Source organism: Mucilaginibacter sp. OK268, from assembly GCF_900103125.1.
GTDB lineage: Bacteria > Bacteroidota > Bacteroidia > Sphingobacteriales > Sphingobacteriaceae > Mucilaginibacter.
The window spans coordinates 1-57671 of sequence record NZ_FNJV01000015.1 but is presented as its reverse complement, the minus strand read 5'-3'; the positions used below and the strand labels follow the sequence as shown (position 1 = coordinate 57671).

Below are 57671 nucleotides of genomic sequence, written 5' to 3'. Positions count from 1 at the left end.
TGCCCGCCAACCATTTTGATGGTGGTGCCGTTTGCCCCGCTACCATGACCTCGTAATACCACACCACTGGTTGATAAGAGGATTGAGCCCGAACAGGTAAACGTACCCGGAGCAAGCTCTACCGCTCCGTGGAATCCATTTTGCAGCGGCATGGCTGATAATTCATCTATAGCTTTCTGAATGACCTGGGTATCGTCATTCCCCGATGGTTTTACTACGCGTTTTACCGGCACAGCCGGGAATGCTATACCACCGCCCATATAACCGGCAGATGAAAAATCCATGATCCTGTCGCCGGTGGGTGTGGTTTTATAAACCAGCTTACCATCCTTGCCCTTATATACCCATTGACTTTTACTTTTTTGTGCAAACGAACTGGCGGTTATCAGCCAGCATAATATAAATACGCTAATGTTTTTCATTTGATAGATCTGCTTAATTTTTAGCCTGATAACCAACATCGGCAGGGCTAAGGGCATGTACTTTTACCAGGGCATTGCTTTGTTCGTCGGCTCCGATGTCAAACGGCGCGGTACGGGGTTGCCCATCCATATCTGTACTCACCGCCGGGTATGCAGCGCTTCCATGGTCAATAGCCAGACTACCAACCTGTATATGATATGTTCCTGAGGCATTTTTTGACAGTTTAGGATCGGCTGTAGTATAGCCTTCCACGGGCATATTGCCCGCATCCTTTACCTTGAATATTATATTACCCAACCATTGCGGATTGGTGTATGGGCCAGAGATGGTAGCTGCCGGTCCGCCACCCTGGATGATATTATCGGCCACTGTAATATAAGTAGCGCCCATACCGCTCTTCCGGGCGGTTTGGATGATGTTTTCTTTATTATTAACGAGTGTGTTAAAGGCGATGAGCACCCGGTCGGGCCGGTCGTGTGCAGTAAGCTGGGCGCCATCAGCAACTTCTCCGTCGCCATTGCCGATCACTATGGCCGAGCTGCAGTTTTCAAAATAATTACTGTGGATGAGGTGATCGTCGCCAAAGATCCTTAGACCCGGCGTATTGAAAAAGTAATTGCCGTATACCAAACTTTTGTTGCCGTGGCGCAGGGTAAACTGCGCCGGGCAATCACGAACGGTATTATACCGAAGCGTTACGGCAGATGCTTTAACCGAGATGAGTTCGTTCTCTCCCTCGCAGCGCTCAAACAGATTATATTCAACCACACTATTGCTTGATGATAAGCTGAAGCCGCTTAGGCCAAATTGAAGTGCCTCTGCCCCATTTTTACCGCCCTGGCTGGCAAAGTTGTTAAAATAGTTATGGTGGATCTGTAACCTCTCGGCTATTTGCTTACCCTCACCCCGAATAGCGACAAACCGTCCCATCGCGTTTTTATTCTGGAAAGTGTTATGATCTACTTCCTGGTCGCTACCGGCAATGGTCAAGTCTTCCCCGTCGCCCTGGTTTTCAAATATGTTTTGGGTAAACCGGCAGAAGCTGGTACTTATCCCCGTTTTGGCTTTGGATGCCGCATGGGTGAATTTAAAACCCCGGATGATAATATATGCAGCCGGGCTTTGTAAACTAAAACCACCTTTCCCGGTAATTTCCGCAGCGCCTGTATGTTGAGCGGCAATAATAATCGGTTTTTCGCGGGTTCCTTTTCCACGAACAGCAATATCTTCGGTAGTGCTATAAACACCATCGGCCAGCAGGATCAAATCTCCGGGCTTAGCCTTATCAATGGCCTTTTGCAGATCGGCAATTGACGAAACCGTAATCGTTTCTGCCAGCAGTATTTTTGAAGGCAGTAATAATAAAATAATAAAGACAACAGCCAGCCTGGCTATATTGCTTTTTAAATAGATGTAAGGATATTTTTTGCGCATGATGCTCTATTTTTATGAGGACAAAAAGTATAATGTGACTAACATCGGCTTATTTTTCAAGGGTTCAATTGCACAAATAAGCTAATTGATACACTCCATTGGCTTTATCATTATTGTTACAAACCACGTAATTTCACCGCCTGTGCGGATGCGCCGGATGTTAATACCAGGGCCTTATCGGCTTTAGAGGTATCTCCGCCATTTATAATAATATTGGCGCAATCCTTACCCTCGGCTTGGAGCAAATTGGTAACCGGTGTTAATACCCTTAGGGCGCTTATCAAAACATTGCGGGTATTTATAAAGCGCAATAATGATTCCGAGTTCTTTTGCCCTTGCGCGCTTAAGCCATTCACTGCAGCATCTTCTACGTTATCCAGTATAAGTGCCGGGCGCAGATCCGGGCTGTCCATGGTCAGCCTTATGTTGTGGAGGGTTAGGCCGCGTACATTGCGGGCATATATACCATAGGCGGGAGGTACCCCGATTTGGTAATATTCCGCGGCCACTTTAGGCACATCTCGCACTGCTCCCTGCTCTGCCGTGCCACCGCCGGGAAATGTGATGTGCACATCATTGAAAGAAATATGCTCCAGGAAAATATCGTCCATGGCATTCAGCGTAATGCATGAAAATATTTCGCCGGGATTATACTTGCTGGTAAACTCCGAGCCTCGAAGCTGCACCGGCTTTACCACCGTGGCATGAATATGGTTAAAGGAAATATTGCGCACAATGGCAGGGGTATTCGCAACGGGATTAACTGAAGATTTTCCATTACCCGAGCCTATGGAAATAGGACCGGTTACATCTTTCATCACCAGGTTTGAAAACGAGATATTCTCAAACCGCGAGCCCGGTGAGCAACGCATTTTTATCGGGCATCCATAAGTCTCGTAGATAAGGCAATTGGAAACGGCGATGTTCTCAGCTTCTCCTCCCCCAAACCGGAATACGGACCAGCGCGTACTAAAAGAACAATCTGAAATGGTTACAAACTTACAACTGCCAAATAGCGCGCAAGCATCATCCTGGCATTGTACATCGCAATTAGAAACATGCATGTAAGTGCTGCCTATAAAATGAAAGCCATCATTATTATGGATCACTTTGCTGCGGATATACAAGCCCTCAAACTTTCCTAATGTGCACATACAAACCCTTATGGAATGATAGGCGCTGTTGATGAGCGAAATATCGCGTACGGTTAAATTTTTGCACTGATAAAAAAGCAGATGATACGGGCGATGGTTCCCAGAAATGCCGGCTGGAGGCAATACACCTTTGGTATCGCTCCGAAATTGCGCGCCCTGACCATCGATAGTGCCATTTCCTTCTATGGTGATGTTCTCGGCATTGGCGGCAAATATCAACCCAACGTTACCGTCGTTCATGGTCCATCCACTATCCAAGGGGATAACCTCGCTGGCATGATATTGTTTACCATCAGCGCTGCCCAGTAATTTTCCCTGTGCGGAGATGTGCAGGGTAACGTTGCTTTTCAACTCAACCGTACCGATCACAAATACACCAGCCGGAACCAGTACCGTGCCCCCCTGTTCTTTATTACAGGTATCAATGGCCGATTGCACCGCGAGAGTATCCGTCGTTTTGCCATCCCCTTTTGCACCAAAATCACGGATGTTGTATACCCTTGCCCCAATATCGTTAGCCGTGTTTTTTACCGGATCGGGACGCCTGGCCGCAAATGAATTTGAAGTAACCACCACCAGTCCTGTTCCTAACGAGATCTTGCCCATAGCACCCAGCCAATTACGGCGTGATACGGATTTGTCATTTGTTTCTGCCATTTGTTTTTAATTTCAGTGTATTTAAAAGAGCCGGCCGCAACAGGGAGCCCTGCCGCGACCGGCGAACCAATTAAACCACTGTACTATTTTGTTTGATAAAAAAGTACCCTGTCTATTACCTGTATGGCCCCGTTTAAGGCCAAAATATTACTGGTACGCACACTCACATAACCTACCGAATTGGAAAAATCATTGAGCCGCATGGTAAAGTTCTGATCATTATTAACCCGAAGGGTCATGATCGATGTGGGATTTAGCGGATCGTAATTTGTTGGTTGCAATGTGGTGGCAACAACGTTTACAGGTGTTAAGTTATTGAAGGAATATGCCCCCTGCACAATTAAATACAACAGGTAGTTTTTTACCTGCTCTTTAGGATAATCGCTCCATTTGGTGGCCGGTTTACCGTTCACCAGGTATTTACCCCAGTAACAATCGGCGGTGATCACCTTGTTTGATAGCCGGTAAACAGCATCGTTATGCAGAAATATAAAGGTGCAATCGGTTTTAATATACAAATTGGTATCAATCCCCGAGTATTCGATGGCCTGGCGCATCAGCTTAAACACCGTATCTTTCCCGGCAAAGTTGTAGCTGCGTTCCTTAATATACTGCCAGGCGGTTTTGTTGATATGCGGATCAAGCACATAGGGGTGATAGTCGGCATTTTCCTGCAATTTTAATCCGGCCAGGTTACAGCCGGCCATACTTATTAAAAGGCCCATGCATGCAAGCCATACAATTGCTTGTTTCATCGTTTTCATTTGATATAGATTAATAAGGTGGATTTTGAGTGAGTTTGGTATTGGCATTTAACACATCCTGATCAATGGGCCAGAATATTTTTCTGACGTCGCCAAAACCTGTTGGCGGAAACCCTTTTAACGTTTGCCGTATTTTAATTAAAGGATCCATCGTTGAAACGATGATACCATTTCGTTGCAGATCAAACCAACGTTTAGCTTCACAAAATAACTCCAGCTGGCGTTCGCGTAAAATGCCGTTCCCATTTACCGGATTGCCGTAAAGCATGTCATCGGCACTGGCAAAATCACCGGCCAGATAGGCCGGTAAACCGGCACGGGTATGTACCATATTTAAATAGATAAGTGCGTTAGCCAGGTCGCCTGTCCTATTTAAGGCTTCGGCCCTTAGAAGGTATATATCCGCCAGGCGATATAAAGGGAACAGCAGGTTGGCCTGTGGCGAATTAGGATAGATCTGGTTGCCGTTCTTATCGAGATTTGGCGCATAGTATTTCCATATTTTATCGTGATTGTTCACTTTAAAATCAATGCTTTGGGCACCACGGATGTCGGCAGGTGTGGTTGTAAAATAGGTCCACAATGCCGGGTCGATAGCAAAATCACTGTTGGTATCGCCGGCTCCAATTTCCTGCGAAGTTTTATTACCGCCATCAACCGTAAAATCCCAGTTCAAACTCCAGATATCTTCTTTGGAGTTTGTTGGTGATGTAAAGATATTTTTCCAGGTAGCGGTAGGTTCCAGGCTATAACGTTTTAATGCCAGCAGCTTATCACACCATAACAAGGCGTTGGTATAATCATGGTTATACATATAAACATCCATGAGCATAGCCGCTATCCCGCCGGAGTTCACGTTCCAAACAACAGATGCTGTTTTGTCAGAAAGGTCATAAGCTTTGAGCAGATCGGGCAGGATCTCGTTTTTCATAATATCTGCAGCCGGCGTTACCCCTTTGTAAGGGTCGGTGCTCAGGTCTTCATAAGGTACTGTCCATAGCGGTACATTGCCCCAAAGCCTGATCAGCCAGAAATAGCTGTAAGCCCGGATACCCAGGGCCTGAGCCTGCAGATCGTTTGATGTAGCCGCATCAATTACAGAAATAGTTGGAATGTATTTTATGGCAAAGTTAGCCCTGCTTATGGTGGTATAAAGCAATGTCCAGTCGGCGCCGTTTGTATTGGGTGTTAATACATTGATCGCCAAAGGCAATCCATCGTTATAAGTTGGGTGAAAAGTGAGGTTATCGCTCCGGCCATCGCCCCAGTAAATAAACTGGCTGTTAAACATATCCTGAACACCATCATATATACCCGCAACACCGGCTTTGGCGTCATCTGCGCTTTTCCAGAACTTATCACTCCCTAATTGACTTTTAGGGGGCTGATCCAACAGCTTTTTACAGCCGGATACGGTGATTATCAATGTTAAAAAAGTAACACTTAATATTTTTTTCATGTCGCTATGAATTAGAAATTAACATTTATACCAAAACCAACCTCGCGCCTGCGCGGATACCGGCCGTTATCATTACCCGGGGTTAGGGCCGAGCTCGAAGAGAATTCCGGGTCATACCAGGTGTAATTTGTCCAGGTAAGCAGGTTTGCACCATATACATAGGCCCCGATGTTTTTGAGCTTATACCGTGAAGCCAGGTTAGCCGGTAAATTATAGGTAAGCTTGGCATAACTCAATCTGATAAACGAGGAATTTTCCAGGAACCTGGTTTGCGTACCGGGGAAATTCGCGGTGGAGTTTTTACGCCCCATGTAAGGAATGTCGGTAATATCGCCCTGCTTTTTCCACGAATTATAGGTAGTATTATTATCAGCCACAATACCCGATGTAGCCAGGTTATCTAATGTTTGCCGCGGACTGTCATAGATCTGGCCACCCCATGTGGTGTTCAGGGTAAATGATAAGGTAAACTGTTTGTAGTTTATGGTATTGATGATAGACGCGTAAAACGATGGCTGCGCGTTACCCAATACCTGGCGGTCATTGGCATCAATAACACTGTCTTTTTTAACGTTATCAAATATCATGTCGCCGCCAAGCAGTAAAGCGCCGCCTGCATACATGTGGTGTACAGTACCGCTGTAGGTTTGCCCGTTCAGCGTATAATTTTGAGCGGTTTTACCATCGGCAGATACCCCTACTGGTGTCAGTCTGTTCCAGTTGCCATCATAAGCGTTAGAGGCATCATACTGATAAACCCCCAAACCTTTGTAGCCATAAAAATCGCCGATCTTTCCGCCTTCCTGCACCAGGTAAGTAGCTCCCCCCGAAGTTGCCAGGAAGGGCTGATGATTGTACAGGCTTTTGATGCGGTTGCGCTCAATAGTGAGGTTGGCTCCAATATTCCAGTTAAAGTTTTTAAGGGCCAGCGGCGTTGCATTAATCGACAGCTCAAAGCCTTTATTGGTAACGTCGCCAACGTTTACATATACATTGGTGAAGCCTGTTTCAACCGGGATATTACGCTGGTAAAGCAGGTTCTTGGTTGTCTTTTGGTAATAATCGGCGGTTACATTCAACCTTGAATTGAAAAACTGCAGATCAAGCCCGATGCCTTTCTGGATATTACTTTCCCATTTTAACTGGGAGTTGCCAAACTGGTTGCTTAATACCACACCGTTTACGGCATTATAAAAGGAAGATCCAAAAGTATAGATCAGCAGATTTGAATTGGACGGGATGCGGTCGTTACCTACTTCACCATAATTTACACGGAGCTTGGCATCATTCAGGAATTTTTTTGCCCAGCCCATAAATGGCTCATCGGTAAAACGCCAGGCTGCAGATGAGCCATAGAAATCGCCATATTTATTATCCTTACCAAACCTTGATGATCCGTCTTTACGGTAAACTACATTGAACATGTAGCGGCTTTTATAATTATAGGTAGCCCGGGCATAAAGAGACTCGCGGCTGGTTGAGCCCGCATCGGTACCGGTATTGGTTTGATCAATAGTACCATAAACATTCGAAGTGTAAATGGTTTCGTTGGCCGAATTTGAACCGGCTATTTTAAAGTTGTTATTCTGTGTTTTTTCGGCACTTACACCCGCCACCGCAGTTATGGAGTGGTTGCCGAATGTTTTAGCCCAGTTTAAAAATCCCTGGTAGGCCCAGTTGGTATTAACCGCAAAACTTTCCCTGCCAGAGTTAACCAAAGGACTGGCGCTGCTTAATAGTTTAGGGTCAAAAAACACATTGTGTGGTGTTGATAAGCCAAAGTCGAAGTTATTGGTTAAGCGCAGATCTTTAGTGATCGTATAATCTATCTGGTTAAACAGATCGCCGGTATAAGTGTTGGTTTGGTTAATCTCGAGTAAGGCAACCGACAACTGGTTCCGCCGCCCACTAATGTAGCCGGTTAAAGTCCCATCGGGATAATATAAGGCTAAATTTGATGGCCGCTGGAATGCCTGGTTAATGGTATTGCCCTCATTAATATTATTATTGGTATTGTACCCAAAAGACAAGCGGTTACTGTATTTAAACCTTGGGGATACCTGGTAATCCAGATTGAATCGCGCCTGAAGCGTTTTTGCATAACTGTTAACAATAAGGCCCAGGTCATTGATATACCGGATACTGGAGTAGTATTGCACGCTTTTTTCACCCCCGCTTACACCAAAATCAAGAATGTCCCTTTTTGCGGTTTGAGTGATCACATCCTGATTGTCATTGTCCGAGTTAAAGACAACGTTTAAGGAGTCATTAGTAGTGGTAGGTTTATCAGGACTGGCTCCATTATATAAATTCCGTTCAATACGCAGATCTCTTGAATTTGGCTGCTCCAGTTTGTGCGCCATTACGCCAAAAATGCGGGCATACTGGGCATTGATCAACGGCTTGCCTGGTTTGCCGCGTTTAGTGGTGATCAGGATAACACCATTTGCTGCCTGCGAACCATAAATGGCAGCCGAGGCAGCATCTTTTAAAACCTCAATGGACTGGATATCATTGGGGTTTACGTTATCGGCACTTTGACTTAAAATACCATCAATTACAAACAAGGGCGAATTACCTGCGCTTGAAAAGGTTGATCCACCACGGATCTGGATAGAACCCGTTGCGCCGGGTTCACCAGAGTCATTGATAACCAACACTCCCGATGCCTGTGATTGCAAAGCATCTATCAGGTTTATGGGGTGGCGCTCCTCGATCTGCTTGGCGGTTACTGTTGATATGGCTCCGGTCAGGTCGCGTTTGGCTACCGACTGACCATAACCAGTTACAACAACCTCACTCAAATCGGTTGCTGACTCTTTTAAAGTCACATTGATACTTTTACGGTCACCAACTACAATTTCTGTTGAAACATAGCCCACGGACGAGAACACCAATGTCGCGTTATTGTCAGGCACGTTAATCAGGTATTTACCATTCCCATCGGTCAAAACACCCACCTGCGTACCTTTTAATTTTACACTTACGCCCGGCAATGGGCCTTTGGCATCACTTACCACACCGGAGATGGATATGGCTGCCGTTTGTTGTTTTTTATCGGTAATGATGACCAGGTTATTGCCGTTTAGTTTGTAGGTAAGATCTGTTTGTGACAGCAACATGTCCATCACCTCAACAATGGTGGCGTTGCTCAGATCTATCTTGCCAATGAGCTTTGAATTCAAAGCATCATCATTATAAACAAAGCGATAGCTGCTTGCCTTTTCAACTTCGGCAAGCGCTTTTTTTATCGAAACGTTATGCAGGTTAATATTGATCTTATCCTGCCCGTAGCCTTTTGAAAAAACCTGAAAGGATGATATCACAATCAGGAGAAGGGTACACTTTGTCATGAGAAATATTTTTATAAGGCATTGCAACCGCATATTGCTTATGCGGCAAGCATTTTTTTTCATAATTTAGTCTTTAGGTTACTTTAATTATTGGTTTAAGACGACTGGTAATTTTGAGGGACCAACACTGCGGGGGATGCGTCAACATTCTCCGCTTTTTGGTTTTATTAGCATTTTTATGGGTCAAGTTTTATCATACGCAAGGGGTTTAAGGTCAATATGCCGGTCAATAAATGACCACTTTATCGTTATCAATTAAAAAGTTGAAATTGCTGGTGGCTTTAAGCGCTTCCAGGGCTGTGGTCAATGATTCTTTGGTAAACTTTCCGCTGAATTTTTTTTGTTTCAGTTGGTCGTTTTTAAAGGAGATAGAAACGCTGTACCATCGTTCCATTTTTTTGGCCACTTCATCAAAACATTCATCATCAAACACCAGCTTATTTTCAAGCCATTGCGCTTCTGATGGCAAAGAATCGTTTTTTGCCTTATGAAAAGTGCTTAGGGTAATAAGGGTATTATTTTCATTTGCATCGTATTTTTCTTTGTTGGGGATGGTCAATTTTTCGGAAGGTTTTAATATGATCTTATGATCGGGATTTGATACTGGTGTAAGCTCTATCCTTCCCCTGATCAGCGATGTTTCAGAAACAATATCATTGGCATATGATTTTACATTAAAAGCGGTACCCAATACCTTGATCTGCATGGTTGTGGTATTCACGATAAAGGGATGTTCGCTATCCTTTACCACATCAAAAAAGGCTTCGCCGGTTAAGCGGATCTCCCTGTATTTATCGCCATAGTTTGTTCCGTAAAATATCTCGCTGCCGGCATTAAGCCATACTTTGGTACCATCGGGTAATACTATTTTACTAATACCGCCAAGGGGAGCTGCGATCTGGTAAGTTTTACCCATATTATCCCCGGTAAAACTTCGCCAGCAAAAAAACGATAACAGCCCAAAGACCAAGCAAGCTGCCGCGATGGATAAGCGGGCCGAACCAGGCCAGATGTTTCTTACTTTGGCAGGGGCTTCAACCTTATCTTCCGGACCTTGAAAATTATCTGTTGTATGGTTATCTGTTTCGAGTTTATTTTCTAAACGATCCCACTTTTCCTGTAACTTGTGCGAAATAAAGCGAGGCGGTTGATCCGGGTTTTGCTGCCATAGGGCTTCCAATACCTGTATGGTGTAAGCATCTGCCCAGGGTTGGGCAAGCAATATATCCAGTTGCTGAAGCTCTTCGGGGCTAGCTTCATTATTCAATTTTTTTCCTAAAAGTATCCAAAGAGTTTCCTGGTCCATTGTTTTTAGCTTCAATAACAAGGACAGGGAAAAATGAAAACACCCCAGTGAAAAAATGAATTTAGTTGGCAGATGCCTTTTTGAAGAACCTTTTATGATGATCGGGCGAAGCTGAAATTGCCGCCGCTATAGTTTTAAGGGCGTTACCCATATGATATTCTACCGTTTTAGGCGATATACTCAGTATTTCTGCAACGCTACGGTATTTCAAGTGGTCTTCCTTAACCAGTTTAAATACCATTTTGCATTGTTCGGGTAAGCGTTGTATGGCACCATTAATAACTTTGGCCAGTTCGGCCGTGATCAGTACGTCTTCAACAGAGCTGTTGAGATCCTTTAATTCAAACTCAACCGATTCAATATCAATACAGACTATGCGGTTTGCCTGGTTGTAATTAAGCGCCTGGTTTTTTATAGCGACATACAAGTAAACCGTTAAATTATTCACTTCGCTTAAGCGAATTCGATTTGCCCACACTTTTACAAATACATCATCAACAATTTCTTCGGCTACTTCTGTTTGTTTTACAAAAGAGCTGGCTAATTTTAATAATCGTTCATAGTACAAAAAGTAGATCTTTTTAAATGCTGCAAGATCATTATCACGCGCTATTTTTAATAATAGCTCTTTAACATCAATATTTAACATGTATAATCAGGTTTGAACAGGCGCATTTATGGTGGAGAAATGCTGGTAATTGGTTAAACCTAATTTAGGGTTGAAAAAAGCCTCAGAAATAAACTATATTGACTAAATAGTAACTCCAATTTACAAATTCATTAAGGATGGCCGCCTAACCACGATTCCGGAATGGTTTAGCTCCACTAAGTATGTACCGACATAAGCGGACATATCGGAACTATTTAATTCGATAAATTAAGCCTATGTTAAGTTTCGGTTATTGAATCTGTTTGGGGTTGATTATTCAGTTTTTCTCCAGTATTCAACGGGTTTCTTTGCGGAAAATCAAAAATCCGTAGTCCATGAAACACTCCTACTTCCTTAACAGGTTATTGTTGTTTTCTTCTTTAATCATCCTGTTTGCCTTTTCGTCTGTTGCGCAGACCATAAAAGGTAAAGTTGATGATTATAAAACCGGCGAGCCCCTGGCCGGCGCAACAGTACATTTAACACAACAAGGTGTAAACAAAATAGCTCCCGTAAACTTGAATGGAGCTTATATTTTTAAAAATGTACGTACAGGTCCTTATAAAATACAGGTAAATTATATCGGCTATAAATCTTCGCAGGTTTATGAAGGTAACATCAGTACTACCGACGAAATAAAGGTCATCAATATTGACCTGCAGGATGCAAGCACACAAGTGGCCGAGGTTAAAATTACAGGTCAGGGCAATAAAGAAACAGATCGGGCAGCGCGGGGCATCGAGAAAAATGCCAGCATGATCCAAAACATCCTTTCGGCCAACACCATCAAGCTTTTACCCGATGTAACCGTGGCCAATGCTTTACAACGCGTTAGTGGTGTAAGCATCCTGCGCTCGCCCAGCGGCGAAGGGCGTTACGCTATCATACGCGGTATGGAACAACGCTATAACTCCACACTGGTAAATGGAATCAAGATCCCGAGCCCCGATCCTGCGTATCGCTTTGTACCCATGGATATATTTCCGTCGGAAATGCTTGACCGGCTGGAGGTCATCAAAGCCCTTACACCAAGCATGGAGGGCGATGCCATTGGTGGGGTAATGAATTTGGTCATGAAAAGCGCTCCTAACCAGTTTGTGCTTAGCGCCAATATATCTGGTGGTTTTTCAAGTTTATTCTCATCTAACAGACCATTCGTGGCGTTTGGCCCATCGCTTAACAGGCAATCGCCGGCAAGCATTAATGGTAATAGCTATGCGGCAACTTACAGTGATTTTAATAATAAAGCCATCACCAGTGATAAAAACATGTCGACGCCATTTAGCTCAACTGCAGGCTTAACCATTGGCGACCGTTTTCTGGATAATAAACTGGGTGTAATTGTTTCCGCCAGTTATCAGAATATCTATCGTGGCTCCAATTCTAAACGGTTAATACCAAATGCACAGCCCGATTTTAGCCCAACACCAAATACCCCTCAATTTTCTGATGCTTATGACCGTACTTATTCCACCCAAACACAACGATTAGGTATCCATAATAAAATTGACTATGCCATTGATGATAAAAATAAAATTTCATTATACAATCTGTACATACATCAAAACGAATTCGAGTCGCGCTTATCGGCAGATACAACTGGTTTAGGATTAAATTCCGTTGCTGTTAAAAAACTGGTTACTATAACAAACAGGAGTACTTTAACCCAACAAAGCATTTACAATTCTACGCTCCATGGAGAGCATATATTAGGTGACGAATGGAAGTTTAATTGGGATGGGGTTTATTCCAGAGCCACTCGTAATATGCCAGACAGGACTGAATTTTCATATGATGCCAACAATAAATATAACACTTCGGGAAACCTAATAAGTGAATATAATAATAATACTTCGCTTACCCATCATTGGGAGAACAATAAAGATCAGGACATAAGCGGCTACGCTAACCTAATCTATACTCCTAAGATTGCCGGTAAAATTGTTGAGTTTTCGGCAGGTGGCTTGTTTCGTCATAAAACAAGAAATGCATATTATATGAGCTATACGCTAAAAGGCGACTCTACTCCTTACAATAATAATTTCACCTCAATACCATTTAAAATATCAAATCCGGGAGATGGTACCGGAAACAGTAGTGCTGATTTAGGCAATAACTATAGTATAACCGAAAATGATAACGCAGAATACCTGCAAGTTAAATTTAACATATTACCCAAATTACAGGTTTTAGGGGGTGTACGTGTTGAAAATACTGATTTAACCTACCTTACTCAGTCGGCGATTACCATATCAGGCAGAAGTGGGAAATATCTTTATACCGATGTTTTGCCAAGCATCCATTTAAAATACGCTATAACTGATGATCAGAATATCAGAGCGTCATACTTTGCATCCATCAGCAGGCCTGGTTTTGGAGAACAAGTACCAACAGTAATTGATGGAGAGTATTATACAGAAAAAGGAAACCCCCAATTAAAACACATTACTGCTGATAATTACGATATCCGGTACGAGTTCTTCCCTGGCGGAGCAGCCCAGTTATTATTGGGAACTTTTTATAAAAAGATTTATAACCCTATTGAATATTATGTTGACCGCGATGGTAGTAGCACAAGCAACTTGGCTATTACACCACAAAATGCTCTTGGTAATGCCACAAATTATGGTTTTGAGGCTTTGGCAACTAAGTTTTTTGGTATAGTTGGATTCTCTGTTAATTATACTTATACCCATTCCAGGCTAACTACCACCAAACTTAGTTATGGCCCCACAGGACTCAATGGGCAGCCAATGAATAGTACCGTAAATGAAACACGCCCACTTCAGGGCCAGGCAGATCACGTAGGCAATGCTTCCATATTATTCAAAAGCCCAGAATTAGGTTTAGATATGCAACTGGCATACGTATATACCGGCGAACGCCTCGCTCAGGTTTCCGCATACGCTAATCTTGATTTTTACCAGCATGCTAACGGTCAGTTAGATTTCTCTTTTGAAAAATCCTTTTCCAAGCACTTTTCTTTTTATGGAAAAATCAACAACCTCACTAATGCAGCTGCTAAAATTTATTTAAAATATCCTCATAATAACGTTAAGGACCTACTACAAGAGTTTTTGGGTAAACAGGATATAGCGGCCCAAACTTTAGTGCAAAGCGACTATTATAAAACATTATTCCTAGGCGGTTTACGATATAAACTCTAAAATAACACAACGATGAAAAAATATATAATTCCTATTATTTCCATGATAATACTCGCGGCCGTTTCGGGCTGTCAGAAATGGAAAGGCGAGCATGTAGATATTTATAATTATACTTTGCCTGTTGCCAATGCGGTGAGCGACAAGGCCCCCCTGTCTTGCAGTGGCGGCACTACAGTAGCTCCAATAAAAGGCACTATGCTTAGCGGCAAAACCTACACCGTTCAAGATGGCTGTGATCTGGTTATCAACGCATCAGACACACTGCTGATGCAGCCTGGTGTAACTTTAAACATGGGCCTTAAAAGTAGCCTTATTGTTTTGGGTACCCTGGTGAGTAATGGCTCCGAAAAACAGCCTAACTGGATAACCATTCCGGGAATTACAAAAAACGATGCGCCGGGAGGTTTCACCCCCTCCGCAGATCCTGCTTATTCGGGTAAATGGAAAGGCATTATTGGCGGCCCAACCTGTAATTTGATGGTACTGCGATGGACTCACGTGGAATATGCCGGTTTAACCGAGGGCGACGCTACTTCAAAACTTGCCGGCTCCGGTGCAGGTAACCAATACAGTATTTTATTTGCCAATTACAAAGGGAATTTTATTATGGAGGATTCCTGGCTATATGGCGGCGTAGACGACCCCATACGTATATCGGCCGGAAAGGTAGCTATCTTCCGGAATACCTTTGAAAAGAATGGCGTAAAAGGAGGTGATTGTTTAAATGCTAAAGGGGGTACAGTAGGCACCATGGCTTATAATCTTTTTGTAGGTACGGCTACCAATGGCCAAAAGGCATCCAACAAAGCACAAGCCATCGGCGCACCACAAACCAACCTGGTAATGTATAATAACACCTTTGTAAGCGGCGGATACCGGCAAACACAAAGCGGTCGCGGCGGCTGTATCAATTATGAAGAAGGTGCTGCGGGAATGTACTATAATAACGTAGCCATAAACTGCCGGTTTGGGTACCGTGTGGTGGGTAATCCTGCTGCTGATGTTGCTCACCTTTCATACGGCAACAATTATCAATGGGCCGATGTCGACAGTATCGCCAATCAATTTTATCCGGTTGGTTATATCACCAAACCGCAAATCACCGACATCCCATCTATTAACACCTCGCCTAAATATCTTCCGGCTAACTACTCGCCGGGGGCATTTTATGACGGTCACGATGTAGTTCAGAAAAACAACCCTCTGTTTCTGAATTTCCCACTCCCCGCCATCGGGCATCCATTAGATCAATACAGCGCCGTCGGAAATTTCAATTTTCGTCTGAAGCCCGGTTCTCCGTTGGTTGGGAAAGGGAACACCGATATAAAACCCCTGATTGTGGTGCCACTGGATAAAATCTATGGCCTTTCTGATGCAACCCCTCCGGGTACAGATCTTGGTTGTTACCAGTTAAATGGCGCAGGTAACCAACATTAAAGTAATTTCTTTACAAATAAAATATCATCGCTTAAACCATCTACCCATGAAAAAAAACACGTTAAAAAAAATTATTTTGCTATCAGGCCTCTTAATCTTATCGATTGAGGGTTGCAAGAAAGACCTTATCTCAAACACAGAAGCTGATAAGTCAACAACAGGTACAAAAAAACTGGTAAATTCAATAACACCCTATTCATTTAATTGGGAAACTATTGATTGGATGCCAACGCCTCCCGGACAATCGCAAATTCCACCTCCCTGGATTGGACAAGGCAGTATTGCATCTACATTTGGAATTGACGTTGTTAATGACCATAAAGCAGCAGATGGGTGGGTGTTGGTATATAACACATTTAATCCAAATGCCGTCGGAACATTGCAAAATCCATATTTTATTTTGTATAACAAATACCGTGGGCTAATGCGCGTATATTTGTATACCACTACACAATTTGTTTATCCTTCAACTTACATTGTTGATGGAGTAAGTGTGGTTTCCTCGCATGGTTCATCTATGCTTAATTTCTTAGGTACCGATATTGTCGACCCATCCCAAAATCAAACCAATTTTTCACAAATTGAACCAGCCCCAACCGATGGTTCACAACCTTTGGCGGCAAATAAGTGGTATATGCTCCAATATGAACTGGCGTATGACCCGCAAATTGCCACTCTCTCTTACCAGGATATACAATTAAGCTGGTTTACAAATTTTAATAGTGTTTCCAAGATCTCACTGGGAGGAACAGAAACCGGGACGATAAAAAGCCCTGTAAGTGCACCAGGAACAGCATTAAATACAGCCTTGCAAAAAGGAGGAACAGTATTAGGTACGGGTGCTTTGGGTGTTATTGGGCAAGGCATTTTACAAGATCATGGTAATGATTCCACCGGAAAAAATGATCTTGGGTTATCCGCAGGCATTTTTAAATCATTATTTAAAGGCGTTACAGGAGCAATATCTGGCGCCGCTGGCGGAATACCAGGGGCTGTTGTTGGATTATTTAGTGCTATAATTGGGGGTAGCAGCAGCACGCCTACAATAAATTTAAACCTTAACAGTCAAATAACTTTAAGTGGCACCCAGACAACTGCCGGCTCTTTTCCCTCCAGTCCAACTTCTATATATGTTCCGGGAACCAATATTTCCTCCTCTGCTCAAAATTATGTCCCTTTATATAATCAAACATTGGGCGTATTTAATTTAACGGCAAAACCAACGATAAACGTTATTCAGCACTCAAATCCTGATGCAGCGGGGTATTACACTACCAGTTATTCTTTGGGTACTCAAATGGATCAGATCTTTGTCACCAATCCTGCGGTAATTAATAATAGCAGCACAGGTGCACAAATAGCTAATATCAATCAAATGGTCATATTACTTGAACCATCAGACCCAACACCTCTTTATGGCTTTACAACAACCGGAAATATAGAGACCGTTGGAAATTATGTTGCTGTTTCCCAAGCTTTAGATGAATATGATGAGCCTATTTCTCTTAACACCCAAACCAATCGGTTTCTTCAATTTTCATCAAGTCAAAAAGTGGCTGTCAGGGTGTCCTTTGATATAATTCCGAACAATGGTGCTCCAAAATCATCTGTCATAAAAACTTTTTGGGCTAATGCTAATGTAACAACAGTTAATTAACAGCCGGATAATACCGGCTCTTATTCCTAATCATATGAACCGGTAAATGTCCTGCTATTTTTAAATTTTACTTAAAAAAAGGATAGCCGAATTTAAATTCAGCTATCCTTTATAATTTCCCACCAACAAATGAATTTATTGATCAAAACCGGTGCTATGTTGTTGGTTTGTGTATGTTTTATCGTATCAAACTCATCTGCTCAATCATCCAACCTCAAAATCGTATTCATACGCCATGCCGAAAAACCTGTAAAAGGAGATAACCTCACCTGCCAGGGAGTGAACAGATCATTAAAACTTCCGGCTGTTATCAAAGCTAAATTTGGTGTCCCCGCTTATCTTTTCGTCCCGGCTATGGGTTTGGGAGAAGCTACCAAACATTCCCGGATGTTTCAAACCATTGTTCCTTTAGCAGCAAAGTATAACCTGACGATTAACAGCAGCCGACAGGAGAAGGATTCATTAGGAATTGCCGCGGATCTTAAAAGCAGGGCCGGAACTACCCTGGTGATTTGGGAACATAACAATATCGTGCCTATTGTAAGGGCTTTAGGCGTAAAAGAAACCGGTTTAAAATGGCCCGATGACGATTATGACAGTATCTGGGTGGTGACATTCAAAAACGGAATTGCCACAATTTCCTTTGATAAAGAAAATATATACCCCTCTGCTGATTGCAGTTTTTAAATTTCCGGGCTCTTCAGGAATACCGATCCTGGATATTCTTATCAACTTTTATTGATAAAGATTTTGCGTTCCTCCGATTTTTTCTTTTTTGCTAAAGATGGGTTGTGTATCTTTATATACCTTCCTAATGTCACAACGTATATTATAAATCAATTATATCCTTAAAAACAGAAAAACATGTTAGAGAACCTACTTCAATTGGTGACACAAAATGCAGGAGATGCGATTACCAATAACCCTCAAATTCCGAATGAACACAACGAAGCCGCTGTACAGGATGCTTCCTCATCCATAATGGATGTATTGGGGAGCCACGCCTCATCGGGTGGAGGTGGCCTGTCTGGTGTTCTGGACCTGCTTAAAGGTGGTGGTGGCGATTTGACTAGTAATCCCATTGTGAGTCAAATTATACAACAGTTTAGCGGTAAACTGCAAAATAATTATGGAGTTGACGGCGCCGCGGCCCAATCAACAGCAAGCAGCCTGATACCCCAGGTTTTAGGACAATTAGCCAACAAAACAAACGATGCCGGCGATAGCTCCTTTAATATTCAAAGCATTTTAGGTTCATTAGGTGGGGCCGACGGTAAATTTGATATAAGCGATGCGCTTAATCTTTTCCACGGCGGCGGTGCTGACAACGCAGAAGGAAGCGGTGGCGGTATATTAGGAAAACTGACCGGTTTATTTGGCGGTTCTAAGTAAGTTAAACGCCAGATTCACTTATCTTAAGAAGATAATTTAAAAGCCTTGATTGTCAAAAACAATGAAGGCTTTTTCTTTTTCGTCGGGATGGCGGGATTCGAACCCACGACCTCCAGCACCCCATGCTGGCGCGATACCGGGCTACGCTACATCCCGAAATAGTTGGAAAGGCCTGCAACTCACATCACAAGTCCTTGTCTTTCTGTCATTTATCGTTTCGATACCGGTTTAAATAATTTGTTAATTAATGCCCGATGATGATTTTAATATCAGCGGTAGTAAACAGGTTCGTAAACAAACCAGATTGCAAATATAATAGTTGAAAAACTAAATCAAAATCGTTTATATCAGCCCTTCATCTGCAAATGAATAGTAACCGTCTGTTGTTACAATGATGTCATCTAACACCTGAATGTCCAACACCTTTCCAGCCTCTTTAATTCTCCTCGTCATACCCAAATCTAACTCACTTGGCTGTAGGTTACTCGATGGATGATTATGTGCCAATATCACGTGATGAGTACAACTTAGCAAAGCTGATGCAAAGACCAACTTCACATCTACAAAGCAACCTGCCATTCCTCCTGTACTCACTGTATAAATACCAAGTACTTAATTAGATCGGTTTAGTAACATCAATTTAAATTGCTCTATAAACTCTATATTACCTTTATCCCAGGACGATAAGAGTAATTCATAGGCTTGACTACCCGTTTCAATCTTGAGCCTGTGTTGAGCCTTAATAACAGACCTATAGGTCAACTGAATTTCTGCACAATGAAGCATGTTTTGCATTTCCATAATCTGAATTGTTAAGTGAATAAATAATTATGGTGCCCTAACAAGTGCAAGATTGAATTAAATGCAAGGAGGAACGGAATAAATGAAAGGCAGTGAGTAGGGTAGTGTTTATGCCGTAGTTCCTTGCCTTGTATTCCAGGCTCACACTTAACTTTGCTGGATAATTATTATCTCACTCTCCCTTCCTTTTCATTCAGCACATTTTTACATCTAAGTTCTATATCTCTATACAGGATGATTTAAAAATGTGCAGATTCAAATTCCTAATTCAAAAATGTGAAATTGCAATTAGCTTGCTACACTTTTTCAAAAAAGAGGGTTTTTAACACCCTTAATATCAAGTGTAGCAAACTGGTAAAATGAAAGAAATTATTGTTTGATAGGTTAAATGCCTTTTCACCTTGACTTCTTAAAAGGTAAGACTTGTAAGTAACACTTTCCTATTTTTTGAGTGTTTTTGTAAGTACCCTTATAGTAGCAAGATTGTTAGAAAAATAGGAAAAAGGAAAGTGGTTGATGATGGTTAAAATACTATATCTGACTACTGTCTTTAAAAGGTAGATTGTTGTTTGACTTGCAATTGACTCTATAAGACATTTGAAGCTTGTTTAATTCTGTTTGGTTGTTGCTGTGGATTGGTTGGGTGTGATTTTAACCTGCTAGTTTTAAAAGGTAACTTTTCCTATTATTTATCTGCCAACAAACCTCAATACCTTTTAATAAGATACCTTATCTTGCCTGGATGAATTTACCCCATTGATGATCTTATTTAGTATGCTAAAACAAGGTTAGCTTATAACAAGTAAAGCCCAACGAATGGTTGGGCTTTACTTGTTATCGCTATGCTCCACTTTTTCCCCTCTTTTGAATACAAGCTAAATGTGTACGGATCATCCCACTTACATGTGCTGTAATATATAAATTCAGCGTGATAAGGTTCAATTTCCATAATTACTTCTTGCCTTAATGGGTGTTCATCTTTTCTTAAGATTACCCCAGTTGCTGTAAATTTATCTATATCCCAATAGCATTGTATATAGCCGATAAATTCTTTTGTTGGAGATTTAAAATCTTTATTTTTTACTTTGAACTTATATTCAAGATTGCTTTCAACACATTCATGATAAGCATTAAGCAGCGACTCCTTTTCCCACCCATATTGTCCAGCCAAATAAAGCATGCAGTTATGTAAAAGTTCAAGCAGTGCTCTCTTCTTCTCAAACACATTCATGTTGAGAAAACTTGCTATATCAAAATATTTATTGATAGCAATAACGTCATTAGAAGGCTCATCAATAATATTATCATATTCAGTTATTATATTCGTATCATTAACACGAACAATAATCCTTCTGAATTGTCCCACATCATATTTCTTTAAATATGACCAATACTGCTCTTGTATACACCATGTTTGAATATTAAAATCAAATTGATGGGGGTGTTTAAAAACAGTTCGAATTGATATAGAATTGAGTTTCATAATTAAGGTTTTGGTCTTTTCTGATTTTCAGGTGCCTGACCATTTTTGTTATTATAATCTGTTACTTGATCTTTTTCCCACTGTACTGCTTCAGCTCGATTTTTAAGCCAAGTTTCAAACTTACCATAAACGCTAGAGTTGCCTTTATATTTAGTACTTAATTTTTGTGAGATGCGTGGAGAAGATTTAAACACTCCTGTAGCATCTCTTTTGGCTGTTTGCCCGCTAATACCAAATTCTTTTATTTCGTCGGTCTTTTTATCTCGTACAGAATAACCATGTTGCTCTTTTTGACTTGAAAGGGAATTGCCATTAGGCTCTTTATTCGAAGTTTGATCACTTGTGGGTTGACCACTTGATGCGTTTAATACTCCATTACCACCAAGAAGTCCAACTACAGCATTTTTTGATGTCCATGCGCCATGTCCAATTAAAGCTATAGAAGGCGCCTCAATTACCAAAGATGCTCCTAAGCTCTCTGGTGCTCCCAAAACTCCCCCTACAGCTCCCGTTCCTCCTGATCCTATTTCACTTAACCCTTGCCCAAATGCAACTATGTGACCAACTTTTTCTCCGAATCCACCCACTAATGAATTGCCATATTGCGCCGGTGACAAATTGCCCGTAGTTACATCCGACAGGTAGGCATGGGCTATCCCAGTAACCAAATCTATATCATCGCTAAAACCACCACAGCAAGGAGCCTTTCCATTCGGATCAGTTAGCCGAATTGGGTTATTAAACACATATCCATAAGGTGTTGTGCTTTCCTGCCCAGCTTCAACCAACGGATCCACACTCGTCCACCTTCCGATCACCGGGTCATAGAACCTGGCACCATAATCGTATAAGCCCAGGTTCTCTTGCAGTTCCTTCTTATTGTAAAGATACTCATTTTTTGGACTGGCTACACTCGTGTTGATCTCCATACCGAAGGCATAATAATCATCTACCTGTACTTGACGGGTTGTACCCGTGCCCGTGTCAAAGTTCACCCGGCTGTTGCCCAAATGGTCGGTTAAGCTGTATTCATAGTTATAAGTACTCGCATCCTTCGGCAAGGCGCGACCTTCTTCCGTCTGGATAAAACTGATCGTGGATGATGATGCTGTTCCGTCATACTGGATACCCTCGATATAATCTGTCTTGGCTGTGCCGATCAGTCTTGATAGTTTTTGTCCCGTGGCATCATACGTATAAAACGTGCTCTTGCCCGCGATAGCTTGCGGCAGGTTCAACAAATTGTAGGCGATATTCGAGATCCCTTTGCTATTGTCACTAATCAGGTTACCGTTTCCGTCATAGGTATAGCCGGCTGTACCGTGTTTCTGCCCCACGTCGCTGGCCGTCGCGTCTGTAACGGCTTGTAACTGGCTGCTGCCCGTTGGGTACGTGTAGGTCAGTTGATCGATCAGTGTACTGTTCGAATAACGATTCAGTGCTGTGATATTACCTATCATATCATAGGTAATTCCATTCTCGTGGTTACCCGTAGAAGCTGTTGCTGCTGTCAACCGGTTCAGCTGATCGTAGCCATAGGCATAGTTCTTCGTCAGGCTGCCCGGCGTTCCCCAGTATTGATAGGCGATATTGCCGTTATACTGTTTACTGGTGCCCGTATTGTAATACAAAGCTTCGGCAAACAATGGCGCGCTGCTGGTTAATAGCCAGCCTCGTTCATTATAACCGTACGTAACATCCTGTTTAAAGGTTGTACTGTCTGTACTGTGCAGGTGTTTTTTCCATACCTGGCCCAATTCGTTATAGTCTACCTTGGATAGGATCGCATTCACATCTGCTGCCTGGGTCCCGTTCTGGATCTGTTCCCTGGTCGTCAGTTTCCTGCCCATATGGTCATAGCTGTACTGGTTAATGATTGTTAGTTTCGGCGTACCTGCCGTGGCCGTGGTAAAATGTCGCCGGTTCGTACTGGTCACCTGGTCATTGAAATTGTAGGTGCTCAGTACCACATCAAAATTAGCCGCGTTTACCGTTCCGCCCAGGTAATGTTGTTTATAGCTCCAGATGTTCCTCCCTTTATCGTCATAATAGTTCACATCCCAAAGCATATCCGGAGTGGCGTTGGTAATCGTATTCAGCACCGCGGTCAAACTGGCTGTCAGCAGGCCTTTGGTCATCGCACTAACCCCACTGGTCACCAGATAACCGACCGGCAGATTGGGGATATTGTAATCATCATAATAATTAATGTTCAGCGTTTTGGTAATTACCGGGTAACTACCCAGCACATAGCCTGAGGGATAAGAGGTTGTATTATTCGTCTGATCGCGGGTATCCCATTGGGTTACCCCGTATATATTGGTTTGCAAGGTGGATAAAGGGTATACCGAGCCCGCGTTCCACAATCCCGTCATGATCACCCGGCCCAAGGCATCGTACTTGGTTACTGTCCATTGGTTACTTTGTCTTTGCAGACTATCCTGGCCAAGCACCGGCTGATCCAGTTTATTGTATACCGTGAACTCCCAGCCTTTGCCCGGGATTTTCTTTTGCGTCAGCCGGTTCCGTTCGTCATAGCGATACTGGTAGCATAGGTTATTGAGCAATACCGTTGAAGGTAATGCAATATCTGCCAGCGCTCTTGGTGCCAATACAAAAGCCAGGTTACCCAGGTCGTCATATACATAGTAAGTCGACAGGATCTGTAAAGTGGTTCCGGTATAATTAAACGTCCGTTTCAATACCACGTGGCCCTCTTTGTCTTTATATTCTTCCGTTGTTCCGCCCCTGCCGCTTTTCCAGTTCTCATCTTTACCGATAGTGACATACAGCTGGCCTGCCCCGTAATTGCCGTTCCTGGCTAATGTTCGGCTTTGGTTAGCATTGATCGTTACGGTATACAAGGCTGCCAGCATCGTGTTGGCAGTATCTGTTAATGCCGTGACATTATTGGTCGTGTACACTGCTTTCTGGGTATGACCGGTTGTACTATTCGCTACCGGCTGCCAGTCTGCTCCCGCTGCCCCTTGTTCCAGTATCCGGTTTAAGGGCGAAGGTTCGAAGTTGGTAATAGCGAATGGACTGGTTGTTGTTGCCACTCCCGTAGGTGGGGCCGTGTAGAACTGGTTTTGCCCTCCACTCAGTGCGTTTGCTTTATAGCTCCCGTCATTACTGCCTGCGGTAACATAAGGCAGGTATTTCTGTACTTCACGCCCGAACTGGTCATAAGCAAAGGCTTGTACCACATCTTTGCTCAAGGGGCTGCCTTGTACCTGCACCGTTTGCAACGGTCTGCCCAGGCCGTCAAAGTATTGTACCGTCTGCATTAGCTCGCAGGTTGTCCGGTTAATAAAATCCCCGGAGTTCGGGGTTGAACCTACATTCTTCATATTGCCAACCCTGGGCACTGAGGTAACAATATAGTTCTGGTTCTGATTAAAACTGTTCGCCAGTTGCTGGCAATCCGGGTTGGCGATATACAGGCTCAGGCTGCTGCCTGCTGTGGCAGTAAAACTGAAGTTCGGGCTCAGCGTAATACCGCTATAACTGAAATACGAGCCGGCAGTGGGGGTTCCCGTCATGGGTGCCGTTACCTGCGTCTGTGCTCTCACGCTGAACGTGATAAGCCATAAACCGAAGGCTAAAAGCCTTCTTTTTATATTCTTCATGTGATAATGTCTTTTAGGTTGATCCTATTTTGATATCATTAAAGCAACATACAGTCGGTTGTACTAATTTCTGTGTAATCTGTGCTTATTGAATTGTCAGACCATTTGTAATGATAGGTACAGAGAAACTTCCCTGCTTGTCGTACCGATGCTGTATAGATCTTCAGCCCCGCTTCACACGTGTTGTTGATAAATTTATTGCTTTCGCCAGAGCAAGCTATACAACTTCCGTTTTGATTGGCATAAGCTTGTCCTTCAGCATTTAAGGCGACTACGGCCTGATTATCGGCATCTTGCTGGCTAATGATTGAGCGGTACAGGCCAGCTGCCTTCGAATACATTACTGTTGTCCCAAAATTTCCGCCACAATCATTCCTGGTAAAAGGACCGGATTGAAGCACGTTATAATAGGCGAGATGTGCTCCATAATTGACATTTGGACCCGCATAATTATAATCGTAATGAGTGGTAATATTTCCATTGATATCCTTTACATTCTGTAACCGGTTAAACCCATCATAGTCATAATATGATATTCTATTCTTGGCATCGTTTTCTGAATTAATTCCTGTTAGCGGGCTATAAGTGTAAGTAAGCATTTGTGCATCGGATCGATGTAATCTCAGTTCGTCGATCAGAACCGTCCCGCTAAGAGATATGGTGTTTTGTCCGGTGATCAGATGCTCATAATAATACCATCCATTATAGTTCCTGCCGGCCTTGGGATAACCGGTCAATGTTCCTGCAATCGTTAGTGGAGTTGTGCTTTTTAACCAGTAAGAAACCTTGTATATAATGCTACCGTTTAAATTTGTTTTACTGATACCTCCATTAGAGAGATTATAGCTACGAGAGCCCGTAACGGCATTTTGCGTATCCCTGATCGGTGAAACAACATTCCAATTTCCGCTACTGTCCGCTTCAAATGATGAGTAGGCTATATCATTATATGCCGCATTAGTGGCCTCTGCAATGACATAGGAGTTGGTATAGTCCCATAGGTAAGCAACGACAGGGCCTCCTGGTTTTTGAGCCTGTAATATATTACCATTCTTGTCATACCGGTTAAACAATACCCTGGTTTCGATAGGATTGGCGAGAAGCTGGCTTTCCACGCTTGCTGGTAAGATTAAATTATTAGGCCAAATCTGATAATTTACCCTGGACATTGATAACACTGTCCCATTTTTAATATTCTTTTGAACGATAACGGGTGAAATAATATTCCGATTAACCAACTCAGCCTTAGCGGCCGAAGCCGCATCGCTTAAACCTGTAATATTATCCTGGGGGTAAAAATTATCTGTTTCCAATGTTTCACCTCTGCTATTGGTCGTTTGCTGAATACTTAGCAATTGATTAACCGGATTGTTATAGGTGTAACTTTCCAGCGTAGTCACGGGGTTCTGTCCATTGGAATCATAAGTAATCGTTTTAATCGATGAAGGATAAAGCCATCCACTGTAAAGCGAATAAAAAGCTACGTTCAGCCATTTATAATCTTGTATTGTATTGATAAAATCACATGAAAAAGAACTCCCGCCATCGGCTTGAATCACATAATAAGTATTGCTCAAACCTAAACGAGGATCATCTGTATAGTTAGTCTGAACATCTTTCAAAACGATGGTTTGAGTTCCATTTTTCCTGAAAGTTTTTTGCTCTCTTTCTAAACCCATATATCGGTTGATATTGGACAAGGGGACTGTGGGTATGGTGTTACCAACCAAAATCCCGGATGTCTCTACGGTTCCTGCAAAAAAAGTGTGTTCTACACCGCCACCCTCGAAGTTATCCCCAATACTTTCTGTCACCTTACTGTAAGTGATGTGATTACCTGTTCCATTAGTTTCGTAATAATTCGCGGAAGATACCTGTGTATACAAGCAGGTTTTTAGATTACAGAAAGATGGTGCCCCTGGATCAGACGCCCCTGGTTTTTGTTTAAAGCTTTTATAAGAATGTATGTACTTAGGCGGAAGATCCAGTAATGCACCGGACGAACGGGTAACGCCATCCGTACCTATCGTATCGTAAATAAATCTTTTTGCCGTCAGCCGGTCAGTCGCCTGGTCATAAGAAAGCACCCGCTTGATCCGCAAACCGGCAACATCCTTATTGCCCTTGGTAGCAGTACTGCTATTATAGTCGGTCGTTACAATACCTCTGGAATCCCCCTGCACCTGCATATAAATATAATAATCGCCCGGCGGAAAATGAAAATCCGCATTAGTAGTTTGATCGACTGCGGCGGAGATGGGCACGGTCGTTATGATATTATGGTTCAAATCTGCAAGTCCTGCAAATACGCCATATTCTCCCTGGGGATAAGTTGGCAGTCCTTCGGAACTCCGGTGCAAAGGAATACAGCTAACATTCAGTGTTTGTGTCTGATCACAAGTCATATGGATAGGATCACTGTAATAAACGTTATTATGTTTTAATGTTGAAGTTCCGGTTAGCTGGACATGAAAAGTTGTATTTGGATTATCACAATCCGGTGGAGAATCGCTATAAATCTGATTGGGCTCATATTCCAGGCTATCATATCCGCCTGTGGGGTAAATGACCTTCTCCAAAAGCCCGTATTGCGCGTAATACCAATTTGGATGCCGGTCTCCGTATCTGCCGTTGGCATATTTGCTGCCTGTAGGTTTGGGAATCAAGGAGAGGTTTCCGGTTTTACCATTAAAATAGCCAAAATCATCTTGCCCGAAGGAAAGACGGGCCGGTAGTTGATCAGTATTTTTGTATTTGAAATTGTATGCCTGGTCATCGATAATAACATCGGTTAAAAACATGCGGCCGGTAACACCCGGATTTGAGCCGGTACAATTGACAAAATTGTAATTCAGTTCGACCGTTTTTTTGGCCGTTGTCGACAACAATGTAGACTCTGCCGTTTTACTTCCGATTCCATCATATAACTGGATCAGATTTAAGGCCACGTCACCTGATATATCCTGCCTGGGGATATAGGAAAACTTCATTACGCCCCCCATTCTTGAGTTGCTGCTGATCTCTGTCAGGAATACCCCCTTATTCATCAATGTGGTCGTATTTTGATTCAGGTTTTGAAAGTCCTCACAAGGAGCAAGCTCATTTGGATCATCAGCATCTCCGTCCAGAAAGTTGATGTTCTGGTTAAGGGAAGCTACATACGTAAACTGGCAGCTTTCATATTTAAGGTAGATAATATCGCCCTCTGGGTGAGTAATTTGGGTAAGATACCATGCGTTACGGATATCCTGTCTGTACTTAAGATTTGCTGAACTGATAGACGTCGAGCTCTCTACAGCCTGAAATTCATATTTCACACCATCAGGTGTTGTGATGGCAAATCCGGATACCGGGTTGCCCTGTATATTCAAGTTATTTTGTTCAAGCTTGTTAATTACACTGCCTTGAATGATAAAACGTCCTGAATAACCGCCGAAGCTGAAATTAAAGAGGTCTGGCTGGGTATCATACCCGGCGGTTGTCACCGAGTTAATATAACTGGTCAGCGCACTACCTGTCGTTCCCGGAAAATCTGCCGGCGGCGCAGCAAAAGCCCCACTTTCATCAGGGTTCCCAAAAACGGTTCTGCTGATTACGCCGCCGGCATTTAACATCCAGCCCAAGCCTACCCGGGAAGCGATCTGATCTATTTTTAATCCGGTAGAGCTATAATTTAAATCAATAGGAATATGCAGGTTCTTGGTGGAGTAGGCATGCACATTAATATGGGTATTGACAGCTCCGGTACTTAGGCTTGGCCCGACCAATTCATACTTCGTTATTTCAGAAACAGACGGAGATGGCGGAAGGATGTTGGGTATGTCCACACCAATCGCACCACCAGACCCAGGAGCAGTTGTTGTCGCTTGCAGACTGTTCATCTTCTGCTGCGCAAATAAAAAGGAACTTAAAAGTATTGCCGCAAGGAAGAATAATATTTTTTTCATACATTAATTAGTTACGAACCGGAAAGACATTGTTTAGATCTTAAATCAGAAACATTCCCAATACCTATGCATGGGGTCTTGTCTTAGAAGTTCTTCGAAGCTATTTTAACTATTAGATATATCTTTATTGGGATTTTAAGGTCTGAACTTGTCCTTTTAAACTGCTAATTTCTTCCTTCATTGCAATCAGATACAAAGTCAGCTCCTCCACCTTCTTCATCAATAGCTTATTCATCTCTCCAAGATTCAACCCTTCTTTAGCAATTTGCTGTTCAGATGGTATTTCTGGCAAATGCTGGTTTTGCTCGATGTATGCTTTTACTTCTTGAAGTGATGGCAAATGATAATCCTTTTTGAAAACGTAGTCTGACCAACCGTTCATGTCTATGAGCACTGATTGAGAGTGTATCCTACCGTTGACATCCAGTTTATTCTGTGGATTGGTCTTACCAATTCCGACATTGCCATTGAACAGATTCAATGTCTCGAAAAAATTGGTATTATTACTTCTAGTACCGAACGATAAAACCGTATTTCCTGATGGCATGGTGATACCCATTACTCCGTAATATCTTGTTGCCTCAGCGCCCGAAACAATTAATTGATTATCATTGGTGTAGCTACCATTATTGATTTCAAATTTGCTTTGAGGTGTCGTAGTTCCAATACCTACATTGCCCGCAAAATATCCTTGTCCATCTGCTCTTACGCTAAAATTAGTCGTCCCTGCGGCAATCCCGTCAAAAAAAAACATTGGACGCTCCTGTTGGATTATCTGTCCATGCCCTGAATATCCCGGCAGAAGGATAGGCATAGGTTGACCCTAATTGATGTCCGGTAAAAAAATTTGTCCGCTAGATGTTTGTGCCACTATTTTAGTATTGCTGTTTAAAGCATCATTCGCATCAACGGTCACTGTTTTTGTTTGGCTAAATACCTGATTTGAGAACGCACTTATGGCAATAAGGTCCAGTAGTGTTTTTTTCATTATGAGAATTGTTCTGATTTGTTTATGTATCCTTGTTAAATTCTTATTAGAGTATCATATTACAGATCAAAGCCAATACATTACTTCCGATAAGGCCATAAACCTTTAGTTTGAGGGGCATTAGATTTCCTATAATATATGTATGTGGATTAGACCTTAATAAATGGCCCGGATTGATGTGGTAGTTTCATTGTGACAGGCTAGTTATTTATGCGTTCTATTTTTAGACGCTTCAAATATAATTATTTATCATTTCAAACAAATGTTACTTATAAAATATTCATATTGTTTATTGTAATAATTAATAAACACTTGTGGATTCTTCTGCGAGCCGTCTGCGAATAGAGGAGAGGATCTTTGTAGAGGCAGCACGAAGTGCGGCTACAATGCTTCACACAAAAAACTGGCGTTGCGTTTGATTTAGTTGGCTGGGTGTTGGGCGCTCAAACGTAATGAAAGTTGTAAAGTCACAGGTGAGAATCAAACTATTTGCATTTTCAGTAAGAACAGATAACCTTTGATCAAAATACCATCGCTGATAATTGTAAAAACAATACTTGAATTAAATTTATAATATATAATTTTAAAGGCACATGTTTGAAGAGCGCTGATGAAACTAAAAACCTTATTTTCCTTACTGACCACACTGGTCCTAACTAACCTGCTTTCTTCCTGTAAGGAATTTATTGAACCCTCCATCAACAAAAGACAGGTTCAGCTAAACGCACCTGCCAATCAGTATCAAAGTACCAACTATACGGTCAATTTCTGGTGGACCGACGTGGAAGATGCTTTATCTTACCGTCTGCAGGTAGTAACCCCTAAATTTGATTCAATCGGTGGCCTGGTCATCGATACCCTGGTCAAAGGGACTAAATTCTCGCTGACCATGGACCCGGGAAACTACGAGTGGCGTGTAAGGGCCGAGAACGGCAGCTCGCAAACCAATTATTCAGCGCCTCAAGGTTTTACCGTACTGGCCTCTTCCCTCACCGGTCAAACGATCACCCTTTCCACTCCTGCCAACAACACGCTGACCAGCCAGGCGGCTGTCACATTCAAATGGGGTGCTTTATATAACGCCACCAAATACCACCTACAGATCGATTCCAATAATTTCGCCGACGAAAATACCGTGGTGAAGGATCAGGTCATACCCGGACAACAATTCGCGTTCACCTTTCCCAGAAACCAGGTTTATCAGTGGCGGGTCCGGGCAGAAAATGAAACAGAACAATCCAAATGGTCAACCATCAACCAGATCACTTATGATAACACGCGTCCGGCTATGGTTACACTAAACCAGCCGCAAAACAATGCTACAGTCAGTCTGCCGATTAATTTAACCTGGAATACAGTCACTTCCGCTGTCAAATACAAGTTGGCCGTTTACAAGAGTGATTCCACAACGCCCTATAACAATACCTTTCCAGTGGTATTAAGCACAACCAGCTTTAGTTTCAATGCAGGTAATTCAGGTGATCGCATCTTCTGGAAAGTGAGCGCGATTAATGCGGCTGGAAATGAGGGCCAGTCCAGTGATTTAAGGAGTTTTGTATTGCAGTAAAATGAAAAACAAAAAAATCGTCTATTTATTGATTTTGCTGGTGGTCATCGTTTGGGGCATGGTCATTTATCGTATTTATGCAGCCGTAAGCGATAATTCAGAACCCGTAATCGCCCCTGTAACCAAGATTAAAGAACCCTATGACGACTACGGTATAGCTAAAGATACCAGCCGCCTACAGGCAAAGTACCGTGATCCTTTCGGCCTCGCTCCTACCAAAGACACGGCAGCGGTCAGTCCTTCAAAAAGCATTCACCGGAGTATACCCCTTACCGTTAGCCCTGGAATAAATTGGGCCGCGATCAGCTATATGGGGTATATACAGAATCCCGGCTCAAAAAAAATCATAGCCATCATGCATATCAACGGAAAAGAAGTCATGATGACCGAGGGAGAAAATAACGAACAGGTCAAGTTACTTAAAAACCTGCGCGATTCGATCAAAATCAGTTATCATGGTCAAACCAAATTTATAAAGCCAAACCGCTAACCTGATGAAACAGCTATTTACTTTATTACTGATCTGTGGCCCAGGCCTATTGTTTGCTCAAAAAATGCCGGATTATGGTATCCATCAGATCAGGCTCAATGATACCGACAAAACCATACGGGCCGAGATCCAGCCGGTAACCTCGATGCCCAATGTCCACGCCGAACTGACGTATTACTGGTATGGTACCGGCAGTATCCATCAACTGCAGGGTGGTTTCAGTGGCCAACTTTTAAACGGCAGCTATGAAGAATATTATATCAACAAAAACCTGAAAACACAAGGGGTATTTGAAAAAGGCTTAAAAAACGGGGTGTGGAAGGAATGGGATGAATCCGGCAAATTAACCCGGCAGCTGACCTGGGAAAATGGCAGCTGGTCGGGCCCGTTTACGCTTTATAATGCCCATGGTCAGGTCGCTCAGTCCGGCAGGTATCTTGATAACCAGTTGGACGGCCTGGTTTCGTTCAACGCCGGAACCGACTCTGCCAGGACCCTCCGTTATAAAAAAGGCCATGTCGTACCTCCAAAATCCGGCACTTTCCTGAAAAGGATCAATATTTTCAAGAAGAAGAAGAAGGCCCCAGAGGTAAAACCTGCATCCTGACAACCGGTATACCTATGCTCAAAGCCTCCGCATTATATATGGTCATTATCATCGCCCTGGTGATCGGCCTCTTATGTTCCGCATTGATTGCCGCTGCCTATTTTTATCAGGCGGCATACCAGGCCAAGTTCCGGGTGGATCGCTTGCAGAACAATATGAATTCCGGCATCAATATACTGCTGACCAGTACCGACAGTTCCTACCGGACAGAACGCGCCGTATCTCTTTTTGCAAACGATGACTTGGATTCAGTATCCCTCCAGAGATTTGCCTGGGGCGCATTTGATATCGGCATCGTCCAGGCCTTTGCCCAACGCGACACCCTTTATAAAGTTTTCAGTATCGCCAACGCCATCGATTCTGCCAAATGGGCAGCCCTCTACCTGATCGATGAAGACCGCCCGCTCTCCCTCAGCGGAAAAACCACGATACGTGGTGATGTATATATCCCCAAAGCCGGTGTAAAAACCGCCTATGTAGATAACCAATCCTATACAGGGGATCAGCAACTGGTCCAGGGCAAGCAACACAACAGTGAAAAAAAGCTACCACCGCTTACCCCCAAACGGCTCCAGATCATCCGGCAGTTCCTCCGCCAGCCAGCGGAACACAACAGCATGCTGTTAAAGAACAAATCCATCGACCGTTCCTTCAGGCTGCCCACGACAACGATCGGTTTAGGAAAACAGGTGACCACTCTTCAAAACATCAGTTTAAGCGGGAACCTGATCATCCGTTCCGATACGACACTGATCATCGACAGCAGCGCCATCATGCACCATGTGATCATATTTGCCAAAGCGATACTTATAAAAGCGGGTTTCCATGGTAACGGCCAGTTTTATGCCAAAGATTCCATTGGCATCGAACGTGATTGTCGGTTCACTTATCCATCCTGTTTAGGCGTTTTATGGGACACTACTGCCATCATCGGCTTTCCTGAAAAAATAAGTCTCGGGGAAAATACCCGTTTCACCGGTCTTATCTTCACCTACGAAAAAGCTAAAAACCCTTTACGTCCGCTCATTGCCCTGGGCAAAAACACCACCGTTGCCGGACAAATTTATTCCCAGGGAACACTGTCCATCAAAGCCGGGACCAGCATCGCGGGAAATGTCATGACCTCCCGTTTTCTGTATCAAAACGAAATTACCGCTTACGAAAATTACCTGATCAATACCACCATTGATGCCAGGGCACTTTCACGGTATTACCTGATCAGTGACCTCAGCCCGGTCAGTGCTGAACAAAAAAAAATATTGCAATGGCTGGAAGTAAGGTAAAAATACACGGTAAACTCGCCGGATCAACGATCCTGGAAGTGGTGATTTCCATGGTCATCATTATCCTGGTATTTGGCACAGCCATGATGATCAATACCAACGTAACCAAACGCTCTCTTTCCGTCAAGAAACTACGGGCACAGGCCATACTACAGGAAATCCTGTTGCAGGACACACCATTTACCGACGATAAGGGTAAACCGAACCTCATCGATGGCTTCCGCATCGAGCAGCAGCTTAAACCGGTAGAAAAAGAACCCAGGCTTACACAGATCATACTCACAGCCTTTGATGATAACCAGGAACAAGTGGCACAGGTGCAACAAATAATCGTTATGGATCATGTCTCCAACTAAGCTCAAAGCATTCACGATCATGGAAATTACCATAACCATGCTGCTGGCCGCCATCGTGATCAGTATCACGTATACGGCCTATACGATCATCAGCAAGTCTTACCTCGGCTTTACGAATAAAAACAAGGAGATGACCGAAGCCGTTCAACTGGACAAGCTTTTAAAAAATGATTTTTACAAGGCATCACTCATTTCCAGGGATAATCAAAAGATCCTGTTCCGGATAGACAGTACTGATATCCGTTATGAATTTGCGCCAGATCGGGTGACCCGGACGCAGGGTATCACGGATACCTTTAAAATCCAAACAGAAACCATGAGCACGAGTTTTGATCATCAGCCGCTGCAAGATGATCCCCAGGCAACGGACCGGCCCGGTCTCCTGGATGAGATGGAATGGAAAATCATCCTTCAAAATCAAAAAATTCCGTATCATTACCATAAACCATACAGTTCCGTCAACCTTTTTCAAGAAAACCCCGATGCCAACCATTGACCTTAGCCGGTACGAAAAAAAGAAAACGACACCACCAACCCAAAAGGGCAATCAGGGTGGCTTACTGGCTTTTTTGAATAAGGACATCAATTTTGGCAGTAAAGAACTCAGTGACAAAAAAAAAGAGTTCCTCTATCTGGAACTGAGTTCCCTGCTTCAGGCCGGCATCAATTTGAAAAGCAGTTTTGAGCTGATCACAGCCAGTCAGGAAAAAGAGAAGGATAAACAATTATTCCAGGATATCCAGGAAAGGGTATTACAAGGTACCAGTTTCTCCCAGGCACTGGAAAAAAGTGGTAAGTTCTCCGTTTATGAAATATTCAGCCTCGAGATCGGCGAAGAAACCGGTAAACTGACCGAGGTATTACAGGACCTTGCCAAATTCTATCAAAACAAGGTTAAACAGCGCCGGAAGATCGTTTCATCGCTCAGTTATCCCTGCATTGTGCTTTGTACTTCGATGGGAGCTGTATTCTTTATGCTCGAGTTTGTCGTACCTATGTTCGGCGATATATTCACCCGCTTTGGCGGTCAGTTACCCTGGATCACCTCCATGATCATCAGCATTTCCAAAACAATGGAGGGTAATTTCCTGCCCGCCTTCCTGTTATGTGCGGCAGTAGCCGGGGTTCTCCGGTACCTGCGCAAGACAGAGCGTTTCCGCAAAACAGTCTCCGGGCTGTTATTAAAGATCCCCCTGGCCGGCAACATCGTGCAAAAGATCTACCTGGCCCGCTTCTGCAACTCCATGCGCCTACTGATCAGCGCGCATATCCCGCTGCTGCGGGCCATCTCCCTCAGTCGTCAAATGATCGGTTATTATCCAATAGAATCCTCCCTTCAAAAGGTAGAAGATGATATCCTGCAGGGTCATCCTCTGCATCAAAGCCTCCAGCAGTTCAGCATATACCCTGCAAAAATGATCATGCTGTTAAAAATTGGAGAAGAAAGCAACAAACTGGATTATTTTTTTGCCCGGATATCCGAGCAATATATCGATGAAGTGGAATACAAAACGGCCACCTTGAGCAGTATGATGGAACCGTTTATCGTCATTTTCCTAGGACTCATTGTAGGTACGATCCTGATCGCCATGTACCTACCGATGTTTGAGATGAGCAATAGTTTTCACTAAGATCGAAACAGGTGATGATCCCGTCGATCAGAATATCCGCTCATCAAGCGGCCCGATAGCCAGGCTTGGTTATAGCTATGATCCATCGGTGTAAAGAAGCCATTTTATCTACTGATCTCCATATAAACCCCCATCATCAGTTTTTTGGACACAGGCTCAGCATCCTTTCGCTGCAGTTTAAACTCGACCGCCCTGACGACGCCCACGCTTTCGGACGATTCCAACTGATTTAAAAAACTGTTCAGCGCAAAAAAATCCCCCTCGAAATTCAGTTTCTGAATAATCGCCCGTTCCGTATGATAAACTTCGTCCTGCGCCGGTACTTCGGCGAGTTTTACCCGGTATTTTTCGGCCAGCACCGCGATGGTGCTGATCGTATTGCTTCTGAAAAGAGCCGTATCTGATCGGTAAAGCACTAAAATATGCTCCAGGTTCTTACTTTTTCTGTCCAGATATCCTGGCTGATAGCTGATGTCGCCCGTTTGCTGCAGCTGTGTCTTTAGCTGCCGGTTGAACTGCCAGGCCGTAATTGTATTTTTAAAAGCCAGCTGATAACAGATCAGCAGTAAAATAACCGCCCCCGCGATCAGCAGATACTCTTTTTTAAAAGGCCACCACTTCAACATATCAATAAATAACTGTTAAGATAAATTGTCCGGTATTCAACTCGTTATTATAGGTATAGCTCTCCAACTGGATCCCCTTCACCCAATGCAGGGTTTTGATCCGGGCGATCCATTCATTGACTGGGATGATCTGGGGGGAGATACCCTTCACTTCTATTTTTTGTCTGGAAAACTGCAAAGACCGCTGCGCCCGGCTTTCCAGGCGATCGATCTGGTCTACCGCTATCTCTTTCCAGCTGATCCCGGGTGGCAACAAAGACGCGATCTGGTCGATCAGGATACTTTTGCGGACACCTCCCTCCCAACCCAGGTTTCGCAGCAAGGCTTCCTTTTGCCCAATATCATCTTTAACGCCTTGCACATCACTCGTATTCTGTGCGGAACTGCTGACCTGCACGCTCAATCGATGATTATCACTGTTCATCGATGAGAAAATAATTATATTAATAAGCAGCAACAAAAAGCAGGCAAGCAGGATCAAAAACCCATGCGCTTTGAACTTTTTATCACTTAAAAATTTCTCCAGCCTTACCTGAACCCCCGGCACCCTCGCCTGTATAATATCCAGCCTGGCGGATAAAACTAACTGGAAAGCCGCGGCATATGGCATGACCAGTTCCTGTTCAATCGCTTCGTTATCTATCTTTAATGGAAAGGGGGCCTTCGCAAATTCTTCCTGCCGGAAAGTCTTCCAGTGGAGTTCTTCATCCCGTTCGATCCGGTTACCGTTGAAAATAACCTCCTCGCCATAAATATTGAGTTGGGACAGGATATGCTGAACGGGAAAAGGGCCCAGGCTAAGCATGTAAACCCGGAAGCCTTGTTTAGCCAGCGCATCAAGCCACTTGTTGGCATCTACCTTCCTAATGACGGCGATAAAAGACCGGTCACCGGAAACAAAATGCTGTATATAGAAATCTTCCGGGCTGGCATTCGGTAAAACCGCGGAAAAACTGGCGGAATTGATCTCCCCGGTACCGGGAAGTTGTTTATACAATACCCCTCTGCCCGAAAGATTTAGCGCCAAAGGAATATTCCCCTTAAACTGTTTACTCAATGCTTCCACGCCGCCAATATCCGTGATCTTCTTCTCCAGGTGCAATTGTCTATCCTTTACCATCACCTGGCAGCCATCCAATCGGATACTCCCGTCCTTCCGGATCATCATCGAGATGCCGATGGACTGGCTGATCGAATAATAGGGTTCCAGTGCGCGCATATCTTAACGGATAATGGTAGATTTAATAAACAATACGGTTACTACCTTTTGATTGGCCTTTGTACGACTGCTGAACAACCATTTGAGCACCGGGATTCGCGAAAGCAGCGGTATTCCAGAAGCACTTTCATCGTTCTCTGTCCGTTCCAATCCTCCAAGCACAATGGTATCCTCACTGTGCACCCGCAAACTGGTCTCAAACTTACTGATGGATTGCGGAGGGGGAGAGCCATCAGTTGGCGTGGCCAAAAAATCAGAAATATTGACCCCGATGCTAAGTGTAACCTGATCATTACCCGAAACGATCGGTCTAATATTGATCGATAGATCAGCGTTTACCTCCTGGTAAACATTAGTGAATATAGACTGTGCATTAGAAACGGAAGGGATTACATTTTGCGTAGTATTTTTATAATAACGCTTACTGCCGATACTCAGCTTCGCCGAATGTCCGTTCAACGTCGCCATCTTGGGTACCTGGCGCACATCTATATCATTTTTTGCCTCCAACGCACTCAGGGTCAGGTAAAAGTTAGGAGTTACATGGCCCAGGTTGGACCCGCCGAGTTTACCCAGAAAATCATTGATCGACTTCGCGCCGAATGTATAATTCAAACCGCCAAGCAAGGTCCCCCCCGTCTTGACGCTATCAGAAACCCCAGCGGATATCCCGGTAGAAACCGTACGATTCTTGTGCACATCGATCATGGTTACTTCGATCAGTACGACAGGCACCAGCACATCCAGTTGCCGGATAAAAGCTTCCATTTCATCCATCTGCGCACCAGACCCCGATAGCATAATGGTATTCTGATCCCGGAATTCTTTGATCTCCACCCCTCTTTTCCATTCGTTAGGAATCATGGTCACCACCGTATCGATCGATCGGTTCTGCAAATGTATAGCCCTGAAAGTACGTAACCCCTCCAGTTTCCGGTCTCCAATGAGGTAAATACCATTCTCCGCATGAAAAGTATAATCCGTGCTTTTAAACAATAAACTTAAAAAGGCATCATAACTGACATCATTGACATGCAAGGTGATCTGCCCTTTGATATCCGAATAGATCGAATAGCTTTTGCCAGTCTCCTGCGAGGCCTGTTTCAGCAGGTCCTGGATCGGCGCATTGACCGCATCCGCGGAGATGAGTTTCTGCCCGTTTAGCATACGAACAAATAAACCAGTCGCTCCACCGCTCTGGGATGGAGACGCCGGTCGGAAGGTTTTCCTTACACTGGTGTTCCGATCCCCGTTCACGTACAGTTCCTCGTTCTCTCCCAGGGGCTGGAAAAGATAAAACCCATCCCCCGTCTTCACCATTTTGATGTCATTGCCATAAGCCAGTTTTTCCAGTGCGGTTTCAAACGGCGCGTTACTGATATAGGATGTCACACGCTTTCCCTGCAACGAACCCGGTACCATAACATTTTTACCGGAGACAAGCGTGATCTTTTTGGCCACGGCCGGGAGACTGTCGCTTTCCAGTTCCAGCGAAAGCGTGTTTCCCTGCGGGTTGTACTTCGCATTGATCTCTTTAGGCGGAGGCTTCAGGAACTGGTTCGGGTCCCGGTACAAAGTAATGTAAATAATGGATCCGACCACCGAAAGGTCCAGGTTATATTTCTGGGAAAGCAGTACCAGGATATTGGCTGCCGTGACCCCGTTAAACGTATCATAGATCGAAAAATTCAGACCAGGATCTGAGCTGATACTCAAATTGTTGGAGCGGGCCAGGGCGTTAAGGTATTCACGTATGGAAACCCCGGTCACCAGCAGCTGTACTTTCTGGTTCAGTCCTGGCACAATGCCCGCCAGGTTTTCCAGCTTCTGCTGGATCACCTGGATACGATCGACTTGCTGCGCCCGAAGTTTAAGCCCCCCCAGCCCGATCATTAAAACAAACAGTATACAAGTAATTTTTTTATACATAGCCCTCCCTCAATAATTAAATAACAACGGATAAATTTCTTCAATAGACGTTTGACCATCACTGAACAGCTCGAAGGCATTTTCTGCCAGGGTCTTTACTCCTCTCTCTTTTAATAAGTGCTGCACGTTCATGTTTCCGCCTTTGATCTCCTGCGCCAGTTCCTGATCCACCGGTATCACTTCGTATACCGCCTTTCGGCCTTTATAGCCGGTGTAATAACATTGTTCGCAGCCCTGCGCAACATAATGGTTTTGTACATCCAGGTATGGCTTGAACTGCCTGGGATAAAGTGAGGTTTGAAAATGCTTTTTCACCTTACAATGCGGACATAGTAAACGGATCAGTCTTTGTGCGACCGTCGTGTTCAAGGTATTGGCGACCAGAAACGGCGGCATTCCCATATCGATGAGCCGTGAAACCGTTCCCCAGGCAGAATTCGTATGGATGGTAGACAAAACCAGGTGTCCTGTTAACGCGGCCCGGATCGCCATATTGGCCGTTTCCGTGTCCCGAATCTCCCCCACCATGATCACATCCGGATCCTGTCTTAAAAAAGTACGAAGCGCGGCACCAAAAGTCAATCCTATGGATTCCTTCAACTGCACCTGGTTGATCCCTTCCAGTGTATATTCAACGGGGTCCTCGATGGTGAGTATATTCCGGGTCTCCTGATTAAGCAACTTCAACGTGGCATACAGCGTGGTGGTTTTTCCCGACCCCGTAGGTCCGCTGATCAGCAAGATACCATTCGGTCTTTTAACTCCTTGCAGATAATTTTCGAGATCAAAAGGTGAAAAACCCAGGGTATTCAGATCGATCGCCGTGGCATCATTATTCAATAACCTTAATACCACCTTTTCCCCGTGCAGAGTCGGCAATACAGATACCCGGATATCAAACTGGAGATGTTGATGCTTAAAGTTAATGCGCCCATCCTGCGGGAGCCGCTTTTCGGCAATATCCAGGTTCGCATAGATCTTGATCTTATTGATCAGGGCCGGGTATTCCTCATTTTTCAGCAGGTAGCGTTCGACCATCAGACCATCGATCCGGATCCTGACCCGGCATTTATTCTCATAACGCTCGATATGAATATCACTGCTTTTTAGATTCTTGGCCTCCCCGATCAGGTTAAACAAAAAATCCTCGGCGTTCTGGTTCACCGGGACCTGCGAAGCCCCGGAGGATGCAGTATCTTTGATATAATATTTGGAAAGCAGCCTGGCAATATCCTCCGGCGGAATGGGTTCCAGTTGTACTTCCAACCCCAGTAAAATTTCCAACTCGGATACCAATACTTCTGCATCAGCGCCTTCCTCACAATATAATTCGATATATCCCGGTGCGCTGTTCTTGGGCAACACCCGGTAATACCAGGCTTGTTCCTGGGCTAATAAATGGATGTTACCTGCCGGTAAATGAATATCTTGATTGAGGCTCATAGATTATATAAACGTAATAACCAGGCATCATCCGTGATGTGGAAATGAAAATAACAGCGGTCTCCCACTAAAAATACGATAAACACCAAAGCCTGAAAACCAGCCAGCGGAATATACTTGCTTTTGGTTACCCTTCTGAATAACAAATACAGTAAGATGGCGCAGAGTAAACTAACGTTAAAAAAAATGATAAAATTAAGCACAGACAAATAGCAGGCCACCACCCCGAAAAACAAAATATCACCTATACCCAAATAATCTTTAGTCGGGTTCAGTACCCGGCCATTTCGTAACCACAGATAAACCGTAAGTACCAGTAAGATCAGGAGTACAACAGCTATATTAACGAGTGCCGATTGACTGATTACCGCGAAAGGCTCGCCGGATAACAACCTCGTGGATAATAGCCCTATCATAAGTATCGGGAACAGGTACCAGGTAACCGCCCGGTACATCATATCCTGTATAAAAACAAGGCCGAGCAGAAATATAATGATGATGTAAATAACGAGTAGCATTAATCCGGCGTTACCTCTTTCAGGGTCTTATCCTGATCCATCTCCCATACGTTGAACGTACCGTTACCATTAAAGTCCACCACTGAAGTAGCGCGGGCAGTAAAGCTGGTGTTGCTCACATTAGTGATCTCGATCCTGTAATTGGCATGCGCATCCTTACCTTCGGTAGTTAATTTCTCCTGGATAAAGCCCAGTTCGGTCAGGTCTTTAGAATATTTAGAATGCTCGTAAAAGTAATTTTTCTCTAATGTCTGGACATGCTCCAACTGCATTTTGGCTTCCGTGGTTTTGGCCTTCGTAACCAGCGGTAACAAATTCGGTAGGATCAATAATAATAGAATGCCGATAATAACCAACACGACAAGCACTTCGGTCAATGTATAAGCTTTTAAACGTCTATGTGGGTTCAGTTTAGGAATTTTCACGACACTTCAATAAGGCCCTAATTTAATAAATATAGTTATACTTAAAATATATAAAAATAATTTTTTTTCCAACCGCCAACCATGCTGATCCAAAAGGCTCAGACAGCCGTGTGAATGCTCGACGAACAGGGGCGCAGTGTTGAGCAGCGGAATGAATATAAGGTTATTATTCTTCACCCTGTAAGTTTTAATCCAGAATCCGCCGTATCAGCACTCCAATGACATCGGGGACGATTTAACCGTTTAGCAGATTTACTTATCAGATTGGCGATAATAGGTTTTTCACAAATTTCTGAACAAGATTGAACATTGTAATAAGATCACCCTAATTCAAAAAACGCGGATACAAAATTTATTTTATCGTAATTTATAAATCAATAGAATAGCTCTGAGTCTATTTTCAAATCACTGACAAAGGGGTTCGAAAAATTGTACAGGTAAGGCGAGATGGCAGGATGATGATCCGGCCATTTATATCTATGATATTCAATTCGTTATATCGAAAACAAACAACAACGGGCACCGAATGGGGCACACATAATGTGCTTTTGTTTGGTGGATTTTGTAGCCTATTTATCCATATAAATGATAGTCAATGAACTCGTTTTTCAAATATAATGAATAGAAATTAATATTGCCCCCTGTTTTCAATTGCAACGCAATAATAGGTGGATAATTTTCCATACGATCATATTTAACGATCCGATTGTTATACTTCTTGATCGTCTTTGCCAACATGTTAAAACAACCTTAGCTGACAAAAAGTAAAATCAAGCGCTGTGGCTTGGCTTATTCCGCAATAATATTCTCCCATTGCAAATACTGAAACAACATTACGCACTCGTCACAGACGAGCGCGAGACTGGTTGATATGCGGGTTTTTATTCCATTTGACTTTGGTTTCGTCGGGATGATTACCCAGTCACTTAAGTAGTTGATTATAACGTAGTTGTTAAGTATTCTTATGAAAATGATAACCGAATGGGTCTCATTTTCTTAGACCTTGTTTGATGGTATTTATAGCATAAAGAACTTGTAACAGATGGTCAATGAGCTTGTTATGTAAAGTATAATGAATAATAATCAAACATTCCATTGATATATAAGTCCTATCTGGAATAGAACAAAAGTAGCAATTCAAAATAGCGCAAGGTTTTCTCGTCTTTTCATTTTCAGGGGAACAGTATGGGGAATTTTTATCGAAAGTTCAAAAATTCATAATTCAAGAGTACTAATTAAAATACATATCACACTTTACCGGAGGCCACATTCAACATGCTATAACAAAGTTAGCTTATAAAAAGCAAAAGCCCAACGTTAAGCTGGGCTTTTTACTTAATAGTCACGCATTGCAAATACTAAAATCATTTTACACACTGGTCACAGACAAGCTGAGGCTGAATATTTTGGATTCTCCTAATCAATAATTATCGATATTAAAATCGCTAAAAAAACTGAAAGCACAACTATAAGCCCACATATTATCCCGCCAGCACGATCACTCATCTTAAATCCTTTAAACCGCTCTGAGGTAATATACTCGAATCTTCCTTTTTTAATGTAGATGTATACCAAAATTTGAATTAACACCAGTCCCAAAATAATTAATGCAATTTTGGAATAAAGTATATCTATTAGGTTTATATTACCTATCAACGAACACAAGATTTGCGAAATCGAGAATAATAGCATGGTAAATAATACCCCGACAACAAATGCGGTTCTCCTAATTGGACTCTCCCACAATAAATTTCCACGCTTTTTATTTGTGTATAATGTTGAAATGTAATACACAAAAAAGTCAACAACCCTCATGATAAATTTGTATTTTATTCGTAATAATATTTAGCCAATATACTTTCTTTGTGCCTTTCACTTGCACAAAGTTTTAAATTTAATTTCCCGTTTTATAATCGAGCCAGGTTGCACCCAAGTTCCAGATTACTTCAAGACCTTTTACCGTGAGTGTTGCCTCCTCACCTCCAAAAACCATAAAACCTATGGTTCCAGCGGCTTTTACGGTATTCCAAACCGCCCCTACCTTATCTCCTTTTTTCCATGCTTTACCAGCACTATAAACACTATTACCTATAGATGCCAACCCAGTCACATCTGCGAAAGCACCAAAAACTGCTTTCCCGGTCCATTTTATTTTACCAGACTCTTCTCCAAAAAACTTTATGATGCTTGTCGCAGTCGTAGCGTTATCCAAAATACCCGTCCATTTAGATACTGTATTTGCCTTTGAATTCTCATCATCATCCGATGGACTTACCGTAAACTCTCGAGACATTCCATAGCCACTAACTCCGTTATAAACTAAACTGTTACTATTAGCATCTAAACCATAAAAGTTAAAAAAATCTTTAGGCCTATTTGGTTCAGCTTCTGGCGTAAGATATAAGCCAGGCCCCTTTCTATCAGGATTGGAGTTGTAATTATCGTATGCCTCTGCAAGGCTACCTGCCAAACCCGGTATTTGTAAAGAGGTTATTCCCCACATGGAGTTGTAAGCAAGTCCCGCTCTAATTGCGATACCATTGCCGTGAAAATAAATGATCCCATTGCGATCAGCATAACCACCATTTCGCGCAATCCTATCATTCATTAAATGACCGAGAGCCGTTGTTGCATCCCATCCGCCACTATTAAAACTTGCGTAAAATCCTCCTTCATTGGCAATCATCTGATTATAAAGGTTAGCTGACTCCTGTATAGCTCCCGCGTAAGCGCTATTAAGATAATCTAATGAGGACCAAGTGGGCGCTATAGGTGCTGGTTCATCACCTAGTGGATCATTAAACATGATTGGGTTATTCCCTGCATAATTATAGGTGGTTATGCCCACCGAACTTTCTGATTCCGGATCAATACCAATAAATCTGCCTAATGCTGCATCATAATTGCGATAAAAAGTTTGGTAATAATCTGGCAGGTTACCAAAGTCTTTTTGCCATTCACTACCCCCATTATATAACTGTTTATTGTCCGTTGTCGGAGTAGCTACCAGACTGCCAGGCATCACCAGGCCGAACCCGTAATAGCTGTTTTCCTGACGTACGATTGCCGTACCTGGTGCTGTATTGCTTTCCTCCAAACTGATACGGGCATTACCCTGCTGATCGCTAATGATATATTCTGGTTTTAAAGCCCCTCCCGTATTTCTTACCCGTCCTTCAGGCATACCGAAGTAGCTTAATGTACTATTTAAATATACAAAACCGTCTATATAATCTGTTGTGACTTGTAAGGCATTGTTATCAAACTGCTGTTTTCGGATCATTTTTCCAGCACTATTATACGTATACGTAATATACCGGCCTGTTGCCGAAGTGATGGTAATCTTGTCCGTACGGTTCAGGATATTATAATCCAGCGTCAGCGCTTTGTAAGGATCAGCAGTCAGGTTACCATTTACATCATAGGCATAGCTACCTGTTGTAGTACCACTCAAATTCCGGAAACCATACGCGGTATAGTTACTTCCCGTATCATCTGTAACTGATTTAAGTTGATTTGGGTTTGCAGCATCATAGGCGTAGGTCAGGTTATCAAACTCTGTCGCCGCTCCACCGCCAGTCGGAATCGAGTTTCGTTTCAGGGTCAGTAGATTACCGCCTACGTCATAGCTGATCGCATTCTCATTAAAACCGTTCACGTTCACATTAAATGCTCCTGTTGAGCTGGCTGTCCTTTCTGCATAAGAGCTGCCTGTATAACGACTCAACGCATCATAACTGTATTTATAACTTCGCTCATTGCCGGCGGTTCCGTTCGCGTCTTTACTCATCCATTTGACCGCAGATAATTTACCGCTAAACCAGGGTGTATTACCTAAATTACTATCGGTTTGATCATAAAGCAGCTGCATGCCAAACAAATCAGTGCTGTCATCATTAGTATTGGTTGTTCCGCTGTCGTTGGCTAGCTTGCTGTTGTTGATACTGATGAGTTGCCCCCTGATATTGTACCGATAATCTATGGATTGCAATGCACCAGAGCTGATATTGGCTGTAAATGTGGAGCCACTGGCTGCAGAAAAGCCCGGGCTAAGAGTGATGCTATTTCCTGCGGTAACGTTCAACGTCGCGCCGCTGGCTACGCTGTTATTGCCGTTCAGCGTAATATCCTGCGCCGCCGCCGCAGTACCTGGTTGCAGGTTCTTTTGCACCAGTTGCCCCAACTCGTTGTAAGTATAGGCCGCCACATGGACAGCGGCTCCCCCATTATAACTCTGATCGATCGCGATAACGCGATACATATGATCATAGCTCATTGTCGTCATCACACTGGTCGTAATGGGGGCTGCTGTCGTTCCGGTCACTTTAACAATCTTGGTTTGTTTAGGCGTACCTATAAAATCGGGTGCCGAGGTTGAATAATCGGTGATCACCCCGGCGGTATAATTGAGCTGGTTATTACTTTGTGTTTGTATCACATGCCCGCTCTTATCATAAAACATCACTTTGAGCAGCCAAATACTACTTAACCCGCTGCCAACTGAACGCGTACTGACCATGGTTGGTACGCCTTTGATGGCTGCCGCTGTAGGCGAAGATTCATTGGTCAGGGATTGCACCGAATAAGTATAATTGGCAGAGCCGTTCCCGTCTATATCATAATCATCATAATAGCTATAGGCTAAGGGCGTTATATTGCTTGTCGGGAATACCGCATTGCTATAGTAACCAGTGGCTGCCGCTGTTGAGCGGCTTTCGTACCAGGTGGCACTGTAGTTAGCCGCGATCGTCCCCGAAGTAACATAGGTTTGCATCGCCATGCGAGTCGTATTAGTAGCATCTGTATAAATTCCCTGGCCAATTGCATGATCTTTATTATCGTACTTGATATAATTCCATTGATTAACCATTCTCAATTTAGCATCCTGTATAAGCACCGGACGGTTAAGTGGATCATAAATCATATAGATCACACCCGCATTCGGCATCGTTTTTTCCACCACTCTCTCCCGGTCATCATATACATATTTGAAAACCAATTTATTGACGACAGCCTGGTTAGGATCATAATTGTTGCCAGCCACCATAGTGTTTAATGCCAGCGGTGGGATAACATAACTGATCATACCTGCGTTATTATAGATGTAATAGGTGTCTAAATTTGTAGCCCCGTTCTTTTGCCTTTTCAGTATAGCCTTACCATTTAGGTCGATAAAACTCAGGGTCTCTACGCCATCTTCATCTTTACCGTCTGTAACTGACAGTGTATTATCAGCATAATTCCCCTTATTGGTTGCGTCGGCTCCCCAGATAATAATATTACCATCGGCAGCACTCGTATTGGAACGATAAACCGCGGTTTTATAGTGTTGTGTGCCTGTTGCCCCTGTCGGTTGGAAACCAGCTCCAACCAATCCCGATCTTAAGATTCGCTGTAAGGGGCTTTTTTCAAATACCTGCTGGTTGAAGGGTAAGCTATCATCCGCTACTTTATCACCAACACCATTATTATAAAAACTGGCTTGCTCGGTAGTTACGGCATTAGGCCGGTAAGAACCACCGCCATCGGCGCCAACATAGGGTAATAAACCTTTTGTTAGCTGTCCTAAACTATTATAAACCACCGGTCGAATAATATCTTTCTGTGAGGGGCTAGCTTGCACGGCCACGGTTTGTGTCACTCTGCCCAGGCCATCAAAATAAATCTTAGTGGTTTGTTTCTGTGTAACGGTAAGTCCAGGTAATTGGGTAACACTAACAACCCCAGGAATTTTCACCACCTCGTCCTGCACAAAGTTTTTGCTTTGCGCTGTAACCTGTCCGGCGGTAAAGCAAATCGTGATGCTTAAAAACCAGGTATTTAGTTTTCTATACATAGATTTCATATGAGAATAGGTCTGATTTTAGTAATTATTGACAATCCTGGACATTAAAAAAAGCAATACTGGATGTGCCTGTTTGTCCAACTGACGAAGTGACTACGCACCTAATATTATATTTCTGATTTTTACCAAAACAGGGAACGCTAAACTGGCTAGTGTCGGTACCATCATTCGTCCATGTTTGACCATCATCATAACTTAACTGCCACTGATAATGTAAAGTTCCATAACCACTTCCACCTACCGATGTTATGGTGTAATAACTATTGGTTGCATCGTTAGGATTAGAGAAACAGCTTACTTGGTTAAGTGAGTGATGATAACAATTATCCCACATGGTTACCCCTGACTGGCACATGAGCGGCTTCAGGTCAGGGTATTTGATGATAACAGTACTGCTGGAACTCAGCGGGGTATTATAACTGGGACTGGAAACCGTACAAGTTACCGTAAAATTCCCCGTAGTGGTATAGGTATGCGTCTGATGATAGCCGTTTAATACGCTGGCGGTGGTGCCGTCCCCAAAATTCCAGGTGTAAGTAGCATCCGTGATACATGGATTATGATTCGCATCCATGCTGATCGGCGTATTAACATCGCTTGATCCCGTCACATAAGGAGAGTTCGGCGGAAATCGTATATCTGGACTCAATAAGCCGGCGGCTATATCGTCGGAATTTAAATAACTTTTCCGTTCCCTGATATTTTTGTCCTGGTCATAACTGATCACTATCCTGCCAAACTTATCATTGGTATAGTAGGCTGATACGCCGTTCGTATTGGTTTCGCTGATCTTAAAATGGGCCACCGGGTCATATGCATAAGTCACCGCCTCCGCACTTTGCGGATAGAACAGGATATCATCTATATAAATAGCCTGGCTGGTGCTGAAACTCATCGTAAAACCGGCGGACATATTACTCACCGGCACTTTCCATTCAAAATATTTGGACACATTACCGGTATTGGTGAAGGGTTCATTATATGTAAACGAACCATTGCTGCTATTGGTCAGGGTTAAATTGATCGTACCTGCCGATGCTGAACTGATCCAGGCTGATAGGGTATAATAATTTTCGCCTGCCTTTTTAGACATAACCTTCGAAATGTTTTGTCCTGTACTGAAAGTATAGGCATTGCCATTATGGCTGTTCGTATTGACTATTCCGGTGGATATCGGTAAAGTATAATTGGTGCCCGGTGGCAGGCTGCTGTCAAAGTCTTCAAAGCCAGTCTCGCTCACCGCCGTATTTTTAAATAAAGCTACACTCTGGTTCGAAAAATGATCGGTAATGCCTGTTTGCACGTGTTTATAATTATCATCTCCTGTCTGCAAAAGGCCGGTATTGTCGTAAGCCGTATAATTCGCCGTTGGAATATATTTTGGATCAGCAATAGCCACCCCACCGGTTATGGCAAATGGCGTGAAGGTGTCGCCATCGGTTGAAACGAATTTCAATGACTGAACAGGCAGGTAGAAATAGGGATTTCCGGTAAATGTTTTGAATTTGGTAAGTTGAGCACCGACCGTTTTCGTTACACCACTCCTGGTAACCTGTGTATAACTTTCTATAGGCACATCAATATTCTGTTTTTGAAGATGATAAATGGCATTTGTTGTAGAATCAGTCCCCGGAGCAGCAATGGCATAATCTTTACTGTACGAGGTATTCACACTAACAATACTGTTATCACTATTGGTTGTTTGTTGTTTTGTCAGCCGGTGATAGGTATTACCATAAGTATAAGTGGTAGTACTGCTTAGTGCTTGGGTCAATGTAGGTGAATCATAAACCTTTTTGGTTACCTGACTAGTGAGCTCACTGGTAGAAGCATATAAATTATACTTAGCATAGGCTTTAACCCCATTATTATCGTCAAATTTAAGTGCCTGGATGATCAGAGGGGGGCTTGTACGCTGATAGGTATAGGCGGTTTCACTTACTTTTGTCCCGGCATCATTATAGTTGGTTACTTGCTGTATCAACCCTCTTTCCATACTATAATTTGCGGCAGGGGCAACAGGATAGGTATAAATATCATTTCTTATCGGACCATAAGATACGCAGGTTGGTCTGGCCACATTAGTTTGGGTAGGATACCACTCCGCTGTACTACAAGACGCGCATGCCGGTGTCGCGCTGTTGTCCCATTGCGTAGCCGGGACATAATATTGGTAAAGCGTTGAACCAGCCCCCGTTTTATTTTCTTTGCAATATTTATACAGGATGGTATGGTCATCACTGGAAAGATCATTCGCCGATATTACGGTTGCATTATCCCAATAAACCCCATCGGTTGCCGACCCTGTATATGGAATAGTAAAAGCATAAATAGGTAGAGTTATTGGCTTACCACTCGATTTATTGGTCGCGGGATCTAAGTAGGAATAATTGCGAACTATATTGTTGCCTGTACCATCATTATCGCTGATGGCTTTCACCCGTATACCATTACCCGAGACTACAGAATTTGTTGGGATATCCAAATAATCATTGGGTTCATAGGTAAAAGTTGTAACACCGCCACTGGCATTTGTCATGGTACTTAGAGAACCATAAATTATAGAACTGGCATCTACGAACTTGCCATTTCTCCCTAGGAGATATGCATAAGTTGATCCTACAGAAGCGGGATTGATATAATTAGTGTATCTTGGATAAGCTGGGGTTGACGGATTGACATATATTATCGGGACAGGTGAAGTAAAACTATTGGTATTTTGGTAGCCCCAGTAATCTGTAAAGGTTGAAGAAGAATCCGAGAGTGTTGTTGTATAGGTTGTGCCAGTGGCCGTCTTCACGCCTGTTTCTCCATTATAAGTAAAATTGTAATTGATAGGGGAACTACATCCACTGTCATTAACCCCCCGAAGAAATACCCGGTAGTAATTGCCACTACCTGTCCGGGGGAAAGCGACAAGACTATATGTAAATTGAAAACTTCTTCCCATGCCCGAAACGGAACTTATGTATGACAAATTTGTCCCCCCTGCACCATAATCATTCGATTGCCAGTTAAAAGTCAATTGGTCCGTCCCGTTACTAATACTGGAAAGAATTTTCTGTTGAGCCGTTTGCTGTATGGTATACTGAGTTGATTTTGTAGTAGAACCACCAATAAATAACTCCACAGGGTTATTGCTCGTTCTGTCTGGGCCAACGGTGTAATTTAAAGAAACGGTATTACCGTTAGCATCTGTTATGCTAGTTAAGTACCAGTTATTGAAAAAATTTATACCATACTGGTACTGCTTATAGGCATTCCCGAAATAAGTTACTGTGGTACTTGTTGTAGGTAAGGCTATTTGAGTAACCTGTTCTCTTAATGTAAATATATACTTGGTTCCTTTGTTATTTGTAATTGTGAAGGAAGAAATACCAAATACATCGATCGAATATTCGATTTTTAAATCCTGATAAGATAATGCTTTGAATACGTGTGACTTATCTAACACCAATTGACAGGATAACCCGGGGGCACTAACATTAAATATGTCCGGCTCAGTGTCGGAATACCCGGTAAAATTGGTATTTATATAATTGATGTCTGCCGTTTCATCCGTACAGGTATTCGTTGTATTATCATTGGCAATAGAAAAATTGCTGATACCGTTACCATTATTATTATATAGCCAACCTAAACGAGCATTTCCTGAATTATCCTTTTGACAATCATCCGGCAGTCCTCTTAATTCTCGGCTAACTTGCCCCCCTGCTGAAAGGTACCAGCCGATACCCGCAGAACTTTCCACATCTTTGGGCTTGATCCCCCGGCCACCATAGACAAGGGTAACGGGAACGGAAACACTCCCTTTATTAATTTGATAAACCGGAATTGCTACATTTGCTGTACCCGTCAAAGGATTAACACCTACCTGATATTGGGCAAACAATGTTGGGCAAAACAGGAACAAGGACAGTACCGGCAAAAGAAAGAGAAACTTTTTCATTTTGAAAATTATATTTGGAAAAGGCGATATCGAATATTTAGAAAAATCAGTTTTTGGCTAATGCTTTATTAATCTTAACCTGTTTGATCAACTGATTAAGTTGTCCCTGCAGTTTGTAAAGTAATTGCTCCTGCTCTTTTTGTTTATTATCCTTTTCGATCAAGTAAAGCGTCAACTCTTCCACTTTCTTCATCAGCAGCTTATTCATCTCTCCCAGATTCAAGCCTTCTTTTGTAATTTGCTGTTCTGATGGAATCTCAGGTAAATGTTGATTTTGATCTATGTAGTTTTTAACTTCTTGAAGTGATGGCAATTGATAATCCTTTTTGAAAACATAATCTGACCAACCGTTCATGTCTATGAGCACTGATTGAGAGTGGATCCTGCCATTTACGTCCAGTTTATTTTGTGGATTGGTTATGCCAATACCGACATTACCTGAAGTTTCTATAGTCATTTTTGCATCAGTTAGTGTGACGGTTGAGTTATCCATTGAATTATTGACTAAAAAATGCAATCTGCCTACACCAAAGGCGTTCGTTCTTTCGTGGACAATAGCCGCTTTCCACCAATTTCCGCTAGGTTCATTAAGAAAACCTATACCTACAGCAGTACCCGCTGTCACCGCTCCATTCCCTACCCCAGCACTTGAATTTCGAAAACCTCCTATAATATTTAATCCAAGATTAGATACTTGTACATGTAATTGGGCAGCGGGAGCTGTTGTGCCAATACCTACTTTACCCAGTGCAGCGCCATCCGTTTTCGTTCCTAAAATGGTATTACCATCCAACGATTTAATGAGATCCAGATCTCCGCCATCAGCATTACCCAAGACACCATTTGTATATTGATATACCCCTCTAAGGGTCCAGTTCATCGCTCCGGTTGCCCCGGAAAGGCCCAACTGTTTGATCGTGGCCACATTTTTGGCCGGGTTATAGGTAGATTCCAATACTGTTTTGATATTACCATTCACCACCAATTTTTCATCAGGATTGGTTGTACCAACACCTACAGAATTAGTAGTTGAAGTAATAGTATTTGTTCCATTAGTGACCCATTGGGCATGTACTAATGATGAAAAGCTTAAAAATAGAGATAGTGAAAAGATGAGTTTTTTCATGATGTGATAGGAATAAAAGACTATTTAATTTTATTGATAAGCAATTCTATCTTTTTATTTAACTGGTCAATTTGCTCTTGCTGATCTTTATTCTTTTTATGTTCATCAATCAGATACAAAGTCAATTCCTCCATCTTTTTCATCAACAACTTATTCATTTCACCCAGGTTCAATCCATCTTTAGCTATTTGCTGTTCTGACGGAATTTCCGGTAAATGCTGGTTTTGATCAATGTAGGCTTTAACTTCCTGAAGTGATGGTAGTTGATAATCCTTTTTGAAAACATAATCAGGCCAACCATTTCTCACTTTAACCACAATTGATGTTGTTATCATAGCTCCGTTAACTGCGAATTGGAAAGAAGAAGGTATATAGGTGGTATTTATGCCTACACTGCCATTTGCGCCATTTATAAAAAATGGTGTTATTAGGGCATTAGTTCCTCCTTTATGTATAATACTAAAGCTTTCCCCTCCGGCTACCATAGCACTGAGCGCCCAGGTTTGAAAGGTCGTTGTAAGCGGATTCGCATTACTTCCGTCGTTCGAAAATACTATTGATGGATTATTATTTCCATTGGAATTAAACTGATTTACTATTCGCAAGCCTTCATTGATCACATTGCTCCCCGCACCAGTATGGATTTGAAGCGGAATAATTGGACCTGTGGTTCCGACACCAACAGGCCCCGTTGAAGGAAATATATTTTGGGCATAATCGCTATATCCTGTCAATAAAAGAATTGAAAGGGTTAAATAAGAAAGTTTCATAATATGATTTGAAAAATTGATTTGTGGCTATGGCTATGCTTATGCCAACAGAATTCAGTTGGTTCAGCCTTGAATTCGTTTTCTGTTGAGAATGCTCTTATGAGAGCTTGCGATGGGGAATATTATTGTAGTAAAACTATCATATGTATCGTTTAGGCACTTCAAATATAATTAATTATTATATCAAACAAATACACTACTATAAATTTACTTGTTTAAAAAAAATGTGAATTAATAACATTTGTGGACTCTTTATTTATCAGCGTGAACCAAATACTAAAAAGGATAATGGAACGCGTAACTTTCTTCATCCATATCAAATCCTTAACAAGAAGCAATTAAACGTAATTTTATTTATAACTGAATATGAGGTAAAATTTGAGGCTCTCTTTTATTTGTTCCATATTTTATTCTATTGGAAAACTTTGCAAATGGATTTTCGATGAATCTCCAAAACAATGCAGCAAGTGGGATCAAAACAAGAAATGGTGCTATAAACAACAGCGGGTAATAGCGGGGGGCAATATGCTTAATAGCTAAATATAACAACTTTGTTCCTATTGGATAGTGAATAAGATATAATGAATAAGAGATTTCGCCTGTAAAATCAAAGGCCTTATTAACTTTTCCCTTATAAAATAAGATAAACAGAATGGTTAACAAGGCAACTATTGCAGCTGGAAGTTCGTAAAATGCAAATGAAAAAATCACCAGAGCGGTTATACATAATATTTCAAGTCGATCTAAATTTTCATTGTTATAAATTAAATAACCGATAGTGCCAATTAGAAAAAAGATCAGATAATCTAATAACCCTACGTAACTAACCAAGTGGGTTTGACTTAAGAACATAAACAAGGGAATACTTAAACATATTGTTAATTTAGGGGAGCTTTTGAGCAATACAAAATATACGCCCATAAAGATATAATATTCAGCTTCTATTTGCAGAGTCCAAAAAACCGGATTGTTTTGAACTATATGCAGATAAAAACAACTTTGAATAATGGATACAGTGCTTTCTGGGAAAGGTACATGTTTGATCTTGTTTGATATTGCGACAATAATAAGCGTTAAAGCTAAAGCTGCTAGATAGGGCGGATGAAGTCTCATTGCACGCTTACCTAGAAATTTTAAATAATATTTAATGCTATACATCGCTTTATCCATGCTTAATGGTATAATAAACCCTGATATCACAAAGAATATATTCACCCCATATTTACCATAATTGAGAAATGCCAGGAATAACCCGGATAGATTATTGTTTTTTATTGTTAATGGGTAGCCGAAGTGACAAAAACAAACTAAGAGAACAGCTAAACCTCTTAAAAAGCTCAAAACATAAATTTTATTTTTGGTTTCCATTTATGATATTTAAATATATAATTTGCAAAGATATAAAAGGATTGTTAAGGTAATTGATATATTCGACGAGAAACACTTTTAAACTTTTAGGCCTTTTTAGGTAAAAAGTAATCGGCAATAAGTACCTTGTTAAGTCTTTTGCTATTCATATCAGCTACGCCATATTCATTTATGTTACACGCAAAACCTCAGGTATTCTAAACACTTACGATAGTTTCGCATTTTTTGACAGCAAATGTAGTATTTCAACTGCCATTAATTCTGTTTAATAAGTGTATTCGATTGGTACACAATAAGAACGTGTTGTAAATACTCTGCGAGCCGTCTGCGAATAGAGGAGAGGATCTTTGTAGGGGTAGTACAAAGTTCGACTACAAAGAATGCTTCACACAAAAAACTGGCGTTGCGTTTGACTGCTTAAGGTTGAGTTGTGGCCTATCAAACGCCATGACAGTTGTGAAGTCCTCGACGAGTAGCAGGTGAGCAAAAGTTATGGAAAGCGCCTGACTTAGCAATGAATGAGCATAACGAATGATTGATAAGTCCAGAGAGAGCTTTCATGGAGCAAGGACTTTGCTTAAGTCATATCGGGTGACAGATCGCAATGTATTGGGTTTTATCCGCACATTTTCTTGACAAGGTGTATAATATATAAGATATTGAATAAAAAAATATGCGGTAATGGTATGGCCTTGCGGTGGAGTTTAATGTGTCGCAGACTTATTAAACGCAGCAAAATCTGGCGACTGGTTTGATAAGCTTAAGAGTTGTGTAATTCGGAATTACACACTCGTCACAGACGAGCGCGAGACGGATTGGCAGTATACATTTGTTAATACTATCCCCTTACAAAAAACTGAGAGAGTCTTTGTGATGTTAAATACAAGATAAACTAGATCAAATCTGAGCATTTAACTAATCAGTACAACGCAAGTTTAATGGCGCGAAACAGAAAGTGGTAACATCTTACGAGAGGATTAAAAAGCGTCGTTTCGCGCGATAATTATTTTGGTTTAGGTTATAAAAATGCTTTATCGATTATATCAAAATAGGAATACAAATTTTTCTTTTACTTGCCATTTCTCAATAAAATTTTGTCGATTCAGACGATGGAAAAAGTCGGAAGCAGCAAACTGGAGATGTATCACAATTCGAACATTGAATATCCGGTTTAAGTTATTTTTTGTTTTTATAATAATTCCTATTGTTTATTAAACATATCGCCATTTAAACCCATTCTATTGGGAGTAAATGCCTTTTGCGACTTGGATTATCGCTTTATCATCCAGGTTCATTTTGCGGGAAGCGGCCCGCACACTTTCAAAGGTTTGAATAAGATTCTCGTTAAGATCATATTGCGCAACTGGCTTTCTCCTGGAATATCCGCCATAGGTTTTAGGTCACTTAGACCGGTCTGCGGTGTTCAGATAAGGGATCACCCTGTCACGGCTAACAGCGCGCTTTTGCTTCACACTTTTAGTGATCAGTTTTAGGTTAGTGACACTATTATTATAACCGTCACCATCTATATTGATGACATACAATCCATCTTTGTTATAATCCAACCGTTTAATAAACGTGTAATAAATAATTCTCCGGGTATTAAAATAATGTTGCTTCCCTTCAATGCTTAAGGAGACCCGGAGATCAATCATAGGCTCTCCGGTTTTAACATTCTTGTTTTTAGAAACAGACTGGCTCAATACAATACCTTTTACAAACTGCTGTTTTAACCGGGGATGAGGGATTGTCCTATCCAGAGATTTAATCCGGCCTAATTTGGAAGCCCGATAAGACCGTTCAAAGTCAGGTATGTCTTTCCAAACTTCATTAAGCAAGTTGAATGGTGATTTATTGAGATAAACTGGTATTGAATCTGTAGTTGACATCGTAAGTAAAAGCAGAAATATTAACTAATATAATACAAAAAACAAACCAATGAACCGGGGTGTCCGTAGACACCTTTACAAATCAAGTCATTTTTACCGCTTAGGCACCAAAAGCGAAAGGTGGATGAAATATCAAGGCCGAAGCACCGCTAAAAAAAAACGAAAAGCTTCGTTCACTATAGCCTTGACATTTCATTCCGCCGGTCGGTAATTTTGCCGGTTGCGGTAAAATGGATATGAGGAAAAGCGAGTGGGTTATGAGTAACGAATTTCACTCCTGCCAGAGGCAACAGGGCTGTCAGCGTTTAATATCTTCAATAAATTCCTTGTAAATTCTTTCTGCCGTGTGATTAACCTTCGTCACTTGCTTTGCCAGTATTCTTACCGATCCTTCGTCGGGATCAAATGAACTATTGTACCTTGATTATGAATAGGAATTTTGCAGTAGGATATATAACTGTCCACGCTCTATAGTATTAAGTTCAAATACCCTTTTTAATTCATCATTAAATAACAAGGTTAGCCTAAGCAATCTTGATAAATTATGCATTTGTACATGGTAAATTCACCAGTTACCCATTCTATTACGCCAGGGTGTCAACCCATGGCTTTGCTGTCTTTTTTGTTCTTTTTCCTTAGATTGTTGTTGCTCACGTTCATATTCAAGTTGTTGTTGCCTGCGCTGCTGTTCCTTTTCCTCATCGATTTTTAATTCCAGTTTCTGTTCATAGTCGCCATTCTTTAAGGTGTTAGCATATAAAAATGTTTCCTTTAATTCGCGGTCATAATCAAATACCTGGTCAAATTTGAGCTCGGCTGCTTGTTTGAAAGCTATGCGGTCAAACTGGCCTACTTTCAGACTGTGTGCCGCATTCTTGCCCCGTGAATTATTTAAAGGGCTTAAACGGATACTATCGGTAATATCTTTGC

Annotated in this window: 39 protein-coding genes, 1 tRNA gene and 1 pseudogene (1 of these 41 running past the window's edge); 12 read left to right on the top strand and 29 right to left on the bottom strand. The window is 42.4% G+C overall.

Translation table 11 applies throughout. The features are described 5' to 3' along the window. From BLR84_RS29090 to BLR84_RS29055, 8 genes are all read right to left on the bottom strand, one after another. Window positions 1–422, bottom strand: partial view of a discoidin domain-containing protein gene (locus tag BLR84_RS29090; protein WP_176852187.1) — the 5' portion only. 1633 nt of this gene lie to the left of the window's left edge; the window shows 422 of its 2055 coding nt (coding positions 1–422); it begins with the start codon at window positions 420–422; its stop codon lies off the left edge, out of view. Between the two features lie 13 nt (window positions 423–435). Beyond that, on the bottom strand, window positions 436–1857 hold the full coding sequence (locus BLR84_RS29085) for a polysaccharide lyase 6 family protein (RefSeq protein WP_090473774.1): 1422 nt from the start codon (window positions 1855–1857) through the stop codon (window positions 436–438). A 116-nt stretch (window positions 1858–1973) separates the two neighbouring features. Next, window positions 1974–3668 carry a glycoside hydrolase family 28 protein gene (locus BLR84_RS29080; RefSeq protein ID WP_090473773.1) on the bottom strand — a complete coding sequence of 565 codons (1695 nt, stop codon included), beginning with the start codon at window positions 3666–3668 and terminating at the stop codon, window positions 1974–1976. Between the two features lie 83 nt (window positions 3669–3751). Further along, window positions 3752–4432: a fasciclin domain-containing protein gene (locus tag BLR84_RS29075; protein WP_176852186.1), complete on the bottom strand. Its 681-nt coding sequence runs from the start codon at window positions 4430–4432 to the stop codon at window positions 3752–3754. Between the two features lie 10 nt (window positions 4433–4442). Further along, the gene (locus BLR84_RS29070) at window positions 4443–5891 is read right to left on the bottom strand and encodes a RagB/SusD family nutrient uptake outer membrane protein (RefSeq protein WP_090473771.1); all 1449 of its coding nucleotides are present in this window, start codon (window positions 5889–5891) and stop codon (window positions 4443–4445) included. 11 nt (window positions 5892–5902) lie between these two features. Continuing rightward, complete coding sequence (locus BLR84_RS29065; protein WP_176852185.1) at window positions 5903–9244, bottom strand: SusC/RagA family TonB-linked outer membrane protein; 3342 nt, start codon at window positions 9242–9244, stop codon at window positions 5903–5905. A gap of 226 nt (window positions 9245–9470) precedes the next feature. Beyond that, window positions 9471–10550, bottom strand: a complete 1080-nt coding sequence (locus BLR84_RS29060; RefSeq protein WP_090473769.1) for a FecR family protein — start codon at window positions 10548–10550, stop codon at window positions 9471–9473. Between the two features lie 61 nt (window positions 10551–10611). Further along, on the bottom strand, window positions 10612–11199 hold the full coding sequence (locus tag BLR84_RS29055; protein ID WP_090473768.1) for an RNA polymerase sigma-70 factor: 588 nt from the start codon (window positions 11197–11199) through the stop codon (window positions 10612–10614). Window positions 11200–11534: 335 nt separating this feature from the next. Between BLR84_RS29055 and BLR84_RS29050 the strand changes: the two genes are divergently transcribed. From BLR84_RS29050 to BLR84_RS29030, 5 genes are all read left to right on the top strand, one after another. Then, window positions 11535–14366 (top strand): TonB-dependent receptor domain-containing protein, encoded by a 2832-nt coding sequence (locus tag BLR84_RS29050; RefSeq protein ID WP_090473767.1) that lies wholly within the window; start codon window positions 11535–11537, stop codon window positions 14364–14366. Window positions 14367–14378: 12 nt separating this feature from the next. Then, the gene (locus BLR84_RS29045; RefSeq protein WP_090473766.1) at window positions 14379–15803 is read left to right on the top strand and encodes a hypothetical protein; all 1425 of its coding nucleotides are present in this window, start codon (window positions 14379–14381) and stop codon (window positions 15801–15803) included. A 46-nt stretch (window positions 15804–15849) separates the two neighbouring features. Further along, complete coding sequence (locus BLR84_RS29040; RefSeq protein WP_090473765.1) at window positions 15850–17460, top strand: hypothetical protein; 1611 nt, start codon at window positions 15850–15852, stop codon at window positions 17458–17460. A 129-nt stretch (window positions 17461–17589) separates the two neighbouring features. Then, window positions 17590–18147 carry a histidine phosphatase family protein gene (locus BLR84_RS29035; protein ID WP_090473764.1) on the top strand — a complete coding sequence of 186 codons (558 nt, stop codon included), beginning with the start codon at window positions 17590–17592 and terminating at the stop codon, window positions 18145–18147. Between the two features lie 177 nt (window positions 18148–18324). Then, on the top strand, window positions 18325–18852 hold the full coding sequence (locus tag BLR84_RS29030) for a hypothetical protein (RefSeq protein WP_090473763.1): 528 nt from the start codon (window positions 18325–18327) through the stop codon (window positions 18850–18852). 82 nt (window positions 18853–18934) lie between these two features. On the opposite strand, the gene BLR84_RS29025 is transcribed toward BLR84_RS29030, so the two are convergent. The 7 genes from BLR84_RS29025 to BLR84_RS30205 all read right to left on the bottom strand — a co-directional run bounded on the left by BLR84_RS29025 (window position 18935) and on the right by BLR84_RS30205 (window position 29700). Next, window positions 18935–19008, bottom strand: a tRNA-Pro gene (locus tag BLR84_RS29025). 186 nt (window positions 19009–19194) lie between these two features. Continuing rightward, entirely contained in the window at window positions 19195–19455 is a 261-nt protein-coding gene (locus BLR84_RS30650) for a JAB domain-containing protein (protein WP_369829209.1), read from the bottom strand. A gap of 991 nt (window positions 19456–20446) precedes the next feature. Beyond that, on the bottom strand, window positions 20447–21136 hold the full coding sequence (locus BLR84_RS29015; protein WP_090473762.1) for a hypothetical protein: 690 nt from the start codon (window positions 21134–21136) through the stop codon (window positions 20447–20449). Window positions 21137–21138: 2 nt separating this feature from the next. Beyond that, on the bottom strand, window positions 21139–24765 hold the full coding sequence (locus BLR84_RS29010; protein WP_090473761.1) for a DUF6443 domain-containing protein: 3627 nt from the start codon (window positions 24763–24765) through the stop codon (window positions 21139–21141). Window positions 24766–24803: 38 nt separating this feature from the next. Then, window positions 24804–28712, bottom strand: a complete 3909-nt coding sequence (locus BLR84_RS29005; RefSeq protein ID WP_090473760.1) for a DUF5977 domain-containing protein — start codon at window positions 28710–28712, stop codon at window positions 24804–24806. A 124-nt stretch (window positions 28713–28836) separates the two neighbouring features. Continuing rightward, window positions 28837–29526 (bottom strand): hypothetical protein, encoded by a 690-nt coding sequence (locus tag BLR84_RS29000; RefSeq protein WP_090473759.1) that lies wholly within the window; start codon window positions 29524–29526, stop codon window positions 28837–28839. Window positions 29527–29535: 9 nt separating this feature from the next. After that, the gene (locus tag BLR84_RS30205) at window positions 29536–29700 is read right to left on the bottom strand and encodes a hypothetical protein (protein WP_176852184.1); all 165 of its coding nucleotides are present in this window, start codon (window positions 29698–29700) and stop codon (window positions 29536–29538) included. Window positions 29701–30310: 610 nt separating this feature from the next. On the opposite strand from BLR84_RS30205, the gene BLR84_RS28995 reads away from it, so the two are divergent. The 7 genes from BLR84_RS28995 to BLR84_RS28965 are packed head-to-tail and all read left to right on the top strand — an operon-like array spanning window position 30311 to window position 35634. Continuing rightward, window positions 30311–31267: a hypothetical protein gene (locus BLR84_RS28995; RefSeq protein ID WP_090473758.1), complete on the top strand. Its 957-nt coding sequence runs from the start codon at window positions 30311–30313 to the stop codon at window positions 31265–31267. A gap of 1 nt (window position 31268) precedes the next feature. Beyond that, window positions 31269–31757, top strand: a complete 489-nt coding sequence (locus tag BLR84_RS28990) for a hypothetical protein (RefSeq protein WP_090473757.1) — start codon at window positions 31269–31271, stop codon at window positions 31755–31757. Between the two features lie 4 nt (window positions 31758–31761). Beyond that, window positions 31762–32364, top strand: coding sequence for a toxin-antitoxin system YwqK family antitoxin (locus BLR84_RS28985; RefSeq protein WP_090473756.1), 603 nt, complete (start codon window positions 31762–31764; stop codon window positions 32362–32364). A 14-nt stretch (window positions 32365–32378) separates the two neighbouring features. Continuing rightward, entirely contained in the window at window positions 32379–33647 is a 1269-nt protein-coding gene (locus BLR84_RS28980; protein WP_143014021.1) for a hypothetical protein, read from the top strand. Further along, window positions 33629–34003 carry a hypothetical protein gene (locus BLR84_RS28975; RefSeq protein ID WP_090473754.1) on the top strand — a complete coding sequence of 125 codons (375 nt, stop codon included), beginning with the start codon at window positions 33629–33631 and terminating at the stop codon, window positions 34001–34003. The genes BLR84_RS28980 and BLR84_RS28975 overlap by 19 nt, the downstream gene beginning before the upstream one ends. A 19-nt stretch (window positions 34004–34022) precedes the next feature. After that, entirely contained in the window at window positions 34023–34499 is a 477-nt protein-coding gene (locus BLR84_RS28970; RefSeq protein WP_090473753.1) for a hypothetical protein, read from the top strand. Continuing rightward, on the top strand, window positions 34486–35634 hold the full coding sequence (locus BLR84_RS28965) for a type II secretion system F family protein (protein WP_090473752.1): 1149 nt from the start codon (window positions 34486–34488) through the stop codon (window positions 35632–35634). Before BLR84_RS28970 ends, BLR84_RS28965 begins: the two co-directional genes overlap by 14 nt. A 104-nt stretch (window positions 35635–35738) precedes the next feature. Here the strand turns inward: BLR84_RS28965 and BLR84_RS28960 are convergent, their stop codons facing one another. From BLR84_RS28960 to BLR84_RS30200, 14 genes and pseudogenes are all read right to left on the bottom strand, one after another. Then, entirely contained in the window at window positions 35739–36260 is a 522-nt protein-coding gene (locus tag BLR84_RS28960) for a hypothetical protein (RefSeq protein WP_090473751.1), read from the bottom strand. Between the two features lies 1 nt (window position 36261). Then, window positions 36262–37479, bottom strand: coding sequence for a hypothetical protein (locus tag BLR84_RS28955; protein ID WP_090473750.1), 1218 nt, complete (start codon window positions 37477–37479; stop codon window positions 36262–36264). A 3-nt stretch (window positions 37480–37482) separates the two neighbouring features. Continuing rightward, on the bottom strand, window positions 37483–39408 hold the full coding sequence (locus BLR84_RS28950) for a type II secretion system protein GspD (protein WP_090473749.1): 1926 nt from the start codon (window positions 39406–39408) through the stop codon (window positions 37483–37485). 9 nt (window positions 39409–39417) lie between these two features. Further along, window positions 39418–40851, bottom strand: coding sequence for a GspE/PulE family protein (locus tag BLR84_RS28945; RefSeq protein ID WP_090473748.1), 1434 nt, complete (start codon window positions 40849–40851; stop codon window positions 39418–39420). Further along, window positions 40848–41369, bottom strand: a complete 522-nt coding sequence (locus BLR84_RS28940) for a hypothetical protein (RefSeq protein ID WP_143014020.1) — start codon at window positions 41367–41369, stop codon at window positions 40848–40850. Before BLR84_RS28940 ends, BLR84_RS28945 begins: the two co-directional genes overlap by 4 nt. Then, the gene (locus BLR84_RS28935) at window positions 41369–41794 is read right to left on the bottom strand and encodes a type IV pilin protein (protein WP_255367072.1); all 426 of its coding nucleotides are present in this window, start codon (window positions 41792–41794) and stop codon (window positions 41369–41371) included. Before BLR84_RS28935 ends, BLR84_RS28940 begins: the two co-directional genes overlap by 1 nt. Window positions 41795–43688: 1894 nt before the next feature. Further along, a complete protein-coding gene (locus BLR84_RS28925; protein ID WP_176852183.1) occupies window positions 43689–47630 on the bottom strand; it encodes a DUF6443 domain-containing protein in 3942 nt (1313 codons plus the stop codon). A gap of 34 nt (window positions 47631–47664) precedes the next feature. Further along, window positions 47665–51588 carry a PKD domain-containing protein gene (locus BLR84_RS28920; RefSeq protein WP_090473744.1) on the bottom strand — a complete coding sequence of 1308 codons (3924 nt, stop codon included), beginning with the start codon at window positions 51586–51588 and terminating at the stop codon, window positions 47665–47667. A 46-nt stretch (window positions 51589–51634) separates the two neighbouring features. After that, window positions 51635–52714: a hypothetical protein gene (locus BLR84_RS28915; protein ID WP_090473743.1), complete on the bottom strand. Its 1080-nt coding sequence runs from the start codon at window positions 52712–52714 to the stop codon at window positions 51635–51637. A 20-nt stretch (window positions 52715–52734) separates the two neighbouring features. Then, complete coding sequence (locus BLR84_RS28910) at window positions 52735–53484, bottom strand: hypothetical protein (RefSeq protein ID WP_090473742.1); 750 nt, start codon at window positions 53482–53484, stop codon at window positions 52735–52737. 354 nt (window positions 53485–53838) lie between these two features. Further along, window positions 53839–54852 carry an acyltransferase family protein gene (locus tag BLR84_RS28905; protein ID WP_090473741.1) on the bottom strand — a complete coding sequence of 338 codons (1014 nt, stop codon included), beginning with the start codon at window positions 54850–54852 and terminating at the stop codon, window positions 53839–53841. A gap of 1238 nt (window positions 54853–56090) precedes the next feature. Beyond that, window positions 56091–56210 (bottom strand): annotated as a pseudogene (locus tag BLR84_RS30645) (NUMOD1 domain-containing DNA-binding protein); the annotation flags it as partial. A 42-nt stretch (window positions 56211–56252) separates the two neighbouring features. Continuing rightward, a complete protein-coding gene (locus BLR84_RS28895) occupies window positions 56253–56741 on the bottom strand; it encodes an NUMOD4 domain-containing protein (protein WP_090473740.1) in 489 nt (162 codons plus the stop codon). A gap of 565 nt (window positions 56742–57306) precedes the next feature. Beyond that, window positions 57307–57671: DUF5712 family protein (locus BLR84_RS30200; RefSeq protein ID WP_255367071.1), on the bottom strand; the 365-nt coding region annotated here is incomplete at its 5' end.

Bases quoted from the DNA above. Each gene is read 5' to 3' on its own strand.
- BLR84_RS29085 (WP_090473774.1), bottom strand. From the start codon at position 1,857: ATGCGCAAAAAATATCCTTACATCTATTTAAAAAGCAATATAGCCAGG.
- BLR84_RS29080 (WP_090473773.1), bottom strand. From the start codon at position 3,668: ATGGCAGAAACAAATGACAAATCCGTATCACGCCGTAATTGGCTGGGT.
- BLR84_RS29075 (WP_176852186.1), bottom strand. From the start codon at position 4,432: ATGAAAACGATGAAACAAGCAATTGTATGGCTTGCATGCATGGGCCTT.
- BLR84_RS29070 (WP_090473771.1), bottom strand. From the start codon at position 5,891: ATGAAAAAAATATTAAGTGTTACTTTTTTAACATTGATAATCACCGTA.
- BLR84_RS29065 (WP_176852185.1), bottom strand. From the start codon at position 9,244: ATGACAAAGTGTACCCTTCTCCTGATTGTGATATCATCCTTTCAGGTT.
- BLR84_RS29060 (WP_090473769.1), bottom strand. From the start codon at position 10,550: ATGGACCAGGAAACTCTTTGGATACTTTTAGGAAAAAAATTGAATAAT.
- BLR84_RS29055 (WP_090473768.1), bottom strand. From the start codon at position 11,199: ATGTTAAATATTGATGTTAAAGAGCTATTATTAAAAATAGCGCGTGAT.
- BLR84_RS29050 (WP_090473767.1), top strand. From the start codon at position 11,535: ATGAAACACTCCTACTTCCTTAACAGGTTATTGTTGTTTTCTTCTTTA.
- BLR84_RS29045 (WP_090473766.1), top strand. From the start codon at position 14,379: ATGAAAAAATATATAATTCCTATTATTTCCATGATAATACTCGCGGCC.
- BLR84_RS29040 (WP_090473765.1), top strand. From the start codon at position 15,850: ATGAAAAAAAACACGTTAAAAAAAATTATTTTGCTATCAGGCCTCTTA.
- BLR84_RS29035 (WP_090473764.1), top strand. From the start codon at position 17,590: ATGAATTTATTGATCAAAACCGGTGCTATGTTGTTGGTTTGTGTATGT.
- BLR84_RS29030 (WP_090473763.1), top strand. From the start codon at position 18,325: ATGTTAGAGAACCTACTTCAATTGGTGACACAAAATGCAGGAGATGCG.
- BLR84_RS29015 (WP_090473762.1), bottom strand. From the start codon at position 21,136: ATGAAACTCAATTCTATATCAATTCGAACTGTTTTTAAACACCCCCAT.
- BLR84_RS29010 (WP_090473761.1), bottom strand. From the start codon at position 24,765: ATGAAGAATATAAAAAGAAGGCTTTTAGCCTTCGGTTTATGGCTTATC.
- BLR84_RS29005 (WP_090473760.1), bottom strand. From the start codon at position 28,712: ATGAAAAAAATATTATTCTTCCTTGCGGCAATACTTTTAAGTTCCTTT.
- BLR84_RS29000 (WP_090473759.1), bottom strand. From the start codon at position 29,526: ATGCCTATCCTTCTGCCGGGATATTCAGGGCATGGACAGATAATCCAA.
- BLR84_RS30205 (WP_176852184.1), bottom strand. From the start codon at position 29,700: ATGAAAAAAACACTACTGGACCTTATTGCCATAAGTGCGTTCTCAAAT.
- BLR84_RS28995 (WP_090473758.1), top strand. From the start codon at position 30,311: ATGAAACTAAAAACCTTATTTTCCTTACTGACCACACTGGTCCTAACT.
- BLR84_RS28990 (WP_090473757.1), top strand. From the start codon at position 31,269: ATGAAAAACAAAAAAATCGTCTATTTATTGATTTTGCTGGTGGTCATC.
- BLR84_RS28985 (WP_090473756.1), top strand. From the start codon at position 31,762: ATGAAACAGCTATTTACTTTATTACTGATCTGTGGCCCAGGCCTATTG.
- BLR84_RS28980 (WP_143014021.1), top strand. From the start codon at position 32,379: ATGCTCAAAGCCTCCGCATTATATATGGTCATTATCATCGCCCTGGTG.
- BLR84_RS28975 (WP_090473754.1), top strand. From the start codon at position 33,629: ATGGCTGGAAGTAAGGTAAAAATACACGGTAAACTCGCCGGATCAACG.
- BLR84_RS28970 (WP_090473753.1), top strand. From the start codon at position 34,023: ATGGAAATTACCATAACCATGCTGCTGGCCGCCATCGTGATCAGTATC.
- BLR84_RS28965 (WP_090473752.1), top strand. From the start codon at position 34,486: ATGCCAACCATTGACCTTAGCCGGTACGAAAAAAAGAAAACGACACCA.
- BLR84_RS28960 (WP_090473751.1), bottom strand. From the start codon at position 36,260: ATGTTGAAGTGGTGGCCTTTTAAAAAAGAGTATCTGCTGATCGCGGGG.
- BLR84_RS28955 (WP_090473750.1), bottom strand. From the start codon at position 37,479: ATGCGCGCACTGGAACCCTATTATTCGATCAGCCAGTCCATCGGCATC.
- BLR84_RS28950 (WP_090473749.1), bottom strand. From the start codon at position 39,408: ATGTATAAAAAAATTACTTGTATACTGTTTGTTTTAATGATCGGGCTG.
- BLR84_RS28945 (WP_090473748.1), bottom strand. From the start codon at position 40,851: ATGAGCCTCAATCAAGATATTCATTTACCGGCAGGTAACATCCATTTA.
- BLR84_RS28940 (WP_143014020.1), bottom strand. From the start codon at position 41,369: ATGCTACTCGTTATTTACATCATCATTATATTTCTGCTCGGCCTTGTT.
- BLR84_RS28925 (WP_176852183.1), bottom strand. From the start codon at position 47,630: ATGTATAGAAAACTAAATACCTGGTTTTTAAGCATCACGATTTGCTTT.
- BLR84_RS28920 (WP_090473744.1), bottom strand. From the start codon at position 51,588: ATGAAAAAGTTTCTCTTTCTTTTGCCGGTACTGTCCTTGTTCCTGTTT.
- BLR84_RS28915 (WP_090473743.1), bottom strand. From the start codon at position 52,714: ATGAAAAAACTCATCTTTTCACTATCTCTATTTTTAAGCTTTTCATCA.
- BLR84_RS28910 (WP_090473742.1), bottom strand. From the start codon at position 53,484: ATGAAACTTTCTTATTTAACCCTTTCAATTCTTTTATTGACAGGATAT.
- BLR84_RS28905 (WP_090473741.1), bottom strand. From the start codon at position 54,852: ATGGAAACCAAAAATAAAATTTATGTTTTGAGCTTTTTAAGAGGTTTA.
- BLR84_RS28895 (WP_090473740.1), bottom strand. From the start codon at position 56,741: ATGTCAACTACAGATTCAATACCAGTTTATCTCAATAAATCACCATTC.